Consider the following 57,671-nt stretch of genomic DNA (forward strand, 5'->3'; position numbering starts at 1 on the left):
ATAATCCACAAACCCTGTGGGCAGAAAAAGGCCATTGGTTAGTTGTAATGGCGCTACTGCTGGTGTTTAGTATCGGTTGGTCATTCCTTGCCTCTGCAGTCCGTTTACAAACCCTGCAAGGGGTGTTCCCAATGCGTTTACGTTGGAATTTCCACCGTCTAATGCTAGGACAGAGTTTAAGTTTTTACCAAGATGAATTTGCCGGTCGGGTGTCTGCTAAGGTCATGCAAACCGCCCTTGCGGTACGCGATACGGTATTAACTATCGCGGATATGTTCGTCTATGTTTCCGTTTATTTCATCACTTCGGGATTGGTATTAGCGGCCCTGGATGCTTGGTTCTTAGTGCCTTTTATCATTTGGATTATTGCCTTCATCAGTATTCTACGTTTGTTGATCCCGCGTTTAGCAAAAACCGCACAACGCCAAGCCGATGCGCGCTCACTCATGACAGGACGCATCACCGATGCCTATTCAAATATCGCGACCGTCAAACTCTTTTCCCATGGCGCACGCGAAGCCGCTTATGCCAAACATTCCATGGAAGAATTTATGGTCACGGTGAATGCGCAAATGCGTTTAGCAACCTCCCTCGACAACCTGACCTATGCCACCAATATTTTTCTTACGCTCAGTACTGCGATTCTTGGCGTGTACTTATGGCAAAACGGACAGGTTGGCGTTGGCGCCATCGCTACCGCAACAGCAATGGCATTGCGGGTGAATGGCCTATCCCGTTGGATCATGTGGGAGTCAGCCCGCCTATTTGAAAATATCGGTACCGTTAATGATGGCATGGCAACCCTCACCAAACCGCACACTATTTTAGATAAACCGAATGCCTTACCGCTTAAAATCCAGCGCGGTGAAATTCAATTCCAAGATATTTGTTTCGCCTATGATCCCGCTAAACCGTTGCTCAACCACTTTAATTTACACATAAAACCAGGTGAACGGGTTGGCTTGATTGGCCGTTCCGGTGCGGGCAAATCCACCTTAGTCAACCTATTATTGCGTTTCTATGAAGCACAACAAGGTAGCATCCTAATTGACGGACAAAATATTCAAGAAGTCACACAAGAAAGTCTACGTAGCCAAATCGGTTTGGTGACCCAAGACACTTCGTTGCTACATCGCTCGGTACGCGACAATATTATTTACGGCCGACCAAACGCTACAGATAAAGAAATGATCCATGCGGCACAGCGCGCCGAAGCGGCGGATTTCATTCCTTATTTAAGCGATAGCCAAGGCCGTCATGGCTATGATGCGCATGTTGGGGAACGCGGTGTCAAGTTGTCCGGTGGCCAACGGCAACGTATTGCGATTGCTCGGGTGATGTTAAAAGATGCACCAATTTTATTGCTTGATGAAGCAACCAGTGCCTTGGATTCGGAAGTCGAAGTAGCGATCCAGGAAAGTCTGGATAAAATGATGGAAGGCAAAACCGTTATCGCTATAGCCCACCGCTTATCCACCATTGCCGCCATGGACCGTTTGATTGTGTTGGATAAAGGACAAATCATCGAGCAGGGTTCGCACAGCGAATTATTGGCGCAAAATGGCTTGTACGCCAAACTGTGGAAACATCAAAGCGGCGGCTTCTTAAGTAGCCACGATTAAATGAAATCGATATAACAAAAATGGCCGCAACTGCGGCCGTTTTTTATACACGCAAATCGCATAAACGCCCTATCACAAAACAGAGTTTTTGCAAAAATAAGCGCTAAGTCATTGATTTTATTAGAGTTGATTTAAAAACAAAAAACGCACTACAACTGTAGTGCGTTTTTTTCAATTTGGTGGAGATAATCGGGATCGAACCGACGACCTCTTGAATGCCATTCAAGCGCTCTCCCAACTGAGCTATATCCCCAAAAGTGGCGCTATGATAAATTTCGGACAGCAGGCTGTCAATACGAAATTAGCAATTTGCGCTTGTCCGCCTAAAAGTTAAGCATTTTGCGCCTGAATGAAGGCAATCGCCCGATCAATGCGGGCTAATACGCGTTCACGCCCAATGCCAACTAAGGTCACATCCATCGATGGCGACTGTCCACTACCGGTCACAGCCACACGCAAAGGCATCCCCACTTTCCCCATACCGACTTCTAATTCAGCTGCAGTTTGCTCAATAGCTTCGTGAGTGGAATGTAGATCCCAGGTGGTCAATGCAGCTAATTTTTCTTTCACTTTTTTAAGTGGTTCAAGTGCTGCCGCTTTGAAGTGTTTTTTCACCGCAGCTTCATCAAAGCTATCGAACTCCTCGAAGAAATAACGGCTTGCCGATGCCATCTCTTTCAACGTTTTACAACGTTCGGCCAACATAGTCACGATATCGCTTAGCACTGGGCCATTTGAAGTATCGATACCTTGATTTTCATAATGCCATGCAAGATGTTTAGCCACATACTCCGGCGGTAATTCGCGCATGTAGTGGTGATTCAACCATAATAATTTTTCAGTATTGAAGGCGCTGGCAGAACGGCTAACATGATCCAATTCAAAGAATTCGATCATTTCTTCACGACTGAAAATTTCCTGATCACCATGCCCCCAGCCCAAACGCACCAAATAATTCACCAAGGCTTCCGGTAAATAACCGTCATCGCGATACTGCATTACGCTTACTGCACCATGACGTTTGGATAATTTTTGCCCATCATCACCATTAATCATTGATACATGAGCATACACCGGAATCGGTGCACCGAGGGCTTTTAGGATATTAATTTGACGAGGAGTGTTATTGATATGATCTTCACCACGCACCACATGGGTAATCCCCATATCCCAGTCATCTACAACAACACAGAAATTGTAAGTTGGCGAACCATCGGTACGGCGAATAATTAAATCATCCAATTCAGCATTGCTAATTTCAATGCGACCACGTACAGCATCTTCAAACACCACAGAACCTTCCGTTGGGTTTTTAAAACGCACCACATGCGGTTCGTCCGGCGAATGGCTATGATCACCTAAACAATGACGGTCATAACGCGGCTTTTCTTTATTTTGTTCTTGGTTTTGACGCAAATCATCTAAACGTTCCTTACTACAATAACAACGGTACGCCAATCCTTGCTCAAGCATTTCATCAATTACTTGGTTATAACGGTCGAAGCGCTTGGTTTGGTAATAAGGTCCATGCTCCCAAGGCAAATCAAGCCATTCCATGCCCTCGATAATGGCTGCCGTTGCCTCCGGAGTAGAGCGTTCTAAATCAGTATCTTCAATACGTAACACAAATTCGCCCTGGTTATGTTTAGCGAATAACCAAGAGTACAACGCAGTACGAGCACCACCAACGTGTAAATAACCGGTTGGGCTTGGTGCAAAACGGGTACGTACTTTCACATTAGGATCCAAATTAAACGGAGGAGCAATTTTCATTTCTATAACCTATTTATTGACAGAATATTGGCGCTTATTCTACTACGAGTTGCTAGATGGCTGAATAAAATTTAATTTTTTATGCCTATTTTTGCACCAACCAATGCGTTTTAATCAAAAAAACATTGACTGGAAGATCATTATTCTTATAATGCCTGCTCACAACGTTAAGGGCGATTAGCTCAGTTGGGAGAGCACCTCCCTTACAAGGAGGGGGTCACTGGTTCGAGACCGGTATCGCCCACCACTTTTCATCCAATGAAATCTTAACGTTGTCAGAGTTTGCACCTAGCGGGCGATTAGCTCAGTTGGGAGAGCACCTCCCTTACAAGGAGGGGGTCACTGGTTCGAGACCGGTATCGCCCACCACTTCTTTTGAAGTGCCCACCGCGCAAACTTTAAATTCCCTATTTAAATGCATCTTAAGTGGGCGATTAGCTCAGTTGGGAGAGCACCTCCCTTACAAGGAGGGGGTCACTGGTTCGAGACCGGTATCGCCCACCACTTAAGCATTTAAATCCACAGAGTATTCTGCGGGCGATTAGCTCAGTTGGGAGAGCACCTCCCTTACAAGGAGGGGGTCACTGGTTCGAGACCGGTATCGCCCACCACCCTTTCTTTCCAAGGCTATTTAATCCATTATCAGAAAATGATAGAGTACGCGCACTTTTGATTCATTCGGATTTCATTATGCGTGTTAAATACCAATCCCTTATTTTAATTTCCAACTCATTACTGCGTATTTTGGGCAATCTGGTAAAAATTGTCGGATACCCCATACATTGGCTATTGCCTAAAAAACGCTTTGTAATTCCGTCATTTAGTCCGGCTAAACGGCGTTCAACCAAACAATTAAAAATCAATCGGGTAATTTGGCAAACCAACTATAGTAATCGAGTGACCTTCCCAATTTATTGTAACTATCTGCTTAACCGCCTACTCTCTTTAAGTTTTGACTACCGTTATGTCAGCACCGAAGAACGCGAGGAATATATCAAACGCTATGCCGATGAGCGGACTTACAAGGCTTATATCCAATTAAATGATGGTGCAGCTCAGGCAGATTTCTGGCGTTTATTCACTCTTTATAACGAAGGGGGGATTTATCTTGATATCGATGGTCACTTGGTATGGTGTTTGGATTCAATCATCGAAGAACAAGACAGTGAAGTTCTCATTACCCGCCGTGGTCGCTACACTAATTTCTTTTTAGCAGCAGAAAAAGGCTCACCTTTCCTACGCGAGACCTTGGAGCTGATTGTTGATAATATTGAACAACGCCGCGTTGAACATGGCGTATTTACTTTGACCGGGCCACATTGTTTAAATGTCGCCTTAGAGGGAAAACAGGTGACTTCCCGTCGTGATAAATTTACCTGTGCACAAGGTACTTTTGCTAATGAATATTTTCAATATATGGATAAAAAGAACGGCAAATGGATCCATGCAAAAAATGAAGATTTACTCAAAAAATAAATTTCAAGAAATAAAAAAATGCGGCATAAAGCCGCATTTTTTATATTCGTAATAGATGCTCTAATATCAGTGACCGTGACCACCGCAACCGCAGCCACCATGGCCGTGACCATGTCCATGACCGCCACCGCAACAACCTCCGTGACCATGTTCATGATCGTGATCATGATGATGGTGACCATGACCGCCACAACCACAACCGTGGCCTTCTTCATCATCGTGATGATGGTGACTATGTGCACCATGTACATGGCCATGTGCGATTTCTTCCAATGTTGCTTCGCGAGTTGCTACCACTTCAACAGTGAAGTGTAATTCCTGACCAGCCAACATATGGTTACCATCAACCACAACTTCATCGCCGTCCACTTCGGTAATTACCACCGGTACTGGACCAATATCGGTATCTGCGAGGAAACGCATCCCCACAACAACTTCGTCAACACCTTGGAAAACATCTTTCGGTACACGTTGCACCATGTTTTCATTGTATTCGCCGTAACCTTCTTCCGGTTGTACACGCACTTCAAATTTATCGCCGACGTCTTTCCCTTCCAAGGCATTTTCCAAACCAATCACTAAATTGTTATGGCCTTGCAAATATTCTAACGGTTGGTTAGCCGGTGCTTCATCCACCAACACACCATCTTGGGTACGTACTTGGTAAGCAATGCTTACCACAACATTTTTTGCTACTTTCATTATGTGTCCTTGTGTAAAAAATTCGCGCTATTGTAGCGAAAATCAATCGTTAATCAATGCAATTCGCGCATTTATCCGCGCTTTCAAAATCTGTTTACCGGCCGGGTTGAAGGATGCTTCATCCAATTCTGCAGTATAGGCTTTCGCCCTCATCATCTCACGACGCTCCTCACTAACTGCCTTCGGTAAATCCAAATCTAAATCCACAACGCGATAGCCCTTCGCATTAAGACTTTTTTGAATCAACTGCGCCTTACTATTAAATTCCAATAATACCGCTTCAGTTAATTCATTTTCCAACTCCTTACGGGCCTCTTTCGAAACACTTGCGGACATATCTTCAATCGCAAAATGCTCGCTTAATTGATTAAGTAGCTCACTAAAGGCTTGGAAGTTTTTACTTTCCACAACCAGGCTCGCATCAACAATCCAACCATTTTTCTTACCTTGATTATTATAACGAATCTGACTATCGCGATTATTACTGCGCAATACCACCTCTGGCTGGGTTTTTAATAAATTTAATGCGCCCTCTACCTTTTCATTAATTTGCTTATTCAGCATGCCCAAATTATTTCCCTCAGTGCGTACATATAAGGTGGCTTGCAACAAATCGCGTGGAATTTCTTTCTCGGTAACTACGGTAAAATTCACATCGCTACGTGGTGGTTCTTCTGCTGCTAATGTACCTAATGGCAAAGCAGCTAATAACAAAGCACAATATCTTAATTTCATCTTATCCCCCTAAATTAATGGGATTAATGGGTGGAATGACGCAAATCATCCTCGTCATCATCAAAAAACTCACCATCGTCACCATATTCATCATCATCGGCATTAGGATCTTCAAAATATGTTCCCCAACCATCATAAATACCTTGGTATTTCTCCAACAATGGTAATAACTCCGCCTGTTGGGCATCAATAATTTCCGGTTTTAATTCCACTTCGCTAATGATGTCGAAACAGAAAATTGCCCGCCCGTCATCGTCTTCAAACTCTTCCGCTTCGGAAACTTCATAGCCCGCTTTAAAAGCCTCTACGGCAATTTTTTCTAATAAATCGAAATCATAATGCGCCACATGATGTTCAATAATATAAAGTGCCTCAGGATCGCTACCATCATTCAATAAATCACTAATGATTTCGCGGGTTTCGGCTTTTAATTCGGTTAAGTCGGTCATGAGTTCCTCCGATAAAACGCTATGCTGGCTTGCCAACTTTTTGCAAAAACAGCATGTAAGTCATTGATTTTATTAGGGTTGATTTTAAAACCCAAATACGCGTTAACGCGCGCGTATTGTAGGCTATCGGCAAGCAAAAGTCCTGTGTTATTTTGCCCAATTTTTTTGCCTTGCTGGGGGCTTCAAGGTACAATCGGCGTCCCTTTCCGATGAAATGACAACTCATGCAAACACTGCCTTTTTTTGCGCTTAACTGCGCCCCTAGCGAGCACGCCCGTTTAAAAGCGGAATGTGCTGATTTTATTGTGTTAGAAGATTTAGGTTACAACTTCAGCGGCGATGGTGAATTCGTCGTGGTGAAAGTGCGTAAAACCGATGTCAATACACTCTTTGTCGGTGAAAAACTGGCAGACTTTGCCGGCATTTCCGCACGAGATATGGGCTATGCTGGTCTCAAAGATCGACGCGCGGTGACCGAACAATGGTTTTGCCTACAAATGCCGGGTAAACCAACCCCGGACTTTAACCAATTTCATTTGGATGGTGTAGAGATCCTTGAAGTCGGCCGACACAATCGCAAAATTCGGGTTGGCAGTCTGCAGGGGAATTATTTTGAACTACTGCTGCGCGATGCCCGTCCCAGCAATGAACTCAATGCCCGCTTAGAGCATCTAAAACAGGGTTTCCCTAATTATTTTACCGAACAACGATTCGGCCGCGATGGTCATAATTTGACTCAAGCACTGCGCTGGGCGCGCGGAGAAATTCAAGTCAAAGATCGCAAAAAACGCAGTTTTTATCTGTCTGCTGCCCGTAGTGAAATCTTCAATTTAGTGGTTGCCCAACGATTACAAGCCGGCCAGATCGAACAGGTGATGCCAGGCGATATCTTGCAGCTTGCCGGCTCTCATAGTCATTTTAGTGCCGGTTCTGATGAAGATTTCGAGGCGTTACAGCAACGTTTAAACGACGGCGATCTGATGCTCACCGCCCCACTTATCGGTGAACCAAACATAGCCGCCGGTGAATTGGAAAATGCCATCGTGGCACAACATCAAGAATTTGCGCCATTGATGCAACAACAAAAAATGAAGGCGGCACGACGCCCCATGCTTTGTTGCCCAATGCATTTACAATGGGCCTTTGAAGATACCGGATTACGTTTAAAATTCTGGCTACCGGCAGGCAGTTACGCCACTGCATTGGTGCGCGAATTAGTGCAAATTGAGGAGTTATAATGCGAATTTTAATTAGCAACGACGATGGTTTTCACGCCGAGGGAATTCAAACTCTCGCTCAGGAGTTACGCAAAATTGCCGAAGTAATTGTAGTGGCTCCGGATCGCAACCGTAGTGCAGCCTCTAGCTCTCTCACGCTAGTGGAACCTTTGCGTCCACGCCATTTGGATAACGGTGATTACTGCATTAATGGCACGCCGGCCGATTGCGTCCATTTAGCCCTCAATGGTTTTTTAGCCGGGCAAGTAGATTTAGTCGTATCCGGAATTAATGCCGGTTGTAACATGGGCGATGATACGCTGTATTCAGGTACCCTAGCCGCCGCCTTGGAAGGTCGCCACTTAGGCTTACCGGCCATTGCGGTATCGCTGGATGGACGTCAACATTATGATACCGCCGCCAAAGTGGTGTGTGACTTGATTCCTAGACTACACCATCAATTATTACGCTCACGCGAAGTGTTGAATATTAATGTGCCTGATTTGCCCTACGAGCAACTCAAAGGTATCAAAGTCTGCCATTTAGGCTATCGTGCTTCCGCAGCGGAAGTCATTGCGCAAAACGATCCCCGCGGTGAAAAAATCTATTGGATTGGCCCTGCCGGATTACCGGAAAATGAACAACCTGGTACCGATTTTCATGCGGTCCAAAACGGTTATGTCTCAATCACGCCAATTTCAGCCGATATGACCGCGCATCACTCAATTGGCGCTTTACAAGACTGGCTGGAACGTGAATAATGTGGCGTTTTTTCACACAGAGATCTCATCATGAAAATTTTTGGCGCCCTTTATGACAAAACCATGCAATGGTCAAAACACCGCTTAGCGGCTTTTTGGCTATGCTTTGTCAGCTTTATTGAAGCCATTTTCTTTCCGATCCCACCTGATGTGATGCTGATTCCAATGTCTATGTCAAAACCGCGACAAGCATTTAAATTTGCCCTTTACACCACATTAGCTTCCGTAATCGGCGGTATGATTGGATATGCCATCGGTTACTATGCTGCAGACTGGGTAGAAGATGTCGTGGCCGCTTGGGGTTACCAAGGTCATTGGCAACAAGCTGTAAGTTGGTTCCAGCAATGGGGCGTACTGGTCGTATTCGTAGCCGGCTTTAGTCCGATCCCTTTCAAAGTATTTACCCTTTGCTCCGGCGTTATGCAAATGGCATTTTTTCCATTTGTGATTAGTGCCTTTATTTCCCGTTTTGCGCGTTTTATTTTAGTGGCCAAACTGGCGGCTTGGGGCGGTGAGAAATTTGCCGCGAAACTGCGTAAATCTATTGAAGTTATCGGCTGGTCGGTTGTCGTACTCGCCGTCATCGCTTATTTCATCTTAAAATAATTAAGGAAATTCCATGAATAAGTTTGCTTTTATTTTGTCTATGGTTGTTGTTTTGAGCGCCTGTTCAAGCGCACCGCCGAAAGATCCTGATGCATTACCGGATGGTATCATGCAACCGGTCGAAGGCACCGGTGCGATTGCCGGCGGAAGCTTTATGCCTGAAATTGAAAAAAATGCTATGCCAACCCAAATGAAATAATAAGGAAAAATAAATGAAGAAACGTTTTTTATTGTTACCGGTCAGTATTGCCATTCTGACTGCTTGTAGCTCTTCCACTCCGGCACCAATTCAAAGTGCTGATGGTAATCTTTCTCCAGGCATCATGCAGCCGGTAGACGGCGGCACTGCCGGTAGTTGGCAACCGGAAATTCAACAGAATTCCATGCCAAACAGCATGGGTTCCAGTGTGCCAAGTGGTACCCAAAACCCACAACCTAATTTCCAACCGACCTATCAGCCGGTACAAAATAACCAAGCCGCAGCGACTCAACCGACTTATCAACCAGTGCAAAGTGAGCCGGCTGCCCCAAAAACTAAAACCGTGACTAAAACGGTTTCCGATTGTAGTGGCTCTAAATCCGTTGATATCCCGCGTAACCCAAATACCAATGCGCCGGACTACAGCCAAATTCAAAAAGGCTCTTACAAAGGTAACACCTATAAAGTCAACAAAGGCGATACCATGTTCTTAATCGCCTACTTGTCGGGAATGGATGTAAAAGAATTGGCGGCTTTGAACAATATGTCCGAGCCATATAGCTTAAGTGTTGGACAAACCTTAAAAATTTCCAATTGCACAACCAAAACCATTACCACCACCGTACCGGTTAAAGAGAATGTGAACACAGCTGCAGCTACACCGGCTGAACCAGCTGTCACCTATACCCCAGGCGCAAATGGTACTCAAATCGGCTCTGATGGTAGTATCATCGGCCCGATTAAATCCGGTGCCGGCGTACCATCTGCCACACCAAGCGTACCGGTTGCTAGCCAAACAACAAGCCAACCGGCTAATGTCAATACCACCGCCGACAACGCGAATGTGGTTGCACCAATTGCGTCCAATGTGGCTTGGCAATGGCCAACCAGCGGTAACGTGATTCAAGGCTTCTCCAGCTCCGATGGCGGCAATAAAGGGATTGATATCAGCGGTAGCCGTGGCCAAGCTGTAAAAGCAGCAGCCTCCGGCCGTGTGGTATATGCCGGTAACGCATTGCGTGGTTACGGTAACCTAATCATCATCAAACATAATGATGATTTCTTGAGTGCCTACGCTCACAACGACAAGATCTTAGTCTCTGACCAACAGGAAGTAAAAGCCGGTCAAGAAATTGCTAAAATGGGCTCCAGCGGCACCAATAACGTGAAACTGCACTTTGAAATCCGCTATAAAGGTAAATCCGTCGATCCGACCCGTTATTTACCAAGACGTTAATCCTCAAACAAAAGACGGTCAAACCAATGTGGTTTGACCGTCTTTTGTTTGAAATATCAATGCGTTAATGCATTTTTATAACAATATTAATAAAATCAAATACTTAGCATTTGTTTTGGCAAAAACTTTTGTTTTTAAGGGGGCGTTTAGCCACCGATAATAACCCCGAGCCAAATCACTGCAGCAATGCCAATTGCTATAAAAACCGCTGCTGATCCCTGATCCTTGGCGCGACCAGATAGCTCATGACGCTCCGTACCAATACGATCCACCACCGCTTCGATGGCACTATTGAGTAATTCTACAGCCATAACCAGCAATACCGCGCCGATCATCAAGGCTATTTGCAGAGCGCTATGTCCGAGCAAAAATGCCAATGGCACTAAAATCACTGCAGCAAAGCATTCATGGCGAAACGCCGTTTCATGCTGAAAAGCACTACGTAATCCCTGCAGAGAATATTTGGTAGAGTTGATTAAATGGGTTAATCCCGTGGTTTTGTACATAAGGTTCCTTATAAACGTTTTGCTTCAATCACATCGTCAAGCTTCGCCAGACGCGCGAGAATTTTGCTGAGAATCTCAACATTTTGTAGCTCAATTTCCATATCAATGGTCGCGAGCTGTTTTTTGCTATCCATGCGACTGCTGACCCCCAACACACTGATTTTTTCATTGGCCAGTACGGTTGTGATGTCCCGTAATAGACCATTACGATCGCTGGCAACAATGCGAATATTTAGGTGGAAACCACCGGCGTAGTTATCCCCCCAAACCGACTCAACAACCCGTTCCGGATGCGAAGCCTGTAAATCAAGGAATTGTTCACAATCACTACGATGAATTGAAATACCGCGTCCCATAGTGATGTAACCGGCAATAGCATCTCCTGGGATAGGTTGACAGCAACGCGCCATATGGTGCATCAAATTACCAACCCCTTCGACAACAACATAGCCTTTTTTACCATTATCAGCTTTTTGTTGGGCAATATTGGCACTTTTATTGCTTACATGACGTAGAATTTCCTTATCGGCTTCCTCTGCGGTCACCTTGATTAATTTATTTTGTAAAAAATTAATCAGTTGATTGAGACGAATATCACCGCTACCAATGCCTGCATATAAATCCTCTAAGGTTTTCAGGTTATAACGAGCTAAAGCATGCTGCTCTACCTGTTTGAGGCTAATGTTCAATCGGTTAATTTCACTCTCCAACAGCTCTTTTCCGGCCGGAACATTTTTCTCCCGATCCTGCTTTTTAAACCAAGCAATGATTTTAGAACGGGCTTTCGCTGTATGGGTAAAACCTAGATTTGGGTTAACCCAGTCGCGACTCGGGTTTGGATTTTTTTGCGTAATGATATCAATTTGATCACCCATTTGTAGATGATAGGTGAAGGGTACGATACGTCCGCCTACCTTAGCGCCGATACAGCGGTGACCGATTTCACTATGAATGGCATAAGCAAAATCCAACGGCGTAGAACCTGTTGGTAAATCAACCACCTCGCCCTTCGGAGTAAACACATAAACCCGATCGTCAAATACTTGGCTGCGTAATTCTTCAATCACCTCGCCAGAATCAGTAATATCATCTTGCCATGCGAGGAGTTTACGTAACCAGCTGATTTTCTCTTCATAGGCAGATAAGCTACCGGTGGTACCCTCTTTATATTTCCAATGGGCTGCAACACCTAATTCAGCATCATCATGCATTTGTTGGGTACGGATTTGTACTTCAATCGGCTTGCCCCCTTTACCCAACACCACGGTATGAATCGATTGATAACCATTTGGTTTTGGATTTGCCACATAATCGTCAAACTCCTTTGGTAAATGCTTGAAATGGGTGTGCACAATCCCTAATGCGGTGTAGCAATCCTGTAAACGCTGAACAATAATACGCACAGCCCGAACATCGTAGAGGCCACTAAACTCCAGGTGTTTTTTCTGCATTTTGCGCCAAATACTGTAGATATGTTTCGGACGCCCATAAACCTCTACCTGATCGATATTCTCTTTTAAATAACCGGTTAACTCACTTACAAAATCTGCGATATAACGCTCACGATCCAAACGACGTTCATGTAATAGGGTAGCAATATTACGATACTGCTCAGGATGCAAATATCGGAAACAGTAATCTTCTAATTCCCATTTCAACTGACCGATCCCAAGACGGTTGGCTAAGGGGGCATAAATATTGGAACATTCCTTGGCTGCCAATACTTTTTCTTCTTCCGAACAACGATTTTCTGCATCGCGTAAGAAGGTAATACGCTCTGCCAATTTTATAATCACACAACGGAAATCCTCCACCATGGCAAGTAGCATACGACGTACATTATCGACCTGTAGCGCATTAGCGGAATGGCTAGCGTTTAATTGGCGGATGTTGTCCATTTCTTCAACGCCTTTTAATAATTTCACAATATTGGCGCCAAAATGATTCTGTAAATCTTCCCAATCTATTAACTGATTAGCGACGGCGGGGAGCAACATGGCGGTGACTAAACTTTCAGCATCCATATTCAATTCATGCAGAATTTCCACCATTTCTACACCTGAATGTAGGCTGAGCGTAGCATATTGCATTTTTTCCTGATGGCTTTCGATCAAGACTTTACTGTAATACCAGGCTTGAATAAGCAATTGCTCGGTCGGTTCGGCAAGCTTGAGACTCGAACACCATGATTCGATTACAAAGTCTTGCGGATTGAGTAAATGTGAGCCGCGCACTGCAACCATAATTCCCCCTTGTCATTGGATGTTTATACGACGATGTCCGTATCGTCGAGGTTGGACAGTTAAAATGTCCTAAGATTTGCTAAATAATGTGATTGATTCCAAATGTGCCGTATGCGGAAACATATCAATCATAGCAGTTCGTTGAATCCTGTAACCTGCGTTGCAGAGAATCTCCGCATCGCGTACTAATGTTGCCGGATTGCAAGAAACATAAAGTATTTTCTCGGCGTTTAAATCACATAAGGCTTGGAGAGCAAAAGCCGCACCACTACGTGGGGGATCCAACAAAATTTTATTAAAGTGCTCTCTAGCCCAAGGCTTATCAACAAAAGAGGCGCTAAGATCCGTTTGATAGAATTGAATATTCAGACAATGATTAGCGATGGCATTTTGTTCAGCCTTTATCACCATTTCCTGTACACCCTCCACTCCGACCACAACGCCGGCTAAACGGGATAACGGCAAGGTAAAATTCCCCATACCGCAAAACAAATCAAGCACTCGATCGTTTGCTTGTAACTCCAGCCAATCAAGTGCGGTAGTGATCATCTGTTGATTTAACGGCCCATTAACCTGAATAAAATCCCGAATATCAAATTGTAAGCGACTACCATCATTCAACTGATATGCGGGTTCCTCCCCATAAAACCGCTCTATTCCATTATCGCTTTGTAAGAATAAATGAATCCCCTCAACTTGAGCAAAATGGCATAACCGTTGGCGATCGCTAGCATTCAATTCCCGGCTATAGCGGAGTAACATAGCGATGCCATTATCTGCGTTCACTAGCTCAATATGTCCGAGTTGTTTAGGTTGAGAAAATTGACTTAACAGCGATGTTAATTTAGGAAGTAAATTATTCAGCGCAGGCTCTGTAACTAAACACTGCTGAATAGCCACTAACTGATTAGAGTTTTTCTGACGAAACCCCATATCAAGGCACTTATTCTTGGCATTCCATAGCAGACTTAAGCGTATTCTGCGACGATACCCCCATTGCGCCCCCGAAATCATCGGCATCAACTCAATGGGCTCGCGCTGCAATTTACTCAAACGAGAAAATAAGGCTTTTTGCTTAGCCTGACACTGCATTTCAAGAGGGATATGTTGCCCTTGGCAACCGCCACAATACTTGTAATAACCACAGGCAGGAGTTAAGCGTTGTGTATTCTTTTGCAACCATTTTTGAGCTACGGCCAAACCATATTGACGTTTTTCCTCGGTCACCCGCGCTATTACTTTTTCTCCCGGCAAAGCATTTTCAATAAACCAAGTTTTGCCGTTAACTTTTGCAACACCTAATCCTTGATAATCTAAATCAAGAATTTCAGCTGTAATTGTATGGATGGTTTGAGGTTTCTTTTGGGGAGCGTAAAGTAAGGCCATGACATGATTTCTTATTATTGTTCGAATAAAGAGAGCGGATTATTTCAAATAAAGTATATTTTGCGTAAATAACTCACGACTTTTTAGTGGTTTATCACCTAAATAAGGTTTTAATGCCTGTCGGGTAAAACGTTTGGCAGCCGGTAAAACCGATGCATCGGAAAAATCTAAAGCAGCAAAAGCCAATAACTCCTTACCGTAAAAGGCCGTGTTATCCCGTACCAATGAAGCAATAAACCCTTGTTCAGGACGATAACGATAAGTCATCGTTGGTTCAACAACAGCGCCGCTTCCCGCACAATGGGTAAAATCAACACCGTAACCCAAAATTTGTAATAGTTGAAACTCAAATCGACGCAATACTGGCTCAATATTAGTTTGTGATGCCAAGCCCGTCAAACAAGCGATATAGTATTGAAATAGCTGCGGTTGTGCCGTTTCTGCCTCAAGCACCCGAGTGATCAATTCGTTCACATAGAAACCGCTATAAAGCGCAGTTTGTTCTAAGGGAAGACTGATTGCAGCAGACTCCGCGTGAGTTAAAACTTTTAATGCTCCTTTTCCGCTCCAACGTAATAATAATGGTGTAAATGGTTGCAGCACCGACTTCCAAGCCGAACGTTTGGCTCTTGCCCCCTTGGCTAAAACACTCAGACGTCCACTTTCTTCGGTAAACACGTCAAGCAATAAACTGCTTTCACTATAAGGCCGACGATGAAGAACAAAACCTCGTTGTAATTCCATTAATTGGTATTGATCTCACTACGTTGCAATACACATTGCTCAGCAAGCACAACGCCCACAGATGTGGTTAAAGAACTATAGTCATCCCTTTGTGACCAGTTCCAACGAACATTACTGTAGTTTTGGCCACGCTCGGAAATACCTAACAATAATTTTTCAGAAATCTCATTAAAAGTCACCGTCACTTGGCTGAGCTTTTTAGTATTCTTTCCCCTTATTTTATTTTGCACCACACGAACGGTTTTTCCGCCCTTGCATAAATACACATTTGCTTTACCATTTTGTGAAAGCTTATCAATCGAAACTTTACGTTTCGGCGGGGAAGTTAATGATTGGTGCGTACAACCACAAAATAGCAATGCAGTTGAAATTAACAAAACCTTGCGCAGCATCACGTCTCCTTATGCCATATAAAAAGGGGCGATTGCTCGCCCTTTTCACTATTTTTTATACTGGTAAGTACCATTCGCCTGACGAATGAATCTTGTACCATTCGATAAACGTAGTTCACTCACTCTTCCTTGCCCATCGAGGGAAACCTGTACTTTATCACCAGGTTTGAAATTACTAAGCGCATTCCCTGCACCGCTAGCTTTAGTCATAGCATTTACATCCGCAATATTCAGTTTGTTATCACGGAATACTTGCATTAATGATACCCCTTGTGGAACCGTTAGGGTTTTACTTGTTCCATTAGTAGCAGCCTGAGTAACTGTAGGCTTAGATTCTTGAATCTTAGCCGAAGATTCTTTTTTCATTACTGGAGCTGTTGCAGCCGTTTTTTCCGTTGTCGGCTTGGCATTCTTTTTCTCCTGAGACGTCACCGCGTGTTCACGATGTGATTCAACTTTACGTTCAATCGGAGCTGTTTGTTTTTCTACCGCCGGAGTATGTTTAGGGGATTCCTTAACTGTTGTTTGCGCCACTGGAGCTTGTGTTGGCTGGCTCGGTTGTTGCATTGTTGGGCTTTGAGTTTCAACCGTTTGAGGGTTTACTGTTTCGTTTTTAGCCTCACTATTTCCCACATACTCCATTGCCGGGGGAACATCAGATTTAGTTTGTTCCGCAGAAGCAGGAGCAGTCGTTGCATTATCTAAAATACTAGTTTCTACCGGTTGGGATTGATCCAAGGATTGAAATTGCACCGGAATCTCATTGGTATTTTGCTGTTCAAAGGACTCCACCGTATCTGAGCTTGGTTTCAAGCTAAAGAATACAATGAGCAATATTACCAAGCCTAAAATAGCAATAAATAGACGGCGATGTTTTTCTGGAAGAATTTGTAATACTTTCCATTTTTCCGGCTGTTTTAAGTTATCAACCTTATTAGCATTGGACGCTGCAGCCACAAATGGGGCACTTTGTTGTGCAACCTGTTGATGTTCTTCTGCATCAATGAATTCTTCTTTTTGCTCTAAAGGTTGTTCCTCAAAAGGAGATGTTTGCAATGTTTGAGGTTGCTCGCTCTGTGTACCAAATGTAGGTTCTTTACGGACATGGAATTGAGTTTGAGCCTGTTCTTTCTTAGCAAAAAGACCTTTAGCCTTATCAAGCAATGAGCCTGCACCTTGTGCATTTTTGCTGTCCGTATTATGTAAACCTAAATCTAATTCATTTTGAGATTGGTCATTTTGTTGGTTTCCATTATGAGAATCCACGATATACCTCTTACTTGCTAAACTATTTATTAACGATAACCGACCAATTGAAATGCAACTTATTAACACAAAAATGACTAAGCGTTTTCTATTGGTTTTGACATGAAAAATTTCGCGCTATTCTAGCGGATATTGGTCACCGTATAAAGTTTTATTTGGCTCTCCTGCTATCTCTCGGGCAAGCTTGGGTACCAAATATCCGGAAGTTTTCGCCTGTAATTGCCGATAAATATAAAGAGCCTGTTCATCGGGAATATAGAAATGTGCAGCCCCTTGCACTTTATCCAATAAATGCAGGTAATAAGGAAGAATGCCACTTTGAAATAATTTATCACTCAATGACTTTAAAATTATAGGATCATCATTGATCCTTCTGAGTAAGACAGATTGGTTTAACAACGTTACATTCGCGTCCCTTAACTTTTGCATTGCCAATGTAAAATATTCATCAATCTCATTTGGATGATTAATATGGGTGACTAACACCACCTGAAAGCGACTATTTTTCAATAAACTACAAAATGTTGCCGTAATCCGTTGTGGAATAACCACAGGTAAACGACTATGAATACGGATACGTTGCACATGAGGTATCAATTCTAAAGATGCAAGAAGCCATCGCCATTCACTATCTTTAGCCATAAGAGGATCTCCACCAGAAAAAATCACCTCCTCAATCTCATCATGCTGAGCAATATAATCTAACGCTCTTTGCCAACTGCGTTTATTCCCCGGATTTTGTTCATAAGGGAAATGACGACGGAAACAATAACGACAATTTATGGCACATCCGCCTTTAAGCATAAAAAGGAGACGATTATGATACTTGTGCAAAATATTTGGAATTGCATTAGCCTGATTTTCAGATAATGGATCCTGGGTAAAACCAACAACGTCGGAAAACTCCTCTGCGCCGGTCATAACTTGTAAAAAAAGTGGATCTTGAGGATTACCAATTTCCATCTTTTCAATAAAGGGAGTAGGGACTCGCATTGCAAATAATTGGCGAGCCTTTATATCTTCAAGAAAATAGGATTCAGAAAGATTGAGTCTTTTGAGTAATAAAATAGGATCAGAAACGGCATTTTTTAAAATATCGAGCCAATTTTGTTCTTCTCTCTCCGCGATGTTTTGGGTTAGAATGTGCACCTTTAAAAAACCATTCTTAGGATAATTCAAATTATGGCTACATATACTACCAGTGATTTCAAACCGGGTCTAAAATTTATGCAAGACGGCGAGCCTTGCGTTATTGTTGAAAATGAATTCGTCAAACCGGGTAAAGGGCAAGCATTCACCCGCACCCGTATTCGTAAATTAATTTCAGGCAAAGTATTAGATGTCAACTTCAAATCCGGTACTTCAGTTGAAGCAGCTGATGTTATGGATCTTAACCTGACTTATTCATACAAGGATGATGCATTCTGGTACTTCATGCACCCTGAAACATTTGAACAATATTCTGCTGATGCGAAAGCAGTTGGTGATGCAGAAAAATGGCTATTAGACCAAGCAGATTGTATCGTAACTTTATGGAACGGTGCGCCAATCAGCATTACTCCACCAAACTTCGTAGAACTAGAAATCATCGACACCGACCCTGGTCTTAAAGGCGATACTGCAGGCACAGGCGGTAAACCAGCCACATTAAGTACTGGCGCAGTAGTGAAAGTACCTCTCTTTGTTCAAATTGGCGAAGTAATCAAAGTAGATACTCGCTCAGGCGAATACGTTTCTCGTGTGAAATAATTTTTCATAGTAATCTGTAAAAAACGGTCAATATTTGATAAATATTGACCGTTTTTTATCATCTGCCTATAACTACTTAATTAAGCATAAAAAATGCGGTTATTTCTAACCGCACTTTGATTGATTATTTCACTTGTGAGCCTTCTAACTCTAAAGAAGGCTTTCTATCTGAATTCACACAAATAATTTGAGCGGCAGCATAAAGCGTCGTATTCGGTTTTAAGCTAATGGAATATTTTTCCTGTTTTTTCGGTGCTGCACGCAAACCTTCGCCCCAAAAGTCATCATAAAAATCTGTACGAACCTGAGTTAAGTGGAAATTCTTACAGTTTAGGATTTTATATTGGCGAACGGAACGCGCATAACGTCTTGTTTCTTTTGGATACACATATAAACCCTTATCCAAATTCACCACTGCATCAAAATGCACTTGATTTAAATCTTGGTTATCCACCCAGATAGAACTAGTATCAATATAGTAGTTTTTATCTTTTACTAACCGAACATAGCCTTCTCTATCTTTAGAGGGAGGGCTTAATGTCACCTCTTCTTGTGGAAGGGGGGATTGAACAGCAGAACAACCTGCTAAAAGGGCTACACCTAAAAATGTGAATACCAATTTTTTCATTTTTCTCTCCTTAAAGCTCATTCCCAAAGCCTGCTGTTGAACTACTCCACATTATCACAATCTAGTATTTTACGGTATGACCGTATCCTTCCAAGATAGTTTTAATATGCTCAAGTGATTCTTTTGTTGGTGGTAATACATCTTGCAACTCATAATCAAATCCTAGCGTTTTCCATTTATGGGCACCTAATCGATGATAAGGTAAAAGCTCCACTTTTTCGATGTTCTGCATTCCTTCAATAAACTGACCAAGTAAATGTACATCGTGATCATTATCTGTATATCCCGGTACCACAACATAACGAATCCAGGTACGTTGATTACGTTTTTGCAAATACTTAGCGAATTCTAATGTTCTCTTATTTGGCACACCAATAAGGTTCTGATGTACTTTATCATTAAGTTCTTTTAAATCCAGTAATACCAGATCAGTTACATCAAGCAATTCGTCAATAATATGATCATAATGACGAACAAAACCATTCGTATCTAAACAAGTATTAATTCCCTCAGCCTTACAAGCACGAAACCAATCACGCACAAATTCTGCTTGAAGAACGGCCTCACCACCTGATGCCGTTACACCTCCGCCCGTTGCGTTCATAAAATGGCGATAGCTCACCACTTCCTTCATTAATTCTTCAACGCTAATTTCACGACCGCCATCAAGGTCCCAAGTATCACGGTTATGGCAATATTTGCAACGCATTAAACAACCTTGCATAAATAAAATAAAACGAATCCCTGGACCATCTACAGTACCACAGGATTCAAAAGAGTGAATTCTACCTAAAACTGACATACATAAGTTCCCAAACTAAACATGGCTAAATTGTACCTGAAATATTACCTATAAAAAATGAGCCTGACGTAAATCAGGCTCATAACTTTTACATTACCGTTAAAATACGGTTAGATTTTATTGTAACTTAGAACGATTCAGTGAATGTACGAGTTACTACGTCTTGTTGTTGCTCTTTAGTTAAAGAGTTAAAACGTACGGCATACCCAGAGACACGAATTGTCAATTGCGGATATTTGTCCGGATTTTCCATCGCATCTAATAACATTTCACGGTTTAATACATTCACATTTAAGTGTTGACCACCTTCTACTGTCGCTTCATGATGGAAATAGCCATCCATCAAGCCAGCAAGATTACGGCGTTGAGCCTCCGCATCTTTACCTAACGCATTTGGCACGATAGAGAAGGTATAAGAGATACCATCTTTCGCGTAAGCAAATGGCAGTTTAGCCACAGAAGTTAATGATGCTACAGCACCTTTTTGGTCACGACCATGCATTGGGTTTGCACCTGGTCCAAATGGAGCACCTGCGCGACGACCATCTGGGGTATTACCTGTTTTCTTACCATAAACCACGTTAGAAGTAATGGTTAACACAGATTGTGTTGGTACAGCATTACGGTAGGTTTTGAGTTTCTGAATTTTCTTCATGAAACGTTCAACTAAATCGCAAGCGATCTCATCCACACGGTTATCATTGTTACCATATTGTGGATATTCACCTTCGATTTCAAAGTCGATTGCTACATTGCTTGCAACAACATTGCCATCTTTGTCTTTGATATCCCCACGAACAGGTTTAACTTTCGCATATTTAATTGCAGAAAGTGAGTCAGCTGCAACTGAAAGCCCTGCGATACCACAAGCCATAGTACGGAACACATCACGGTCATGTAACGCCATTAGTGCTGCTTCGTATGAATATTTATCGTGCATATAATGGATGATGTTCAAGGCAGTCACATATTGTTTTGCCAACCAATCCATAAAGCTGTCCATACGAGTCATTACGGTGTCGAAATCTAACACTTCATCAGTGATTGGTGTAGTTTTCGGACCTACTTGCATACCTAATTTTTCATCGATACCGCCGTTGATTGCGTATAACAATGTTTTCGCTAAGTTTGCACGAGCACCGAAGAATTGCATTTGTTTACCTACAACCATTGGTGATACACAACATGCGATTGCATAGTCATCATTGTTGAAGTCTGGACGCATTAAGTCATCGTTTTCATACTGAACAGATGAGGTATCAATAGATACTTTCGCACAGAAACGTTTGAAGTTTTCAGGTAATTGTTCAGACCAAAGGATAGTTAAGTTTGGTTCTGGAGAAGTACCCATGTTGTAAAGGGTATGCAAAATACGGAATGTATTTTTAGTTACCAAGGTACGACCATCCAATCCCATACCCGCGATGGTTTCAGTTGCCCACATTGGGTCACCAGAGAATAATTGATCATATTCAGGTGTACGTAGGAAACGAACCATACGAAGTTTCATCACTAAGTGATCCACTAATTCTTGTGCTTCAGTTTCTGTGATTTTGCCTTCTTTCAAATCACGTTCAATATAAATATCAATAAAGGTTGCAGTACGGCCAAATGACATCGCTGCACCATTTTGTGATTTGATAGCGGCTAAATAAGCGAAGTACATCCATTGAATGGCTTCTTGTGCATTACTCGCCGGATTAGAAATATCGAAACCATAGCTTGCAGCCATTTGTTTCAGTTGACCTAATGCACGATGTTGCTCAGCGATTTCTTCACGTAAACGAATTGTCGCTTCAAGGTTCACCCCATTTTCGAGATCTGCTTGCAAAGAAGTAAACTGAGCATATTTATCTTTCATTAAGAAATCTACACCATAAAGCGCTACTCGACGATAGTCACCGATAATACGACCACGTCCATAGGCATCCGGTAAACCGGTTAACACACCGGATTTACGGCAACGGAGAATATCTGGTGTATAGACATCAAATACACCTTGGTTATGAGTTTTACGGTATTCGGTAAAGATTTTTTTAACTTCAGGATCTAGTTCACGACCATAAACTTTACATGACCCTTCAACCATTTTAATACCACCAAATGGCATAATGGCACGTTTCAACGGAGCATCAGTCTGTAAACCAACAATTTTTTCCAAATCTTTGTTGATATAACCCGGCGCATGAGAAGTGATTGTTGATGGAGTATGCTCATCAAAATCTAATGGCGCATGAGTTTTATTCTCAACCTTAATACCTTCCATCACGGCTTCCCAAAGTTTAGTTGTTGCCTCGGTTGGTCCAGCTAAGAATGAATCATCGCCTTCATACGGGGTGTAATTCTTTTGGATAAAGTCACGTACATTTACATGCTCTTGCCAATCACCACCGGTGAACCCTGCCCAAGCTGATTTCTGAGCTTCATTAAGTTCTGACATAGTCATTTCCTTTGTTAATTAATAAAAAATAAATCGTTTCAATTCGTTAGAGAACTAATGGGCCTTCGTTAAATAACGTTGGAATAAACCGATGCAGACTGCACCCCCCACTATATTTCCCAAGGTAACTGGAATTAAATTTTTGATAATAAAATTCGCTAAATTAAGATCGGCATACTTAGCGGCATCTACACCGATTTGTTGCCAGAATTCAGGTGTACTGTAATGCGCCGTAATAATTCCCATTGGAATCATGAACATATTAGCCACACAGTGCTCAAAACCTGATGCAACGAATAAGCCTATCGGCATAATCATGATAAATGCTTTATCTACAACGGTTTTACCCGAATAAGAAAGCCATACGGCCAAACATACCATGATGTTACATAAAATACCTAAGTTAAAGGCCTCAAACCAAGTATGATGAATTTTATGTTGGGCTGTTGATAAAATGGTCAAGCCCCATTGCCCAGCGGCAGCCATCGTCTGACCACCAAACCAGATGAATAACACAATAATCAAACCACCGGCAAAATTACCAAAATACACGGCAATCCAGTTCCGGATCATTTGTCCTGTAGTAATTTTGCCCCCCACTCGGGCAACTGCTGTTAAAGTAGATGAAGTAAACAACTCGGAGCCTAAAAGCACAACCATAATAACACCAAGGGAGAATACTAAACCGCCGACCAACTTCGTCAGCCCCCAAGGTGCACCGGCCGAGCCGGTCTGAGTTGTAGTGTAAAATACAAATGCCAAAGCGATACAGGCACCTGCATTTATACCAGATATAAAAGAAAGAACCAGACGCTTATGCGCTTTATAAGTAGCAACACTTTCAGCATAATCCGTAGCTTCAACGGGAGTTAATGCAACCGTCGAAATTTTGTCATCAGACGCCATACAACACCTCCATATGATTAATTAATTATAAGTATATCCGCTACGCATTTTACTCCTTTAGAGGTCGTTTGCAAGGTAACCCCATATTTATCTTAAAACTTATTTCAAAAAAATTTGATATTTTACAATATTTGGTGAAATAAAATTAATTTCTCAAAATCGGGAGCTTTTCTTTAAAAATCAGCACTCTGGGTAAAGGTCATTATTTCCCCATTAATCGGATGTGAGATCGTTAACTGCGCTGCATGTAAACATAATCTGGCAGCCATTGCTTTTGCCTGAGGCGGTGCATAAAATTTATCCCCTAAAATGGGATGCCCAAGAGCTAACATATGTAATCTCAGTTGATGAGAGCGTCCGGTGATCGGCGTCAATTTAACCAATGTGGAAAAATCATTACGTCGTTCTAAGATCTCAAAATGAGTACAGGCTTTTTTACCAACAACAAAATCAATGCGCTGACGTGGACGATTTTCCCAATCACAAATTAGAGGAAAATTAACCTCACCGGACTCCTGCTGCAAATGCCCAAACACTAATGCTAAATAATGTTTTTGGGGTTCGCGTTCACGAAATTGGCGTTTAAGTTCGCGATCCGCTGCTTTACTTAATGCAAACAATAAAATACCGCTAGTTGCCATATCCAAACGATGGGCTGGCTCACAAAATCCAAATTTTTCCTTTACCCGACTCATTGCACTGTCAAAATATTCTGGCTTATTGCCGGGAACAGACAATAAGCCGCTAGGTTTATTGACCACACAAATGTGATTATCCTGATAGACAATATCCAAATAAGGTTCCATCGGTGGCCGATAATCAATTAATGCCATTTGCTACTCCTGATTGGTCACAATAATACGTACACTATCCAAACGCCAATTAGCCCCGGCCAAATGATGCAAAATATCCTCTCGTTGTTTAGCCAACAATCCTAGTTCATCCGAGCGAATATTTTTATTTACCCGTTGTAATGCCGATAAACGTTCAAATTCTGCACCAAGATCATGCTTGGCCTGTAATAATGCTTCATCAATAATTTGCTGAGCCGGCTGCGCAAGTAATTTTTCTGCCTGTTGAAATAGGCCTTGCAACAAACTCTGTACTGTTTTCAACATTTTTACCGCAAGAGCTTTATTAAGTGGTTTCAATTTTTGTTGTAGAGTTTCAAAACTGACCTGTGCACTTAAATCATGCCCCTTGCTATCTAATAATAAGCGAATCGCTGTCGGAGGAAGGAAACGCCCTAATTGCAACCCCTGCGGAGCCTGCGCTTCAACCACAAAGACCGTTTCCATCAATAAGGTACCGGCTGGCAATTGTTTATTGACTAATAGCGCCATGGAGGCCTTACCAATATCATTAGCCGTAATTAAATCAATACCATGGCGGATCATAGGATGATCCCAAGTTAAAAACAGCCATTCTTCACGAGCTAATGCTAAAGCACGATCAAAGGTCACCGTCATTGGCTCTTCCTGCAGTCCCGGAAAATCAGCAAACATCATGGTTCCGGTTGGTTGAATCACCAAACTATGTTCGCCTAATTCATCCTGTTCTAAACCGATTAAGTCAAACAACTGTTGGGCTAATTGTCGCAACTGCGGTTCACCATCCTGCGCTGCTATTTGTTGCGCTAAAGCTTGTGCCTGAGCCCCTCCGGCTGAATTCATTTCCAATAAACGATCGCGTCCTTGTTCCAACTCATATTGTAATTGTTCTCGACGCTCACGGGTTTGTATCAGCAAGGAAGAGAAATCCGCAAAACCTGTGACTCTTCTCTGTGCAATATCAAATTCCGTAAATAAACTCATGCCGGCCGGTGATAGTCGTTCAAATGCATCCAAACCTTCGTGATACCAACGCGCCAATAACTCATCACTACTATCTTTGATATAAGGTTGATAAATATCAATATCTTGCTGTTGACCAATACGATCCAAGCGGCCTATTGCTTGTTCCAACGCATCGGGATTTGGCGGTAAATCAAATAGCACCAAACAGTGAGAAAATTGAAAATTACGTCCTTCCGAACCGATCGCAGAGCTTACCAATACCTGCGCACCTTCTTCTTCAGCAAAATACGCAGCGGCACGATCCCGCTCCACAATCGACATACCTTCATGGAATAGGGCAGCCCGAATGCCTTCTTTTTCCCGTAGTACCTGCACCAAATGCTGTGCGGTATGCGCTAAATGACAAATCACCAAAATCTTATCCTGTCGATGATTTTTCAAAAAATCTAAGAGCCAATCGATTTTAGCCGCCTCATTGGATAAGGCGATCGGATGGTAATGACGTTGCGGAAACCCCTTGATATTTTGCCGAGTATTACGAAATAACACTCTTCCGGTACCATGGCGATCAATTAAGGCTTGAATTAGTGCGGTGCGAGCCGATACTGCAGACGAACCATCTGCTAGCCCGCATGCCAAGGTTTCCCGCATTTCCGGCAAGAGCTCGGCTAATTGTTGAGATTCCTGCGTAGTCAGCGGTCGTTTGGTCAATAATGCCTGAATTGTATCGGCTAATGGACGATATTGCCGTTGCTCATCAATAAATGCCTGAAAATCATAAAATCGGGCCGGATCAAGCAAACGTAAACGTGCAAAATGGCTTTCTTCTCCCAATTGTTCCGGCGTTGCAGTAAGCAATAATACGCTTGGAATAGCCTGAGCCAAACGTTCCACCAATGCATATTGTGGCGAAACCTGCTGTTGTGACCAAGCCAGATGATGGGCTTCATCTACCACTAAGCAATCAAATCCCGCAGCTAAAGCTTGAGCAGCCCTTTTTGGATAAGCGGTCAACCAATCTAATGAACAAATAATTAATGCTTCACTCTCGAAAGGATTCGTCTCCGGAGAATCCTCCGTTGCGGCAAAGTCTGCTGCCCGTTCCTCATCAAATAAGGCAAAAGGTAAATTAAAGCGGCGTAACATTTCCACCAGCCATTGATGCTGCAAATTTTCCGGTACAATAATTAGCACGCGGCGAATTTTCTCGGCGAATAACTGATTCTGTAAAATCATGCCGGCTTCAATGGTTTTTCCCAGCCCAACTTCATCGGCCAGTAACACTCTCGGCCGTAAACGATTACCCACTTCTTGAGCAATATGTAGCTGATGAGGAATCAATCCCGCTCGATTACCGCGCAAACCACGCAATGGAGATTGAAATTGCGCCTGTTGTGCCAATAAAGTGCGATAGCGCAAAGCGAATAATTCTGAACTATCCAATTGACCAGCTAGTAAACGTTCTTTCGCATTATGCAGAGAAAATTGTGAAGATAATTCGCTCTCTGGCACAATCACCTCACCACCGTCCGTTTTAGCAGTTAAATAAAAGTACAGGCCATTCATTTCCTGTCGTGCAATCACCTTGCCGAACCAATTATCACGATGTTGCAAAGTATCCCCCATCTGCAACACAACTCGTGTTAAAGGCGCTTCCGCCACTGCATAAATCCGATTCTCTTGGGCTGCAGGAAAATCCAATTGGACACGCCGGCCTTCTATCGAAGTGACGATGCCAAGCCCCAAATTATTTTCCGTTTCACTAAGATAACGTTGACCGGGCATAAAAGACATGATTGATTCTCTCGAGACAATGAAAGGGCGGCTATTGTAACCGCTTCACCTTTGAAAGCAATCCGCACAAAACGAGAACTATCTCACAACTTTAAATAGCATCCTTTAGCAATACTTTACTTTAAGGGAAGGCAATGACAGAATGCCCGCGTTTTTACTCAAACAAAATCGGAGCTCTCATGAACCTAAGTGAATCCCTTAAACGTGAATTTTTTAGCGGCTGGCGCCCTTTTGAGGTTGTTTGGCTGGTGTTATTTATCACTGCACAAATGATTGCCTATTATTATGATCCGCAATCGCTCCTATCGATGATTTCGGGTATTGCCGGTATTATTTGCGTGGTGTTGGTATCCAAGGGAAAAATCAGCAACTACCTGTTCGGACTGATTTTTGCTTACACTTATTTTTATGTAGCTTGGGGCAGCAATTTCCTTGGCGAAATGAATACTGTCTTATACGTCTATATTCCTTCACAATTCATCGGCTATTTTATGTGGCGTGACAATATGCGCAATGGTGAACAGGGTGAAAGCGTCATTGCCAAGGCGCTTACGCTAAAAGGTTGGATTATCATGCTTGCCGTTATCACATTCGGTACGCTAGGTTTCGTGGAAGCTCTTAAAGCGGCCGGCGGTAGTTCCACAGGCTTAGATGGTCTCACCACCGTCATCACCGTTACCGCACAATTACTAATGATTTTACGCTACCGCGAGCAATGGTTGTTATGGATTGTCCTAAATATTCTGTCAATTGTGCTTTGGGCTGAAAATCAAGCCATGTATTTAATGTTCAGTGCCTACTTACTCAACTCCCTGTATGGCTATTACAACTGGAGCAAACTCAGCAAATCGGCTTAATCCTTTTCTATTCGACTAACGGGGGCATCAAACGCCCCCTTGTTTTTTAGAGTTTTTGCCAAAAACACACCTAAGCCATTGATTTTATTAGATCTAAAAATAAAATCCTTTTCTATGCTATGATACCCCGTGTTAACCGTTATCCGGAGAAGAAAAATGACAGCAATCCTTAAAATCGGCTTAGTCTCGGTATCCGATCGCGCCTCTAGCGGTGTTTATCAAGATCAAGGCATTCCCGAATTGGAACAATGGCTAAAACAAGCATTAAGCGCCCCCTTTGAACTAGAAAGCCGCTTGATTCCCGACGAACAACCGTTAATTGAAGCGACCCTCAAAGAATTAGTCGACGATTGCCATTGCCACCTAGTATTAACCACCGGCGGTACCGGACCGGCCAAACGGGATGTCACGCCCGATGCCACCTTAGCCGTTGCTGATCGGGAAATGCCGGGATTCGGCGAACAAATGCGCCAAGTCAGTTTACATTTCGTGCCGACCGCTATTCTATCGCGCCAAGTCGGTGTCATCCGCGGTAATAGCCTAATTTTAAATTTACCCGGCCAACCAAAGGCAATTAAAGAAACTCTAGAAGGTGTCAAAGATGCCGACGGTCGAGTACTGGTGCAGGGCATTTTTAGTGCCGTGCCTTATTGTTTGCAATTGATCGATGGGATTTATATCGACACCAATCCGCAGGTGATCAATGCATTTCGCCCTAAATCCGCCCGTCGGGAGGTGCAATCATGAAAAAAATCGAAGCGATTATTAAACCATTCAAATTAGACGACGTACGTGAAAATCTTTCCGATATCGGCATTAGCGGCATGACCGTCACCGAAGTACGTGGTTTTGGTCGTCAAAAAGGGCATACCGAACTCTATCGCGGCGCCGAATACATGGTAGATTTTTTGCCGAAAGTAAAAATAGAAATTGTGGTGCCTGACGAATTGTTAGAGCAATGCTTGGAAACCATCGTTGAAACCGCTCAAACCGGTAAAATCGGCGATGGTAAAATCTTCGTTTACGATGTAGAACGGGTGATTCGTATCCGCACCGGCGAACAAAATGAGGATGCTATTTAGTGGGAAACAGCCTTAATTTTAATCGCGGGCTGATTGCGATGGCCGCCTTGGTGGTCATTTTCGCTGGCATAAAAAGCGCGGCGGAAATCGTCGTGCCTTTTTTATTGTCGCTTTTTATTGCCATTATCTGCTCGCCCCTCCTCCGCGCCCTAACCAAGCGCAAAGTGCCACTTGGGGTCGCTATTGGCTTATTACTGGCATTGATTGTGGTGATTTTCTTTTCACTATTCGGCTTAATTAACAATGCGGCGACTGAATTCAGCCAATCAATTCCGCAATATAAAGTGTTGCTTGGCGAACGCCTCAACGATCTCAATAGCTTGGCCGCACGCTTTAAACTTCCCTTTACGCTATCGCGCGATAGCATTTTGGAAAACTTTAATCCGGCCGTCATTATGGGTTACGTCAGTCGCTTTCTACTGAACTTCTCGAGTGTTATTTCCAATATCTTTGTGTTGATCTTGGCGGTTATTTTTATGTTATTGGAAGCGCCTACCATGAAACATCGTCTGGCGTTAGTGCTCAGTTCAGAGCATGCCGATGAAACAGAAGTGGCTCGCGAAGAACATCATATTGAACGGATTTTGCAAAGTGTGATTAGCTATCTTGGTATCAAAACCATGGTCAGTCTGCTCACCGGTATTGCCATCTATTTGTTGCTCGAGTTAGCCGATGTGCAATATGCCATTTTATGGGCAACCTTAAGTTTTCTGTTCAATTACATTCCCAATATTGGTTCAATCATTGCCTGTGTACCAATTGTGCTACAAACCTTATTGCTCAATGGCTTCGGTGTTGGCCTAGGGGTTGCGGCTGCCTTGGTCGCAATCAATATGCTCATTGGTAATGTGTTGGAACCAAAATGGATGGGGCGTACTCTTGGGCTTTCCACACTGGTCGTCTTCCTCTCCTTATTATTTTGGGGATGGTTGCTCGGCACGGTCGGCATGCTGCTTTCGGTCCCTTTAACCATGGCTCTGAAAATTATGTTGGAAGCCTCGCCTAGTAGCAAAAAATACGCCGCTTTACTCGGTGATGTGGAGGAATAAGGAACCACGAGGATAACGGGCTGTCTCAGCTTGCAAGCCGAATTGAAAGGAGTTTGCATGAAAGCTGTTATCCCCGTTGTCCTATTTGCCATAGCAACATCTTTGTCGCAATCTGCGGATGCTAAAAAAATTCAACCGTTCTCTATTAATCAATACGAAAAACGCCTCAATACCGCCAATTGTCAAGATAAGGATGATTGGTATCTAGATGGTTTCAAAATCGCTCAAGATTATCCCGAATACGCAGATAAATTACTTTCCCAACGCGAGGACTATTGTCGGTATGTCACCGAATCCTTGCGACAAGCTTGGTATAATGGATTTAGTGCGGCAAATGGTGAAATTGCTGCCGAAGATCGCGGCAACATCGTGGATGAAGACAAGGCCGATGATACCAATGAGATATTGGATAATGTCACCGATAGCACGGAACAAATGATAGATAACCTCGGCACCCTTAGCCAGGATCTGGGCGAATTTATCCGTCAATTAGACATTGATTCACTTTAACCAAACGCCCCTATTAAAAAATAAGTTTTCTCAAAAACACAATGTAACCCATTGATTTTATTATTATTGATTTCAAAACCTGGTTTTCTGACAATCAGCAATTCAGCGTACATAAAAAAGGCCGGTAACTCACCGGCCTTTGTCTTTCAGATCTTAATAAAGCACACGGGCGCGAATTGTGCCGTCGATAGCTTTCAATTGAGCCAATAATGGCGCGGCATCTTCGGTTTCCACATCCACCACTACATAGCCGATTTTTGGATCGGTTTGCAAATATTGCGCCGCGATATTGAGGTTCGCATCAACAAAAATCTTATTGAGCTGATTCAATATACCTGGGCGATTTTCATGAATGTGTAACAAACGTTTAGTACCTTCATGTTCAGGTAAGGATACTTCTGGGAAGTTTACCGAAGATAAGGTCGAACCATTATCGGAATATTTCACAAATTTACCGGCAACTTCAAGACCGATGTTTTCCTGAGCTTCCGCGGTGGATCCCCCGATGTGTGGAGTCAAAATGACATTATCAAAGGCACGCAATGGTGAAATGAATTCTTCATTTTTGGAAGCCGGTTCAGTCGGGAATACATCAATTGCCGCACCACGAATTTTACCGGATTGCAAGGCAGCCGCTAGTGCATCGATATCGACCACGGTACCGCGTGCTGCATTAATTAAAAGAGCATGTTCTTTTAATTTGGCAATACGTTCCGCACTCATCAAATTGCGGGTTGAAGGTAGATCCGGCACATGTAATGAAACTACATCACAGCTTTCAAGCAATGCATCTAGAGTTGGTAATTGAGTGGCATTACCTAATGGTAATTTATTTTCAATATCATAGAAAAATACGTTCATCCCTAAGGACTCGGCAATAATACTCAATTGAGAACCGATATGACCATAACCGATAATTCCCAGTTTTTTTCCACGGACTTCGTGACAACCGACAGCGGATTTATTCCATACGCCACGATGCACTTCTGCATTGGCTTGTGGGATATTACGCATTAATAGCAGAATTTCACCTAATACCATTTCCGCAACGGAACGCGTATTAGAGAATGGCGCATTAAACACCGGAATACCGCGTGCTTTGGCCGCTTGCAGATCGACTTGGTTGGTGCCGATACAGAAACAACCTACTGCAATCAATTTCGGTGCAGCATCAAGCATCTCCTTCGTGAGATTGGTGCGTGAACGCAAACCGATAAAATGAGCGTCCTTAATTGCCTCTTTCAGTTCGTCACCATCTAAGGCTTTTTTGTAATAGTCAATATTGGTATAACCCGCTGCATGTAGCGTATCCAATGCACTCTGATGGACACCTTCCAATAGCACAAACTTGATTTTGCTTTTGTCTAATGACACCTTGTTGTTCATATTTGCTCTCCTGTATTTATTATTTAATTTAATCGATAATCTGCGCACCTTCCGGTGTACCAACAATCACAATATCGGCACCACGGAGGGCAAAAATACCATTGGTTACAACACCAGCGATATTATTTAAGTTTTTTTCCATTTCGATCGGTTCAAGGATTGGAAAACGGTACACATCAAGAATAATATTGCCGTTATCGGTAACCACCCCTTCGCGATACTCCGGAGCGCCGCCTAAGGATGCCAACTTACGTGCAACTTGTGAACGAGCCATCGGAATCACTTCCACCGGTAATGGAAATTCGGCGCTTAATACCTCAACCTGCTTGCTTTTATCTACAATACAGATAAAGGTTTTTGCTAACGCAGCAACAATTTTTTCCCGGGTAAGCGCTGCTCCACCACCTTTGATCATCATTTTTTGTGGGTTGATCTCATCGGCTCCATCCACATAAATATCTAAGGAATCCACATCATTGGCACTAAAAACCTCGATGCCTTGCTTACGTAATAAGGCTTCAGAATTCTTTGATGCAGCGACAGCACCTTTAATTTGATTACGCATCGTACCCAAGGCTTCAATAAATAAATTCACGGTAGAACCACTCCCCACGCCTACAATGGTATCGGGTTTAACATATTGTAATGCGGCTTGAGCTGCCTGCTTTTTCATCGCATTTTGATCCATGATTGTCTCCTTAAGTAATCGTTTGCGTAAGCCTTACTTTAATACGGGAAAGGCATTGCGACAAGTGTAATTTTTTACCACACGGAATGAATAGAAGTAATACAAGGCAAAAATTAATCCAAAAAAATCTCTAATAATGAATTCAGAAATAACTTGCCATGCTCGGTAATTTGCCAATGCTGTGCCGATTCGCTGACATAGTTTTCCGCTAATGCACGTGCCATTGGCTCAGCCACCACACTCAGTGGAAGCCCTGTATATGCCATAAAATCCGCTTTAGGAACAGCTTCCAACAACCGGAAACGATTCATAAAGAATTCAAAAATCCGCTCGTCTTCCGTTACCCAGCGTGTCTCATAGGTATATTCACCGCGCATATAACCGCGCGGATGACGAGTTTTACTGTAACGCAAAATTCGTCCATCGGTAAAACTAAGTTTACCGTGTGCACCACAACCAATCGCCAGATAATCACCAAATCGCCAATAATTCAGGTTATGCCGACACTGGTAGCCAGGTTTGGCATAAGCGGATGTTTCATATTGTTGGTAACCTGCAGCGCGTAACAATTGATCCCCTTGTTCAAAAATATCCCATAGCGCATCCTCATCGGGTAATTTCGGTGGCCGCGAGGCAAACTGTGTATTGGGCTCAATCGTCAGCTGATACCACGACAGGTGTGGTGGAGAGAGTGCTATCGCCCGATGTAAATCATGCAAGGCTTCGTCTAGGGTTTGATTAGGCAAACCATGCATCAAATCTAAGTTAAACGTAGCCACACCGGAGGATTTTAACAAGCCTACCGCATGCTCGGCTTCCGCTGCATTATGGATTCGCCCTAAGCGTTGCAATTTATCATCATTAAAACTCTGTATGCCCATCGAAATCCGCGTGACACCAACCGCTGCATATCCCTCAAAACGGGCTGCCTCGACAGTCCCTGGATTGGCTTCTAAGGTTATCTCTATATCCGCTGAAAAAGGAATCTGTTGCTTGATAGCCTCAAGCAATTGGCCAATAGAATCTGGAGAAAATAAACTAGGTGTACCTCCACCAATAAAAATAGAATGTAATGGTCTTGCTGCAATGCTTTCCGAATACTGCGCTAAATCATGCCGTAAATCTGTAAGCAAATGCTCAATATATTCGGTCTCAGGTATATCATCCTTTTGTGCATGGGAATTGAAATCACAATAAGGACATTTTTGAACGCACCAAGGAATATGAACGTAAAGAGAAAGCGGGGGCAGTGTCAACATGAAATAAAAAAGGGCCTGATGAAACAAGCCCTTATTTTATCTTAATTTACCGCTCTTGTCGTTTTCCCCGAGCTTTTACGGCGCGGAGATTTAACCAAGGGTTGGTGCTTCACAAACTCAATACCCTGTGGCGGATTTTCTAACGCTAAACCTAGTACTTCATCAATCGTTTCTACCGCGTGAATCGTCAAGTTATTTTTCACGTTTTCCGGAATTTCTTCCAAGTCCTTCACGTTATCCTTTGGAATCAATACAGTTTTAATTCCGCCACGATGCGCTGCCAATAGTTTTTCTTTTAAACCACCAATTGGCAAGACTTTACCGCGTAAGCTAATTTCTCCGGTCATCGCCACTTCGGCACGCACTGGATTTCCGGTGAGACACGATACCAACGCTGTACACATTGCAATACCAGCACTTGGACCATCTTTTGGTGTAGCGCCATCCGGTACATGAATATGAATATCGCGTTTTTCATGGAAATCAGGATTAATCCCAAGACTTTCCGCACGTGCGCGCACCACTGTCATGGCTGCCTGAATAGATTCTTTCATGACATCGCCTAAGGAGCCTGTAAAGGTTAATTTACCCTTACCGATAACCGATGCTGTCTCGATAGTTAATAAATCACCACCAACCTCGGTCCATGCTAAGCCGGTTACTTCACCGATACGGTTTTGGGTATCGGCTTTACCAAATTCAAAACGACGCACTCCCAAATAGTCGTGTAAATTCTCACTGTTCACTACAAGTGATTTTACTTTCGGATTAACCAATAAATTTTTCACTGCTTTACGACAAATTTTGGAGATTTCCCGTTCTAAATTCCGCACTCCGGCTTCACGGGTGTAATAGCGAATAATATCCAGAATAGCGCTTTCTTGTACTTCCAACTCACCTTTACGTAAGCCATTACGCTCAATTTGTTTGGCCAATAAATGCTTCATTGCAATATTCAGTTTTTCGTCTTCGGTGTAACCTGATAAACGAATCACCTCCATCCGATCCAAAAGTGGTCCAGGAATATTCATTGAATTGGAGGTTGCCACAAACATCACATCGGAAAGATCATAATCAACCTCTAGGTAATGATCATTAAAGGCATTATTCTGTTCCGGATCTAATACTTCTAATAATGCAGAAGCCGGATCTCCACGCATATCCGAGGACATTTTATCAATTTCATCCAACAGGAATAATGGGTTCTTTACTCCCACTTTTGCCATTTTTTGAATCAATTTACCCGGCAAAGCACCGATGTAGGTTTTGCGATGGCCACGAATTTCAGCTTCATCACGCACGCCACCCAAGGCCATACGTACATATTTGCGCCCGGTTGCATTGGCAATAGATTGCCCCAATGAGGTTTTCCCCACCCCTGGCGGCCCAACCAAACACAAAATAGGCCCTTTCACTTTATTTAAACGCGCCTGTACTGCAAGATATTCCAAAATGCGTTCTTTCACCCGTTCCAAACCGAAGTGATCGGCATCTAATACCTGTTGCGCTTTATTGATATCTTTTTTCACTTTGGTGCGTTTATGCCAAGGCACCTGCAACATCCAATCGATATAACTACGGAGTACGGTGGCTTCGGAAGACATCGCCGACATCATCTTCATTTTTTGCAGTTCGCTTTCGACTTTATCGCGAACATCGGCCGGCATGCCTGCTGCTTCAATTTTTTGCCGCAACTGTTCAACTTCATCAAGGGTATCATCCGTTTCACCACTATCATCCATTTCTTTACGGATCGCCTTGATCTGTTCGCTCAAATAATAATTGCGCTGGCTTTTTTCCATTTGTTTTTTAACCCGACCGCGGATACGTTTTTCTACCTGTAAAATATCCGCTTCTGATTCCATCATGCCGAGCAAGTATTCCAAACGTTCCTGCACATCAAACAATTCCAACAGGCTTTGTTTATGACGGACCGCCACCGGAATATGTGCGGCCATGGTATCGGCCAAACGATCAGGATCAACAATGCGTTGCAAAGCACCAAGCACATCACTTGGCACCTTCTTATTTAAATTAATATAGTTTTCGAATTCTTCTAGTACTGCTGCCTGTACCACTTCGACTTCTTTCTGATTACCGTAGCTTATACCAATCGGAGTGACTTCGGCTTCAAACTCGATGCCGTTATCGCGGAATTGATTTACCTTGGCACGCTGCTGCCCTTCCACCAATACTTTGACCGTACCATCCGGGAGTTTCAATAATTGGATAATATTCGCGATGGTGCCCACATCAAATACATCGTCAATACTTGGATCTTCTAATTCGGGTTGTTTTTGGGTCACCAATAGCAATTTTTTATCGCCATTCATTGCGCCGTCTAGAGCAGCGATGGATTTAGCTCTGCCGACAAAAAGTGGCATCACCATGTATGGGAACACCACCACATCGCGCAAAGGCAACACGGGCAGTGTACGTTGTTCGGTATTCTTGCTTGTCATATTATCTCTCTTCATTACAAATTGGTGGCTTGAATATGGGGATAGATTGGTAAAATTCAAGGAAGGTTCGCGAGCCATATTAAGGACAAATATGGGATGACGCAAGGCATTTCACCAATATTTCAGTTATTGCGATATTTTATGCCAAAGAAAGGGACAGGAAAAAGCTCGCCAAATTAAGATCAGGAAACACAAAAAATATTTTTCAATCAACACTAATAAAATCAATAACTTAGCTGTAAATTTAGCAAAAACTTTTATTTTCGAGGGGGCGTTTGGAAGGCAAATAAAAAGGCGTATCTTACGATACGCCTTCTGCTAATTGCTTAACATCAATTATTTGATGATTTTCGCAACAACGCCAGCACCTACTGTACGGCCACCTTCACGGATTGCGAAACGTAAACCTTGGTCCATCGCGATTGGGTGGATTAGGGATACTGTCATTTTGATGTTATCGCCTGGCATTACCATTTCTACGCCTTCTGGTAACTCGATAGTACCGGTTACGTCAGTTGTACGGAAATAGAATTGTGGACGGTAACCTTTGAAGAATGGAGTATGACGACCACCTTCATCTTTGGATAATACGTACACTTCAGATTCGAAATCAGTGTGCGGAGTGATTGAACCCGGTTTAGCCAATACTTGACCACGTTCGATTTCTTCACGTTTTGTACCACGCAACAATGCACCGATGTTTTCACCTGCACGACCTTCGTCAAGTAATTTACGGAACATTTCAACACCGGTAACGGTTGTTTTCGCTGTTGGTTTGATACCAACGATTTCAACTTCATCACCAGTACGGATGATACCACGCTCAACACGACCGGTTACTACTGTACCACGACCGGAGATTGAGAATACGTCTTCGATTGGAAGAAGGAACGGTTGGTCAATCGCACGTTCTGGTTCTGGGATGTAAGTGTCTAAGTGGTTTGCTAATTCAAGGATTTTTTCTTCCCATTCTGCTACGCCATTTAACGCTTGTAATGCAGAACCACGTACGATTGGAGTATCGTCACCTGGGAAGTCATATTGAGAAAGAAGTTCACGAACTTCCATTTCAACTAATTCTAATAATTCTTCGTCATCCACCATATCGCATTTGTTTAAGAATACGATGATGTAAGGTACGCCTACTTGGCGGCCTAAAAGGATGTGCTCACGAGTTTGTGGCATAGGACCATCGGTTGCTGCTACTACTAAGATAGCGCCGTCCATTTGTGCCGCACCGGTAATCATGTTTTTTACATAGTCGGCGTGTCCCGGACAGTCAACGTGTGCGTAGTGACGGGTTGGAGTATCGTATTCAACGTGAGAAGTGTTGATGGTGATACCACGCGCTTTTTCTTCTGGCGCGTTATCGATTTGGTCGAATGCACGAGCTGCACCGCCGTAGTGTTTTGCTAAAACGGTGGTAATTGCTGCTGTTAAGGTTGTTTTACCGTGGTCAACGTGGCCGATTGTACCCACGTTAACGTGCGGTTTTGTACGTTCAAATTTTTCTTTAGACATTGCTAATGTTTCCTAAAAAATGCCCTATAAGCCTAAGGCTTATAGAGCGATTGTTACACAAAATTATTTTTTACGCGCTTCAATTACTGCAGCAGCAACACTTGTTGGAGCTTCAGCATATTTTAACGGTTCCATAGAGTATGATGCACGACCTTGAGTTTGGGAACGTAAGTCTGTTGCATAACCGAACATCTCAGAAAGTGGAACTTCTGCATCGATTTTAACAACGAATTCGTTCGCTTCTTGACCGTTAACCATAGCACGACGACGGCTTAAGTCACCGATTACGTCACCCACATACTCAGGTGGAGTTTCTACTTCAACTTTCATGATTGGCTCAAGTAGAACAGGGTTTGCTTTAGCGAACGCTGCTTTAAATGCTAAAGAAGCAGCTAATTTAAACGCTAATTCAGATGAGTCCACATCATGGTATGAACCGAAGTGTAAACGTACACCAATATCTACTACCGGATAACCCGCTAATGGACCAGATTTAAGCTGTTCTTGGATACCTTTATCAACCGCAGGAATGTATTCACCTGGAATTACACCACCTTTGATTTCATTCACGAATTCGTAACCAGGACCTTCTGGATCTAATGGATACAAGTCGATAACAACATGACCATATTGACCGCGACCACCAGATTGTTTTGCGTGTTTACCTTCCACATCGTTAACACGAGTACGGATAGTTTCACGGTAAGATACTTGTGGTTTACCAATATTAGCTTCCACTTTGAACTCACGTTTCATACGGTCAACAATGATGTCTAAGTGTAACTCACCCATACCAGAGATAATAGTTTCGCCAGATTCTTCATCTGTGTGAACACGGAATGAAGGGTCTTCTTGAGCTAGACGACCTAATGCAAGACCCATTTTTTCTTGGTCTGCTTTAGTTTTAGGTTCAACTGCAACAGAAATTACCGGCTCTGGGAATTCCATACGCTCAAGGATAATTGGCGCATCTAATGCACATAATGTGTCACCCGTAGTTACATCTTTTAAGCCGATTGCTGCAGCGATATCGCCCGCACGAACTTCTTTGATTTCTTCACGTTTGTTAGCGTGCATCTGTACGATACGGCCAAAACGTTCACGTTTTTGACGTACAGAGTTTAATACAGTATCACCGGAGTTGATCACACCAGAGTACACACGGAAGAAGGTCAAGTTACCTACGAATGGGTCAGTTGCAATTTTGAATGCTAATGAAGAGAATGGCTCATCATCACTTGCATGACGTTCACCTTCAGTCTCATCTGGGTTGATACCTTTGATTGCTGGAATATCAGTTGGTGCAGGTAAGTATTCAACAACTGCGTCAAGCATTGCTTGTACACCTTTGTTTTTGAATGCAGAACCACAGGTTACCAAGATGATTTCGTTTGCTAATACACGTTGACGAAGACCTGCTTTGATTTCTTCTTCAGTTAACTCTTCACCACCAAGGTATTTTTCCATCAACTCTTCATTTGCTTCAGCTGCCGCATCAACAAGATTTTGACGCCATTCTTCACAAGCTGCTTGCATATCTGCAGGAATATCTTCATAAGTGAAGGTCATACCTTGGTCAGCTTCGTTCCAGTTGATCGCTTTCATTTTGATCAAATCAACTACACCGGTAAAGTTTTCTTCTGCACCGACTGGAAGTTGAAGAGGAACAGCATTTGCACCTAAACGAGTTTTAAGTTGTTCAACAACACGTAAGAAGTTAGCACCAGTACGGTCCATTTTGTTTACGAACGCGATACGTGGAACTTGATATTTGTTAGCTTGACGCCATACGGTTTCAGATTGAGGTTGAACACCACCAACCGCACAGTAAACCATTACCGCACCATCAAGAACACGCATAGAACGTTCTACTTCAACAGTAAAGTCTACGTGTCCCGGGGTATCGATAACGTTGATACGGTGTTGTGGGAACTGTTGTGACATACCGGACCAGAATGCGGTAGTTGCCGCAGAGGTAATGGTAATACCACGCTCTTGTTCCTGTTCCATCCAGTCCATTGTTGCTGCACCATCGTGTACTTCACCAATTTTGTGACTTACACCGGTGTAGAATAAGATACGTTCAGTGGTAGTAGTTTTACCAGCATCAATGTGCGCACTAATACCGATATTACGATATCTTTCAATAGGGGTTGTACGAGCCATTATTATAACCTTGTTAAGTTTAATATCTGTTTATATAAGGGTAAGGCTTCATCTAAGATGAAGCCCTTAAATTTTAAAAGCGTATTACCAACGGTAGTGAGCAAATGCTTTATTGGCTTCAGCCATACGATGCACGTCTTCACGTTTTTTCACTGCTGCACCTTTGTTGTCGGATGCATCAGATAATTCATTTGCAAGACGTAAAGCCATTGATTTGTCACCACGTTTACGGGCGGCTTCAACGATCCAACGCATACCTAAAGCATTACGACGAACCGGACGTACTTCAACTGGCACTTGGTAAGTAGAACCACCAACACGACGAGATTTAACCTCAACAGTTGGACGAACGTTTTCAAGTGCAATTTCAAATGCTTCTAAGGGTTCTTTACCTGTGCGCTCAGCAAGTTTCTCTAACGCACCGTAAACGATGGATTCAGCAACGGATTTTTTACCGTCTACCATTAATACATTAATAAATTTTGCAAGTAATTCTGAACCGAACTTCGGATCTGGAAGAATCTTGCGTGGTTCAACACTACGACGACGTGGCATTGCGAATTTCTCCGTATTTTAATCTTCAGGATATCCAAAACTCTATAAAACCAACCTAAGGGTTGAGTTAATTACTGGAGTTTCTGATTTAAATTTTTACTAATTTAGACGTTTGGCCTTACTTAACGGAGATCCATTAAGCTTTAGGACGTTTAACGCCGTATTTAGAACGACCTTGTTTACGATCTTTAACGCCTGCACAGTCTAATGCGCCGCGTACAGTGTGGTAACGCACACCTGGTAAGTCTTTAACACGACCACCACGGATAAGCACAACACTGTGCTCTTGAAGGTTGTGACCTTCGCCGCCGATGTAAGAAGTTACTTCAAAGCCATTAGTTAAACGAATACGACATACTTTACGTAATGCTGAGTTCGGTTTTTTAGGTGTAGTTGTGTATACACGAGTGCACACACCACGTTTCTGCGGGCAAGCCTCTAATGCAGGAACGTTACTTTTTACAACCTTTTTCACACGCGGTTTGCGTACTAGCTGGTTGATAGTTGCCATTAAAAAAGCTCCAGTTTAAATGTGATTCATATTGAATTATTTCATTTGTCTACTTTTCCGCCACTGGCGGGAAAAATAGACGCTGAATTCTAAAGACTTCAATCACCTTTGTCAATCATCAAGCCCAAATGCCTAACGAATAGTCGATTTATTTATAGGCGATTTCCTTGATTCTTAGCTCATCACCGCTTTGTCGCTGCAAATGAATACCGTGACACAACGGGCATTGTTGCTGCTCAGCAGCAATTTCTACGGTTTTTTGGCAATTCCAGCACCATGCCTGGGCCGGTACATGAATAAAATGCAGACTGCAATTTTCCAATGCTGTGCCCTTTGCGGAAATCTCAAAGCAAAAACTCAATGCCTCCGGCTCCACACAGGAAAGTGCACCAATTTCCAACCATAAATCGGTAACCTGATTAATGTTATGTTGGCGACATTGGTTTTCCACTATTTCCAACATGTTCTGACAAAGTGAAAGTTCGTGCATGGGCGTCCTTTGGGTAAAATGAGGGATGTTTATATTTTTCAAACACCACTAATAAAATCAATAACTTAGACAATGTTTTAAGCAAAACTCCGAAAATTGTTAGGGCGTTTTACAGACCGTGACGATGGCGGTATTCCACCAAATCCTCAATGGTCACCACCGTATAACCGAAATGTTGGGCAAACTCTACTAATTGCGGTGCTCGTGCCATAGTACCGTCATCATTGGTAATTTCACAAATGACCCCGGCCGGCTTAAAACCGCTCAAGCGAGCTAAATCCACAGCAGCTTCAGTATGGCCACGACGACGTAGAACACCATCTTCAGCTGCCCGCAACGGAAATACATGGCCAGGACGATGTAAATCACTTGGTTTTGCGCCATCAGCAATTGCCGCTTTAATTGTGGTCACGCGATCTGCAGCAGAAACCCCGGTCGTTACTCCTTCAGCTGCTTCAATGGTCACGGTAAAGGCAGTTTTATTTACACTATTGTTATGTTCCACCATTGGCGGCAAATCTAATTGACGGCACTGAGCATCGGTAATACACAAACAAACAATACCGCTCCCATAGCGAATTAGCTTGGCCATTTGTGCCGGAGTGATGGTTTCTGCAGGAAAAATCAAATCACCTTCATTTTCGCGATCTTCATCATCCAATACCAATACGCCATTGCCTTGTTTAAATGCATCAAGCGCGTTGCGTACGCGGGCTTCGGCATCAACACCGAAAGGGGATAAAATTGACTGATTCATCGTCATTTCCTTTTTTAAAATGGTGAAATACGGAATCAGGGGGGAGAAAAGCAAATAAGAAAACCGATTTGGTTAATCCAAATCGTAAGTTATTCTCTTTCATCCAGACTGTTACTGTCGGCTTTGGAATTTCACCAAATCTGCTGACTTCAAAATTGCTTTTGAACGCTCGCGGGCTATACCGCCGGTAGGGAATTACGCCCTGCCCTGAGAATGCCCGCACAGTATAACGAAAAATCCGAAGCGGAAAAATATTTTTATTTGCGCTAGAATAGCAGCGTTTCAATCCCGTTATAGCGCAAGGAGAATCCAATGGCCGATTTTAGCTATCTTGAAGAAAAACGCTGCCAATTAGAATTAAGCGTCAGCCAGCTTTGCCAACAGGCCGGTATCAGCGAAGAATATTACGGCCACTTGCTGGAAGGCAAAATTGCCAATCCACAAGCACAAAAATTACAAGCCTTATATAAAGCGTTACAAATTGTTGTCGGTGACGAAAAAAAGATTGGTGTCATTTTCGGTAAGTTTTATCCTGTACACACCGGCCACATTAATATGATCTATGAGGCATTCAGTCGGGTGGATGAGCTCCATGTAATTGTATGTAGCGATACCGAGCGTGATTTGCGACTCTTTTACAACAGTAAAATGAAACGTATGCCAACTGTGCAAGATCGCCTACGTTGGATGCAACAAATCTTTAAATATCAAAAAGATCAGATTTTTATCCATCATTTAGTCGAAGACGGTATTCCAAGCTATCCGAACGGTTGGCTGGCATGGAGTGATGCGGTTCAAGCGCTGTTTGAAGAAAAACACTTTCATCCCACTATTGTCTTTAGCAGCGAAGTGCAGGATAAAGCGCCCTATGAAAAATATCTTGGATTGGAAGTCTCCTTAGTCGATCCGGATCGCTCATTCTTTAATGTTTCGGCCACCAAAATTCGTACCACTCCATTCCAATATTGGAAATTTATTCCAAAGGAAGTTCGTCCATTCTTTGCTAAGACTATCGCTATTTTGGGTGGTGAAAGCAGCGGTAAAACAGTCTTGGTAAATAAATTGGCTGCGGTATTTAATACCACTTCTGCTTGGGAATACGGACGCGAATTCGTATTCGAAAAATTGGGCGGCGATGAACAGGCAATGCAATATTCCGATTATCCACAAATGGCCTTAGGGCATCAGCGCTATATCGATTACGCGGTTCGCCATGCCCATAAAATCGCGATTATCGATACGGATTTCATCACCACTCAGGCTTTTTGCATTCAATATGAAGGCAAAGCCCACCCATTTTTGGATTCGATGATTAAGGAATATCCTTTTGATGTCACTATCTTGTTGAAAAATAATACCAAATGGGTAGACGATGGATTACGCAGCCTAGGTAATCAAAAACAACGTCAACAATTCCAACAGTTATTGAAAAAATTATTGGATAAATACAAGGTTCCCTATATTGAGATCGAGTCACCAAGCTATCTAGATCGCTACAATCAGGTGAAAAGCGTAATAGAGAAAGTCCTCAACGACGAAGAATTGACTGATTTACAAAATGGGCCGCGAATCTTGACGGGAAAATAATATGATTCTGTTTGCCGGTGATCCGCACGGAAGCTATACACATCTTTACCCTTTCGTGCGCCAACAACGCGATGTCGCCCTCATTATTCTGGGAGATCTGCAGCTCAGTTCGCCTGAACCTTTGGATGAATTGGCAAAATATTGCGATATCTGGTTTATTCACGGCAATCATGATAGTAAAACCGTTGCCGCCTTTGATGCCATCTGGGGTTCCCACTGGAAAGAGCGAAATTTGCATAATCGCGTAGTTGAAATCCAAGGCAAGCATATTGCCGGCTTAGGCGGTGTATTTCGCGGACAAATTTGGATGCCGCCGAATAAACCGATGTTTTTTGATCCTATCCACTATTGCCAATATAGCAGTCAGGAAAAAATCTGGCGCGGGGGTGTTTGCTTGCGCCACCGTAGCTCAATTTTCCCTTCCGATATTGAAATCTTAGAGCCTCAACAGGCTGATATTCTAATTTGCCACGAAGCACCTAAACCCCACCGTATGGGATTCCAAGTGATTAATCAGCTCGCCGAGAAAATGGGCGTTAGCCATATTTTTCACGGACATCATCATGAAAATGCCGAATACCAAACGCAACTACCATACAAAATCACCAATGTTGGCTTTCGTAGTCTGGCCGATATCAATGGCAATTATTTACTGAAAAATATTGACGATCGCGAACGCTAATACATCAAAGACGCATAAGTTAAGCTAAAAAGACTAGAATAAATTGAAATAAGAAAGGAAGAGATGGCGCACCCGAAAGGATTCGAACCTTTGACCGCTCGGTTCGTAGCCGAGTACTCTATCCAGCTGAGCTACGGGTGCGCAGAGATGTTTTATTATTCGTGACCATTTCAACTGATAGAGTCGATTTGAAATGGCGCACCCGAGAGGATTCGAACCTCTGACCGCTCGGTTCGTAGCCGAGTACTCTATCCAGCTGAGCTACGGGTGCAGAATAAATAAAACCAACAAATGGCGGTGAGAGAGGGATTCGAACCCTCGATGGAGTTTTTGACCCCATACTCCCTTAGCAGGGGAGCGCCTTCAGCCTGCTCGGCCATCTCACCACAATCGGTTTGTGGGCGGTATGATACGTTTTTTTTGTCGTAAGTCAAACGCTTTTTGGTAAAAGCCGCTTGGTTGCTTGATTTATCAACAATCAACTGCCATTTAATAGCCACCCTAAAATGCTTTTCTTAATAAATTCAAAGACTTATGTAAAAATTTCAATTTTTAAAGCAACTCTAATAAAATCAATGACTTACGCTCATTTTTACGGAAAACTTTTATTTTAAAGGGGGCGTTTTACCCCTTCAAAATGGCTCGTAAACGATCTAATTGGCTGGCGGTCTGTTGCTGTTTCTGTTCTGCCGTCAATTTTGGTTTATCTTTTTCCCATTGCACATCGTCCTGTGGCAATTCCGCTAAAAAACGACTCGGTTCCGGACGCATCAGCTCACCAAATTGGCGTCGTTCGCGACAGAGGGAAAAGGTTAACGTCTGCTGTGCACGGGTAATCCCAACATAGGCCAAGCGCCGCTCCTCTTCTACATTGTCCTCATCAATGCTGGTTTGATGAGGGAGAATGCCCTCTTCCATACCAATTAAATACACATGTGGAAACTCTAAGCCTTTGGAGGCATGCAATGTCATTAATTGCACTTGATCACTTTCATCATCCTCTTCACCACGCTCCATCATGTCACGCAGGGTTAAACGGGTTACTACTTGATTTAAGCTTAACGGCTCATTCACTTCATCACCTTTAAGCATATCCGCCACCCAACTAAACAGCGTCGCCACGTTTTTACTTTGCATTTCTGCGGCTTTTGGGCTGGTCGCATATTCATACAAATATTCTTCGTAATGTAATGAAGAAAGTAACGAACGCACAGCGGTTTCAGGATCCGAACGTAAACTTTGCTCGTTCAATTCCACAATCCAACGACCAAATTTTTGCAAGGCATCATAGGCCTTCGGGGTAACTCGTTGCATGAGTTCAAACTCAAAAATCGCCTCAAATAAGCTGATATGTTTTTCGTGCGCCAATTCGCCCAGCTTTTGCAGTGTCGCCGTACCAATTTCCCGTTTTGGTGTATTCACTATACGTAAGAAGGCTGCATCATCATCTTGATTCACCAGCAAACGCAAGTAGGCCATCATGTCCTTAATTTCAGCACGAGAGAAAAAAGACGTTCCGCCGGAAATTTTGTACGGAATGCGGTTTTGCATCAGCACTTTTTCCAATAGGCGGGATTGATGGTTACCGCGATATAAAATCGCATAATCCTTAAATTTGGTCTTACGGCTAAAACGATGGGCGATCAATTCCGCGATAATCCGTTCGGCTTCATGCTCTTCATTTTTTGCCTCAATCACCTGCAGCTTTTCGCCTTCACCCAAATTGGAAAAAAGCTTTTTGTCGAATACATGCTCGTTGTTATCAATCAAAATATTGGCACAATGCAAAATACGATGGGTGGAACGATAATTTTGTTCCAATTTGATAACTTGCAAACGCGGAAAATCATCACGCAAACGCACCATATTTTGCGGTCGAGCACCTCGCCAAGAATAAATGGATTGGTCGTCATCGCCTACTACGGTAAAACAAGCTCTCTCGCCGACAAGTAATTTGATGAGTTCATATTGGCTGGTATTGGTATCTTGATATTCATCCACCAATAAATAGCGAATTTTTTCCTGCCATTTTGTCCGTATATCTTCATTCTGTTTGAAGAGCAACATTGGCAACATAATTAAATCATCGAAATCCAGGGCATTATAAGCGCGAATTTGTACTGCATAGCGCTCATAACATTTTGCAAAGGTTTGATATTTGGCATCTTTCGCTAAGGAATAAGCCTGTTTTGGTGAAACCAAATCATTCTTCCAATTGGAAATAACGGAAGTTAATTCACGCAATAAATCCTTATCTTCCTGTAATAAATCGGCGGTCAATTCTTTTAACAGGGCAAGCTGATCGTGCTCATCAAACAACGTCATATTAGATTTAAAACCGAGAGCTTGATATTCCCGTTTGATAATATCAAAACCTAGGGTATGGAAAGTCGAAACAATCAATCCTTTGGATTTATCTTTACCAATCGAATGAGCTACCCGTTCTTTCATTTCACGGGCAGCTTTGTTGGTAAAAGTCACGGCTGCTATCTGTTTTGGTAAATAGCCACAGTGTTCAATCAAATGAGCAATTTTATTAATAATGACACGGGTTTTACCGGAACCGGCACCGGCTAGCACGAGACAAGGACCGCTGACATATTCAACGGCTTGCTGTTGTTGAGAATTGAGTTTCATATCTTAAGGTCGATTAATTTGACCACGCATAGGGCAATAATGCGGTATCTAATAAAAATGAAAGGGGTAAATCTAAAATGGGCAGGCCCCATTGCTGAGCCATTTGCCAATCGTAAGCCGTGCCGGCATAAGCCGTATAGCGCTCCGTCGGATCGATGAGCCTCACTAGCGTACCGCAACCACTTAAGGTCGCCAGCACCACTAATACAAGACTATGTCTTAACATGATTTTGCCTGTAGTGCCATATATATGGCTTCCGGCACTAACTCACGCACATCGCCTTGATGTAGATAAATTTCCCGTACAATAGTAGAAGAAACAAATGCCCATTTCTCCGTAGGCGGCAAAAAGAGACTATCCACACCATCGGTTAATAAACGATTTAAAGCAGCTAGTTGCAATTCGTATTCAAAATCTGTCGTCGTACGTACGCCACGAATAATTGCAGTGACCTGACGCGTCTTAATAACATTTGCCAATAAATCACTAAAACCGATGACTTCAACATTAGTAAGGTGACGACAAGCTTGTTGCGCCAAACAAACGCGCTCCTCAAGAGAAAATAAGGTTTTTTTACTCGGACTATTAGCCACCGCCACCAAAACCTGTGGAAAAATCGCTGCACTACGTTCAATGATATCCAAATGGCCATTTGTTAATGGATCAAAGGTACCGGGGTAAATCACCGTTGTCATTATTTGCGCTCCAAGTAAGGATAAAGTAAATCAAGCAGACGCTGTAAAGCCCCTCGGTTTTCCATTAAAACCTCATAACCGGCACGTCCAAAACATTGCCTGGCTTGTGGTGAATTCAATAAGCCATCCACTGCATGTACTAAGGCCTTCACGTTAGAATTGACCGAAAGAACGCCTTGCACTTCCAGTAAGGTTCGAAATATCTCTGGAAAATTAAAGGTATATTTGCCGCTAATAACCGGTAATCTGAATGCTAATGGTTCTAATGGATTATGCCCACCATGTTTCACCAAACTGCCACCGACAAAGGCAATATCACTAATGCCATACATTAACATTAATTCTCCCATGCTATCCCCGAGAATGACTTGAGTATGCGCATCGGGCAATGAGCCTTCAGAGCGACGAATAAAATTCAGTTGGGCTTTTTCAATTAATTCGGCAACGGCATTAAATCGTTCTGGGTGGCGTGGCACCAATAACAACAACAGATCTGGGTGCATCTTGAGTAATTGACGATGCGCATCCAGGATTAAAGTTTCTTCTCCCTCGTGGGTGCTAGCTGCAATCCAAATCGGACGATTTCGTACCCATAAAGCCCGTAAAGCCTCAATTTTTTCTAGCAGTTCATCGGTAATTTGCAAATCATATTTGATATTCCCCGTCAGTTTCAGCTTCCGTTCATCATAGCCTAAGCCTAAATAGCGTTTTCCACTAATACTATCCTGTGGTGCGATCAAACTAATTTCCGATAGCATCCCTTGCAAACGCTCTTTCACTAAGCCATAACGACGCGCTGAACGTTCAGATAAACGGGCATTAGCAACAACAAAGGGAATATCTCGACGCCATAATTGACGAATTAAATTCGGCCAAAGCTCTGTTTCAATCACAATACACAGCTTCGGTTGAATGAAATCTAGAAAACGATTGAGTACACAGGGCAAATCATAAGGCAGATAACAATGGGTAACAGTTTCACCAAAGGCTGCTCTCACCCTATCAGAGCCGGTTGGCGTTACCGTGGTAAAGGTTATCGGTAGCTGCGGATATTCCTGTTGAATACGACGAACTAACGGAGTTGCAGCAATAACCTCACCAACAGAGGCGGCGTGAATAATAATCCCATTCGGCAAAGGCGCCGTCAGGTTACCGTAAAAACCATAACGCTCGCCAAGGCGTTTACGATAATTCGGAGCTTTCAGGCTGCGAATCCACATAAACGACAGCACAAAAGGCTGGGTAAGATACATCAGACTGGTATAGAAAAAACGCCACATATATTCGCTTAAATTCAGGTATACTTTGCAAAATTTTGGCTAGTATAGCAAAAAAGCAAATAAAAAAAGGATCAAAATATGCCAACGATTAGTGTTGCAATGATTGTAAAAAACGAAGCGGCAGATCTTGCCGATTGTTTAGAAACCGTCAAGGATTGGGTTGATGAAATTGTTATTCTGGATTCCGGCAGTACCGATAACACTCAACAAATAGCCGAGCAATACGGTGCTAAATTTTATCAAAATGTCGATTGGCCCGGATTTGGTAAACAACGTCAACTAGCCCAACAATATGTTACTTCTGACTATGTACTATGGCTGGATGCGGATGAACGAGTCAGTTCCTTGTTACGCCAGTCTATTGAGCAAGCAGTGCAACAAAACTTACCCTCAACAGCCTACCAACTCCCCCGTTTAAGTAGCGTATTCGGACGAGAAATCCGCCATTCCGGTTGGTATCCTGATTATGTCGTACGTCTATATCGTTGCCAAGATGGTCAATATGGCGATGAATTGGTCCATGAAAAAGTCCATCTTGCTAAAGGCACGCAAATCAAGAAACTACAGGGTGATTTATTACATTTTACCTATAAAAGCATTCACCATTATTTGCTGAAATCCGCCGGCTATGCCCGCGCCTGGGCTGAACAACGCGCTGCCAAAGGAAAAAAAGCAACCCTATGGCAAGGCATTAGTCACGCCTTGGGCTGTTTTATTAAAATGTATTTTATCCGTGCAGGTTTTCTTGATGGTAAACAAGGGCTGTTATTAGCCATTCTCTCTGCGCATTCCACCTTTGTAAAATATGCAGATTTATGGGAACGTGGGCAAAAGAAATAATAAATTGCCTTCAAAATAAAAGAGCGGCCGCAAGGACCGCTCTTTTTTATCGTTGTTAAAACTAAAACTTAGTTTTTCGCTGCTGCCGCTGCTTTCACGATTACCGCAAACGCAGGCGCTTTAAGTGACGCACCACCAACTAATGCACCATCAATATCCGGTTGGGTGAATAATTCTGCTGCGTTAGCATCATTTACTGAACCGCCGTATTGAATGATTACTTGATCAGCCACTGCCTGCGATTTTGCTGCGATATGACCACGGATGAATGCATGAACTGCTTGAGCCTGTGCCGGAGTCGCTGATTTACCGGTACCGATAGCCCAAATTGGTTCATACGCGATAACTGCGCCATTGAATGCTTCTACGCCTAATGCATTGATAACGGCATCAATTTGACGGGCACACACCTCTTCGGTTTTACCTGCTTCATTTTCTGCTTCGGTTTCACCGATACATAATACCGGTACTAAACCAGCTTCTTTTAATGCACCGAATTTTTTCGCCACGAATTCATCGCTTTCTTTGTGGTAAGTACGACGCTCGGAGTGACCGATAATGATATATTTTGCACCAAAATCTTTTAACATTTCGCTGGAGATATCACCGGTAAATGCGCCTTTCACATTGATATCCACGTTTTGTGCACCCAATTGAATCACATTTTTACCACCACAGCTGCAACCACAACCTGAAAGCGCTGCTTCAGCCGTACCTAAATACATTACCGGTGGGGCAATTGCCACATCACAACCGGTAACGCCGTGTAATTCTGCTTTTAATCCTTCGATTAATTCTTTGGTGAAGGCTTTAGAACCGTTTAATTTCCAGTTACCCATAACTAAAGGACGACGTGCCATAATGTTTTCTCCATATTTTTGAAAGTTAAAATAAAGCGCGCCTACTATACCAAATTTTTATTAGATTTTTTTGACCCAGCTCGGAATTTTAAAATTTTTTTGGCAAACCCGATGCAAAAAGCTACAATTTGCCCGAACCAATTGACAACAATGAATAAAACCCCGGGGAAGCAATGAAAATTTTCAAGGCCGAACAATGGAATATCGATCTTCTTTCTCCGCTATTTGAGGCCTATCGCCTCGCTAATGGCATGACAGAAAATCCACAACGGGTATATACCTTTCTCAGCAATCGGATACGTTTTAACGAAAGCATGTTTTTTATTGCTTTAGACGATCGCCAACAGGCCGTTGGTTTTGTGCAACTGTATCCGCGCCTTTCTTCTCTTCAACTACAACGTTACTGGCAACTCACTGATATTTTCGTTAGCGCTAATTCCAACCAAGCAGAAATTACCGCAGCATTAATTGCCAAAGCTAAAGAATTCGTTCGTTATACCCAAGCTACTCGCTTGGTTGCCGAAGTATCACAACCACAGCGGGAAATCTTAGAAAGCGAAGGATTCAAGCTAAATCCACGTAAAAGCCTGTTTGAGATGGCCCTCTAATGCAACAACAACTCGACCGCTACTGGGATTACCTACGCATCGAACGCCAAGTCAGTCCCCATACCCTGAATAATTATCAACGCCAATTGCGGGCGGTGGTCGAAATCTTACAAGAAAAGCAACTGAATACCTGGCAGCAGGTCACTCCGAGTGTAGTTCGTTTGATCTTGGCGGAAAGTAAACGCCATGGACTACAGGAAAAAAGTCTGGCATTGCGACTGTCTGCGATGCGACAATTTTTTAGTTTTCTCATTCGACACGGTGAATTGAAAGTCAATCCGGCCACCGGAATCTCTGCACCGAAACAGGGCAAGCGGTTACCCAAAAACATCAGCACCGAACAAGTCCAGTTACTGCTCGATAACGACAGCAAAGATCCCATCGATCTGCGAGATCGGGCAATGCTCGAATTAATGTACAGTTCGGGGCTACGCTTAGCGGAATTGCAAGGACTAAATCTACAAAGCATTAACACCCGCAGCCGTGAGGTACGGGTACTCGGGAAAGGGAATAAAGAACGGGTTGTGCCCTTCGGTCGTTTCGCATCACACGCACTACAACAATGGCTCAAGGTGCGTCCACAGTTTAATCCAAAGGATGAAGCCTTGTTCGTCAGCCAGCAAGGCAATCGCATCAGTACGCGAAATATTCAAAAGCGCTTTGAAACCTGGGGAATTCGCCAAGGCTTAAACAGCCATTTGAATCCCCATAAACTGCGCCACTCCTTTGCCACTCATATGTTAGAAGCTAGCGCTGATTTGCGCGCGGTGCAGGAATTACTTGGCCACAGTAATTTGTCCACGACACAAATCTACACCCATCTCAATTTTCAACATTTAGCCAGTGTGTATGATCAAGCCCACCCACGCGCTAAACGTAAAAAATAGCTTGTATCATCAATCACTTATCCATTTTTAATGCAATCCTAATAAAATCAATGAGTTACATGCTATTTTAGAGAAAACTTTGGTTTTCATAGGGGCGTTTTTAACGCAAAAAAAAACCGCACTACAGTGCGGTTTTTTAATCTTGAAAAATTACGCTAATTTTTTGATTTGCGCAGCTAATTTAGATTTGTGGTTTGCTGCTTTGTTAGCGTGAATTAAGCCTTTAGAAGCCATACGGTCAACAACTTTTTGCATTTCAACGAATGCTGCTTCAGCTGCTGCTTTTTCACCTGCTGCTACTTGAGCATATACTTTTTTGATGTAAGTACGCATCATAGAGCGTTGGCTTGCGTTGTGTTGGCGGCGTTTTTCAGATTGAACCGCGCGTTTTTTTGCTGACTTGATATTAGCCAAGGTCAAACTCCTAAAATTTCTGTTAATTAACGGTGACAAAATAAGGCGTGCGAATATGCCGATTTCTTATCCTTTTGTCAATAAATTATTTGTGTTGATTTCGGTGAGACACAACCGAAAGTTGGCATCGTTATTTAAAAAAAGCACTTTCAATAGGCCCACACAAACGATGTGGGCGCGATTCTAGCAGTTTTTTTGGCGGGAATATAGCGTAAAAGCAAAATTTCTATACAATTAGGACGTTTTTTTCCACTGGGATCCTTATTTTGAGTAAACGACTTTTGAAATCCGGCATCATCGTCAGCGGTATGACCTTGATCTCCCGCGTACTTGGTTTGGTGCGTGATGTAGTGATCGCCCATTTGATCGGTGCCGGTGCGGCGGCCGACGTTTTTTTATTTGCCAACCGTATCCCCAATTTTCTTCGTCGATTATTTGCCGAAGGGGCATTTTCCCAAGCGTTCGTGCCTGTTTTAGCGGAATATCAAAAATCCGGCGATCTATCTAAAACCCGCGAATTTATCGGCAAAGTTTCCGGTACGCTAGGCGGTTTAGTGAGTGTTGTAACCCTTTTAGCGATGGTTGGCTCCCCTGTCGTGGCGGCTATTTTCGGGATGGGCTGGTTTACCGATTGGCTCAATGATGGCCCGAATGCCGGCAAGTTCGAACAGGCCTCTCTCTTACTCAAAATCACGTTCCCTTATCTTTGGTTTGTCACCTTCGTGGCCCTATCGGGTGCCATTCTAAATACCATCGGTAAATTTGGCGTGATGTCTTTTTCGCCGGTACTACTGAATATTGCGATGATTGCTACCGCACTATTTTTAGCCCCACAAATGGATAACCCCGATTTAGCCTTAGCCATCGGGATCTTCCTCGGTGGATTGTTGCAATTTTTATTCCAATTGCCTTTCCTTAAAAAGGCCGGTTTATTGGTGAGGCCGCGCTGGGCTTGGCATGATGAAGGTGTCACTAAAATTCGTAAGCTCATGATTCCCGCGCTATTCGGGGTTTCCGTCAGCCAAATCAATTTATTACTTGATACGGTAATCGCCAGTTTCTTAATGACCGGTTCCATTAGTTGGCTTTATTATTCTGACCGCTTATTGGAATTTCCGCTCGGACTCTTTGGAATCGCGATCTCTACGGTCATTTTACCAACCCTCGCCCGCCATCATGTCAACCGAACCGATGATGCGGAGCAAAGCGGGCAGGATTTTCATCAGACGATGGACTGGGGCGTGCGCATGATTTTGTTGCTTGGGGTTCCTGCAGCCTTAGGAATTGCCGTATTAGCACAACCGATGATCTTAGTCCTATTTATGCGCGGCAGTTTCACTTTGCAGGACGTTACGGCTACTGCCTATTCCCTATGGGCATTGAGTGCAGGACTACTAAGCTTTATGTTAATCAAAATCCTGGCCAATGGTTATTACGCCCGCCAAGATACCAAAACTCCGGTGAAAATCGGTATTATCGCAATGGTCAGCAACATGCTATTCAACTTACTGGCGATTCCTTTCAGCTATGTAGGCCTAGCAATGGCTTCAACCATGTCGGCCAGCTTAAATGCCTATTTACTTTATCGCGGTTTAGCCAAAGCCGAGGTCTACCATTTCAGCCGTACCAGCGCACTATTTTTCGTCAAAGTATTTGTTGCAGCACTCGCTATGGCGGGATTGCTTTGGTACAACAGCCCGGAATTACATGAATGGGCGGCGATGCCTCTATTAAACCGCATTCATTGGTTGCTCTGGTTAATCGGATTGGCCGCTGCAGTTTATGGCGGTGTATTGGTTTTATTCGGGATTCGTAAACGCCATTTACTGACAAGACAATAAGTTACCGCTATAATGCAGCGTTCTTTTTTGACTAGTTTGTGGTTTATTTAATGCAATTAATTCGTGGGTTTAATAATGCATCGTTTCAGTTGTCCGGTTGTGCTTTGACCATCGGCAACTTCGATGGCGTGCATTTGGGCCACCAAGCGATTTTGCGTCATCTTCGCCAAAAAGCGGATGAATTAGGACTACCAATGGTAGTCATGCTATTTGAACCACAACCGCGTGAATATTTTATGGGGAAAAGTGCACCCGCCCGTTTAATGCGATTACGCGATAAGCTGTATTATCTTAAGCAAGCCGGTGTTGATGCGGTGCTTGTTGTTCGTTTCAATCAGCAATTTGCTGCTCTAACAGCCGAACAATTTATTGAAGATTGGTTGGTCAATAAACTTAATGTCAAATTCTTAAGTATCGGTGATGATTTTAAATTCGGGGCAAACCGCCAAGGTAATTTTGCAATGTTGCAAGCGGCAGGAAAACAATTTGGTTTTGCCGTAGAAGACAATTACAGTCTTTGTCTCGAGCAATGTCGCATTAGCAGTACTGCCATCCGTCAAGCATTAGCTGAAAATCAGCTCTCCTTGGCAGAAAATTTGTTAGGCAAGCCTTATCGAATTTTTGGTCGTGTTATTCATGGAAATAAATTGGGCAGAACTATTGGTTTTCCTACCGCGAATGTTCGTTTACATCGCCAAGTGAACCCAGTAAAAGGGGTTTACGCCGTGAAAGTGCGGTTGAAATCAGGCGAGATTTTTGACGGTGTAGCTAACATGGGGAAACGCCCAACTATTAACGGTACGATACAATTATTAGAAGTCCATTTATTTGATTTTTCTCAGAATATTTATGGGCAAATGGTCGAAGTGGAATTCTGCCATAAGATTCGAGATGAGATAAAATTTCCTTCTTTTGAGGCGTTGAAAGCTCAAATTGAACAAGACGTAAAAACGGCGAAAGCATTTTTTGCAAAATAGAATTATATTGAAATATAAAATTGGAAAATAACATGACAGTTGATTACAAAAACACGTTAAATTTACCTGAAACAGGTTTCCCTATGCGTGGCGATTTAGCCAAACGCGAACCTGTAATGTTAAAAAATTGGTATGACAAACAGTTGTATCAAAAAATCCGCCAAGCAACGAAAGGTAAAAAATCCTTTATTTTGCACGATGGCCCTCCGTATGCGAACGGTAATATTCATATCGGTCACGCCGTTAATAAAATTCTGAAAGATATTATTGTTAAATCCAAAACCGCATTAGGTTTTGACTCGCCTTATATCCCAGGTTGGGACTGTCATGGCTTGCCAATTGAATTAAAAGTAGAAGGTTTAGTGGGCAAACCAAACGAGAAGATTACAGCAGCTGAATTCCGTCAAAAATGTCGTGAATATGCCGCGGAACAAGTAGAAGGACAGAAAAAAGATTTTATCCGTTTAGGTGTATTGGGCGATTGGGATAATCCTTATTTAACGATGAACTTCGACACCGAAGCAAACATCATCCGTACACTCGGTAAAGTGATTGCTAATGGCCATTTATACAAAGGTTCAAAACCGGTGCACTGGTGTTTGGATTGTGGCTCTTCTTTAGCGGAAGCAGAAGTGGAATATGAAGACAAAGTTTCTCCATCTATCTACGTGCGTTTCCCTGCTGTAAGTGCGGTTGAAATTGAAGAGAAATTTAACGCAGTAGGCAAAGGCCATGGCAAATTATCTGCGGTGATTTGGACCACCACACCTTGGACAATGCCATCTAACCGTGCGATTGCAGTAAATGCAGACTTAGAATACAACTTAGTACAACTTGGCGATGAGCGTGTGATTTTAGCTGCTGAATTAGTTGAGTCTGTTGCGAAAGCGGTGGGTGTAGAACAAGTTGAAGTATTAGGTTCAGTAAAAGGTCAAGCGCTTGAGTTAGTACGCTTTAACCATCCGTTCTATGATTTCACTGTACCAGTAATTTTAGGTGATCACGTTACTACTGATGGTGGTACTGGTTTAGTACATACTGCGCCAGATCATGGTTTGGACGACTTTATTGTCGGACAAAAATATAATTTACCAATGGCGGGTCTTGTATCGAATGACGGTAAATTTATTTCAACGACTGAATTCTTTGCAGGCAAAGGCGTATTTGAAGCCAATCCATTGGTTGTTGAAAAATTACAAGAAGTGGGCAACTTATTAAAAGTTGAGAAAATCAAACACAGCTACCCACACTGCTGGCGTCACAAAACCCCGATTATTTTCCGTGCGACTCCGCAATGGTTTATTGGCATGGAAACACAGGGTTTACGCCAACAAGCATTAGGCGAAATCAAACGAGTTCGCTGGATTCCAGATTGGGGTCAAGCGCGTATCGAGAAAATGGTTGAAAACCGCCCTGACTGGTGTATTTCCCGTCAACGTACTTGGGGAGTGCCGATGACCTTATTCGTGCACAAAGAAACCGAAGAACTTCATCCGCGCACCTTAGAGTTACTTGAAGAAGTGGCGAAACGCGTAGAAAAAGCTGGTATTCAAGCATGGTGGGATTTAGACGAAAAAGAATTATTAGGGGCTGATGCCGAAACCTATCGCAAAGTACCTGATACCCTTGACGTATGGTTT

Annotated in this window: 54 protein-coding genes, 8 tRNA genes and 1 riboswitch (2 of these 63 only partly in view); of the genes, 25 read left to right on the forward strand and 37 right to left on the reverse strand. The window is 43.0% G+C overall.

The features are described from left to right. Nucleotides 1-1,622, forward strand: partial view of an ABC transporter ATP-binding protein gene (locus CKV74_RS01395; RefSeq protein WP_095176642.1) — the 3' portion only. It extends 220 nt beyond the left edge of the window; 1,622 of the gene's 1,842 nt are visible here — the last part of the coding sequence; the start codon falls outside the window, past its left edge; its stop codon occupies nucleotides 1,620-1,622. 177 nt (nucleotides 1,623-1,799) lie between these two features. Here CKV74_RS01395 and CKV74_RS01400 read toward each other — a convergent pair. Next, a tRNA-Ala gene (locus tag CKV74_RS01400) sits at nucleotides 1,800-1,875 on the reverse strand. A gap of 77 nt (nucleotides 1,876-1,952) precedes the next feature. Continuing rightward, the gene (gltX, locus tag CKV74_RS01405) at nucleotides 1,953-3,395 is read right to left on the reverse strand and encodes a glutamate--tRNA ligase (RefSeq protein WP_007241554.1); all 1,443 of its coding nucleotides are present in this window, start codon (nucleotides 3,393-3,395) and stop codon (nucleotides 1,953-1,955) included. Between the two features lie 171 nt (nucleotides 3,396-3,566). On the opposite strand from gltX, the gene CKV74_RS01410 reads away from it, so the two are divergent. The 5 genes from CKV74_RS01410 (at nucleotide 3,567) to CKV74_RS01430 (ending at nucleotide 4,871) form a co-directional block, all read left to right on the forward strand. Continuing rightward, nucleotides 3,567-3,642, forward strand: a tRNA-Val gene (locus tag CKV74_RS01410). 46 nt (nucleotides 3,643-3,688) lie between these two features. Further along, nucleotides 3,689-3,764, forward strand: a tRNA-Val gene (locus CKV74_RS01415). 59 nt (nucleotides 3,765-3,823) lie between these two features. Then, nucleotides 3,824-3,899, forward strand: a tRNA-Val gene (locus CKV74_RS01420). A gap of 31 nt (nucleotides 3,900-3,930) precedes the next feature. Beyond that, nucleotides 3,931-4,006 (forward strand) — tRNA-Val (locus CKV74_RS01425). A 79-nt stretch (nucleotides 4,007-4,085) separates the two neighbouring features. Then, complete coding sequence (locus tag CKV74_RS01430) at nucleotides 4,086-4,871, forward strand: glycosyltransferase family 32 protein (RefSeq protein ID WP_007241836.1); 786 nt, start codon at nucleotides 4,086-4,088, stop codon at nucleotides 4,869-4,871. Nucleotides 4,872-4,937: 66 nt separating this feature from the next. On the opposite strand, the gene slyD is transcribed toward CKV74_RS01430, so the two are convergent. From slyD to rraB, 3 genes are read right to left on the reverse strand one after another with little or no spacing between them, the layout of a single operon-like run. After that, nucleotides 4,938-5,573 carry a peptidylprolyl isomerase gene (gene slyD, locus CKV74_RS01435; RefSeq protein ID WP_007241770.1) on the reverse strand — a complete coding sequence of 212 codons (636 nt, stop codon included), beginning with the start codon at nucleotides 5,571-5,573 and terminating at the stop codon, nucleotides 4,938-4,940. Nucleotides 5,574-5,615: 42 nt separating this feature from the next. Further along, entirely contained in the window at nucleotides 5,616-6,308 is a 693-nt protein-coding gene (locus CKV74_RS01440) for an SIMPL domain-containing protein (RefSeq protein WP_007241850.1), read from the reverse strand. Nucleotides 6,309-6,331: 23 nt separating this feature from the next. Next, a complete protein-coding gene (gene rraB / locus CKV74_RS01445; protein WP_007241530.1) occupies nucleotides 6,332-6,757 on the reverse strand; it encodes a ribonuclease E inhibitor RraB in 426 nt (141 codons plus the stop codon). Nucleotides 6,758-6,981: 224 nt separating this feature from the next. On the opposite strand from rraB, the gene truD reads away from it, so the two are divergent. The 5 genes from truD to nlpD are packed head-to-tail and all read left to right on the forward strand — an operon-like array spanning nucleotide 6,982 to nucleotide 10,777. Further along, nucleotides 6,982-7,995, forward strand: coding sequence for a tRNA pseudouridine(13) synthase TruD (gene truD / locus CKV74_RS01455; RefSeq protein WP_007241548.1), 1,014 nt, complete (start codon nucleotides 6,982-6,984; stop codon nucleotides 7,993-7,995). After that, nucleotides 7,995-8,735 (forward strand): 5'/3'-nucleotidase SurE, encoded by a 741-nt coding sequence (surE, locus tag CKV74_RS01460; protein ID WP_095176643.1) that lies wholly within the window; start codon nucleotides 7,995-7,997, stop codon nucleotides 8,733-8,735. Before truD ends, surE begins: the two co-directional genes overlap by 1 nt. Before the next feature lie 30 nt (nucleotides 8,736-8,765). Next, nucleotides 8,766-9,341 (forward strand): YqaA family protein, encoded by a 576-nt coding sequence (locus tag CKV74_RS01465; protein WP_007241742.1) that lies wholly within the window; start codon nucleotides 8,766-8,768, stop codon nucleotides 9,339-9,341. 13 nt (nucleotides 9,342-9,354) lie between these two features. Continuing rightward, nucleotides 9,355-9,540 carry a hypothetical protein gene (locus CKV74_RS01470; RefSeq protein WP_007241713.1) on the forward strand — a complete coding sequence of 62 codons (186 nt, stop codon included), beginning with the start codon at nucleotides 9,355-9,357 and terminating at the stop codon, nucleotides 9,538-9,540. A 13-nt stretch (nucleotides 9,541-9,553) separates the two neighbouring features. Continuing rightward, on the forward strand, nucleotides 9,554-10,777 hold the full coding sequence (nlpD, locus tag CKV74_RS01475) for a murein hydrolase activator NlpD (protein ID WP_007241586.1): 1,224 nt from the start codon (nucleotides 9,554-9,556) through the stop codon (nucleotides 10,775-10,777). A 146-nt stretch (nucleotides 10,778-10,923) separates the two neighbouring features. Here the strand turns inward: nlpD and CKV74_RS01480 are convergent, their stop codons facing one another. The 7 genes from CKV74_RS01480 to epmB form a co-directional block, all read right to left on the reverse strand. Next, nucleotides 10,924-11,283 carry a diacylglycerol kinase gene (locus tag CKV74_RS01480; protein ID WP_007241670.1) on the reverse strand — a complete coding sequence of 120 codons (360 nt, stop codon included), beginning with the start codon at nucleotides 11,281-11,283 and terminating at the stop codon, nucleotides 10,924-10,926. A gap of 8 nt (nucleotides 11,284-11,291) precedes the next feature. After that, a complete protein-coding gene (gene relA / locus CKV74_RS01485; protein ID WP_095176644.1) occupies nucleotides 11,292-13,526 on the reverse strand; it encodes a GTP diphosphokinase in 2,235 nt (744 codons plus the stop codon). Nucleotides 13,527-13,595: 69 nt separating this feature from the next. Beyond that, a complete protein-coding gene (gene rlmD, locus CKV74_RS01490) occupies nucleotides 13,596-14,912 on the reverse strand; it encodes a 23S rRNA (uracil(1939)-C(5))-methyltransferase RlmD (RefSeq protein WP_007241815.1) in 1,317 nt (438 codons plus the stop codon). Nucleotides 14,913-14,951: 39 nt separating this feature from the next. Then, nucleotides 14,952-15,656, reverse strand: a complete 705-nt coding sequence (recO, locus tag CKV74_RS01495; protein ID WP_007241723.1) for a DNA repair protein RecO — start codon at nucleotides 15,654-15,656, stop codon at nucleotides 14,952-14,954. After that, nucleotides 15,656-16,048: an MliC family protein gene (locus tag CKV74_RS01500; protein ID WP_007241756.1), complete on the reverse strand. Its 393-nt coding sequence runs from the start codon at nucleotides 16,046-16,048 to the stop codon at nucleotides 15,656-15,658. The genes recO and CKV74_RS01500 overlap by 1 nt, the downstream gene beginning before the upstream one ends. 48 nt (nucleotides 16,049-16,096) lie before the next feature. After that, nucleotides 16,097-17,314 carry an opacity-associated protein OapA gene (gene oapA, locus CKV74_RS01505; protein WP_095176645.1) on the reverse strand — a complete coding sequence of 406 codons (1,218 nt, stop codon included), beginning with the start codon at nucleotides 17,312-17,314 and terminating at the stop codon, nucleotides 16,097-16,099. A 117-nt stretch (nucleotides 17,315-17,431) separates the two neighbouring features. Beyond that, complete coding sequence (epmB, locus tag CKV74_RS01510) at nucleotides 17,432-18,463, reverse strand: EF-P beta-lysylation protein EpmB (RefSeq protein ID WP_039847741.1); 1,032 nt, start codon at nucleotides 18,461-18,463, stop codon at nucleotides 17,432-17,434. Nucleotides 18,464-18,496: 33 nt separating this feature from the next. Here epmB and efp point away from each other — a divergent pair, with 33 nt between their 5' ends. Beyond that, on the forward strand, nucleotides 18,497-19,063 hold the full coding sequence (gene efp, locus CKV74_RS01515) for an elongation factor P (protein ID WP_007241760.1): 567 nt from the start codon (nucleotides 18,497-18,499) through the stop codon (nucleotides 19,061-19,063). A gap of 124 nt (nucleotides 19,064-19,187) precedes the next feature. On the opposite strand, the gene CKV74_RS01520 is transcribed toward efp, so the two are convergent. From CKV74_RS01520 to rapA, 6 genes are all read right to left on the reverse strand, one after another. Continuing rightward, the gene (locus tag CKV74_RS01520) at nucleotides 19,188-19,691 is read right to left on the reverse strand and encodes a surface-adhesin E family protein (RefSeq protein WP_095176646.1); all 504 of its coding nucleotides are present in this window, start codon (nucleotides 19,689-19,691) and stop codon (nucleotides 19,188-19,190) included. A 61-nt stretch (nucleotides 19,692-19,752) separates the two neighbouring features. Beyond that, complete coding sequence (gene pflA, locus CKV74_RS01525) at nucleotides 19,753-20,493, reverse strand: pyruvate formate lyase 1-activating protein (RefSeq protein ID WP_007242602.1); 741 nt, start codon at nucleotides 20,491-20,493, stop codon at nucleotides 19,753-19,755. Between the two features lie 127 nt (nucleotides 20,494-20,620). Then, nucleotides 20,621-22,933: a formate C-acetyltransferase gene (gene pflB, locus CKV74_RS01530; protein WP_007242590.1), complete on the reverse strand. Its 2,313-nt coding sequence runs from the start codon at nucleotides 22,931-22,933 to the stop codon at nucleotides 20,621-20,623. 54 nt (nucleotides 22,934-22,987) lie between these two features. Then, entirely contained in the window at nucleotides 22,988-23,839 is an 852-nt protein-coding gene (gene focA, locus CKV74_RS01535) for a formate transporter FocA (RefSeq protein WP_007242591.1), read from the reverse strand. A gap of 173 nt (nucleotides 23,840-24,012) precedes the next feature. Next, on the reverse strand, nucleotides 24,013-24,672 hold the full coding sequence (gene rluA, locus CKV74_RS01540; RefSeq protein WP_007242601.1) for a bifunctional tRNA pseudouridine(32) synthase/23S rRNA pseudouridine(746) synthase RluA: 660 nt from the start codon (nucleotides 24,670-24,672) through the stop codon (nucleotides 24,013-24,015). Between the two features lie 3 nt (nucleotides 24,673-24,675). Continuing rightward, on the reverse strand, nucleotides 24,676-27,429 hold the full coding sequence (gene rapA / locus CKV74_RS01545) for an RNA polymerase-associated protein RapA (RefSeq protein WP_095176648.1): 2,754 nt from the start codon (nucleotides 27,427-27,429) through the stop codon (nucleotides 24,676-24,678). A 179-nt stretch (nucleotides 27,430-27,608) separates the two neighbouring features. On the opposite strand from rapA, the gene pnuC reads away from it, so the two are divergent. The 5 genes from pnuC (at nucleotide 27,609) to CKV74_RS01570 (ending at nucleotide 30,927) form a co-directional block, all read left to right on the forward strand. Continuing rightward, nucleotides 27,609-28,286, forward strand: a complete 678-nt coding sequence (gene pnuC / locus CKV74_RS01550) for a nicotinamide riboside transporter PnuC (protein ID WP_007242600.1) — start codon at nucleotides 27,609-27,611, stop codon at nucleotides 28,284-28,286. A 156-nt stretch (nucleotides 28,287-28,442) separates the two neighbouring features. Then, nucleotides 28,443-29,033, forward strand: coding sequence for a molybdopterin adenylyltransferase (gene mog, locus CKV74_RS01555; RefSeq protein WP_007242603.1), 591 nt, complete (start codon nucleotides 28,443-28,445; stop codon nucleotides 29,031-29,033). Beyond that, the gene (gene glnB, locus CKV74_RS01560; RefSeq protein WP_095176649.1) at nucleotides 29,030-29,368 is read left to right on the forward strand and encodes a nitrogen regulatory protein P-II; all 339 of its coding nucleotides are present in this window, start codon (nucleotides 29,030-29,032) and stop codon (nucleotides 29,366-29,368) included. Before mog ends, glnB begins: the two co-directional genes overlap by 4 nt. Continuing rightward, a complete protein-coding gene (locus CKV74_RS01565; protein ID WP_007242598.1) occupies nucleotides 29,368-30,417 on the forward strand; it encodes an AI-2E family transporter in 1,050 nt (349 codons plus the stop codon). Before glnB ends, CKV74_RS01565 begins: the two co-directional genes overlap by 1 nt. Nucleotides 30,418-30,474: 57 nt before the next feature. Next, on the forward strand, nucleotides 30,475-30,927 hold the full coding sequence (locus CKV74_RS01570; RefSeq protein WP_007242599.1) for a hypothetical protein: 453 nt from the start codon (nucleotides 30,475-30,477) through the stop codon (nucleotides 30,925-30,927). Nucleotides 30,928-31,080: 153 nt separating this feature from the next. On the opposite strand, the gene serA is transcribed toward CKV74_RS01570, so the two are convergent. The 10 genes from serA to ribB all read right to left on the reverse strand — a co-directional run bounded on the left by serA (nucleotide 31,081) and on the right by ribB (nucleotide 42,722). After that, a complete protein-coding gene (gene serA, locus CKV74_RS01575) occupies nucleotides 31,081-32,313 on the reverse strand; it encodes a phosphoglycerate dehydrogenase (protein ID WP_007242597.1) in 1,233 nt (410 codons plus the stop codon). Between the two features lie 28 nt (nucleotides 32,314-32,341). Further along, the gene (gene rpiA, locus CKV74_RS01580) at nucleotides 32,342-33,001 is read right to left on the reverse strand and encodes a ribose-5-phosphate isomerase RpiA (RefSeq protein ID WP_095176650.1); all 660 of its coding nucleotides are present in this window, start codon (nucleotides 32,999-33,001) and stop codon (nucleotides 32,342-32,344) included. A gap of 113 nt (nucleotides 33,002-33,114) precedes the next feature. After that, nucleotides 33,115-34,260, reverse strand: a complete 1,146-nt coding sequence (hemW, locus tag CKV74_RS01585; protein WP_095176651.1) for a radical SAM family heme chaperone HemW — start codon at nucleotides 34,258-34,260, stop codon at nucleotides 33,115-33,117. A 41-nt stretch (nucleotides 34,261-34,301) separates the two neighbouring features. Then, a complete protein-coding gene (gene lon, locus CKV74_RS01590; protein ID WP_007242589.1) occupies nucleotides 34,302-36,722 on the reverse strand; it encodes an endopeptidase La in 2,421 nt (806 codons plus the stop codon). A 336-nt stretch (nucleotides 36,723-37,058) separates the two neighbouring features. Then, on the reverse strand, nucleotides 37,059-38,243 hold the full coding sequence (tuf, locus tag CKV74_RS01595) for an elongation factor Tu (protein WP_005635637.1): 1,185 nt from the start codon (nucleotides 38,241-38,243) through the stop codon (nucleotides 37,059-37,061). A 63-nt stretch (nucleotides 38,244-38,306) separates the two neighbouring features. Further along, complete coding sequence (gene fusA / locus CKV74_RS01600) at nucleotides 38,307-40,409, reverse strand: elongation factor G (RefSeq protein WP_095176652.1); 2,103 nt, start codon at nucleotides 40,407-40,409, stop codon at nucleotides 38,307-38,309. Nucleotides 40,410-40,493: 84 nt separating this feature from the next. After that, nucleotides 40,494-40,964, reverse strand: a complete 471-nt coding sequence (gene rpsG / locus CKV74_RS01605) for a 30S ribosomal protein S7 (RefSeq protein ID WP_007243501.1) — start codon at nucleotides 40,962-40,964, stop codon at nucleotides 40,494-40,496. Between the two features lie 136 nt (nucleotides 40,965-41,100). After that, nucleotides 41,101-41,475 (reverse strand): 30S ribosomal protein S12, encoded by a 375-nt coding sequence (gene rpsL / locus CKV74_RS01610; protein WP_005543325.1) that lies wholly within the window; start codon nucleotides 41,473-41,475, stop codon nucleotides 41,101-41,103. 148 nt (nucleotides 41,476-41,623) lie between these two features. Next, on the reverse strand, nucleotides 41,624-41,965 hold the full coding sequence (hypA, locus tag CKV74_RS01615) for a hydrogenase maturation nickel metallochaperone HypA (RefSeq protein WP_007243519.1): 342 nt from the start codon (nucleotides 41,963-41,965) through the stop codon (nucleotides 41,624-41,626). 109 nt (nucleotides 41,966-42,074) lie between these two features. Beyond that, nucleotides 42,075-42,722: a 3,4-dihydroxy-2-butanone-4-phosphate synthase gene (gene ribB, locus CKV74_RS01620; RefSeq protein WP_007243510.1), complete on the reverse strand. Its 648-nt coding sequence runs from the start codon at nucleotides 42,720-42,722 to the stop codon at nucleotides 42,075-42,077. A gap of 87 nt (nucleotides 42,723-42,809) precedes the next feature. Beyond that, a riboswitch (FMN riboswitch) is annotated at nucleotides 42,810-42,941 on the reverse strand. A 93-nt stretch (nucleotides 42,942-43,034) separates the two neighbouring features. On the opposite strand from ribB, the gene nadR reads away from it, so the two are divergent. Next, the gene (gene nadR, locus CKV74_RS01625) at nucleotides 43,035-44,309 is read left to right on the forward strand and encodes a multifunctional transcriptional regulator/nicotinamide-nucleotide adenylyltransferase/ribosylnicotinamide kinase NadR (protein WP_095176653.1); all 1,275 of its coding nucleotides are present in this window, start codon (nucleotides 43,035-43,037) and stop codon (nucleotides 44,307-44,309) included. Between the two features lies 1 nt (nucleotide 44,310). Next, nucleotides 44,311-44,991, forward strand: a complete 681-nt coding sequence (locus CKV74_RS01630; protein WP_007243520.1) for a metallophosphoesterase family protein — start codon at nucleotides 44,311-44,313, stop codon at nucleotides 44,989-44,991. 64 nt (nucleotides 44,992-45,055) lie between these two features. Here CKV74_RS01630 and CKV74_RS01635 read toward each other — a convergent pair. From CKV74_RS01635 to waaA, 7 genes are all read right to left on the reverse strand, one after another. Then, nucleotides 45,056-45,132, reverse strand: a tRNA-Arg gene (locus CKV74_RS01635). Between the two features lie 53 nt (nucleotides 45,133-45,185). Beyond that, nucleotides 45,186-45,262: transfer RNA gene (locus CKV74_RS01640), tRNA-Arg, on the reverse strand. A 21-nt stretch (nucleotides 45,263-45,283) separates the two neighbouring features. After that, nucleotides 45,284-45,377, reverse strand: a tRNA-Ser gene (locus CKV74_RS01645). A 238-nt stretch (nucleotides 45,378-45,615) separates the two neighbouring features. Then, nucleotides 45,616-47,628 (reverse strand): DNA helicase Rep, encoded by a 2,013-nt coding sequence (rep, locus tag CKV74_RS01650; protein WP_007243493.1) that lies wholly within the window; start codon nucleotides 47,626-47,628, stop codon nucleotides 45,616-45,618. 13 nt (nucleotides 47,629-47,641) lie between these two features. Beyond that, entirely contained in the window at nucleotides 47,642-47,854 is a 213-nt protein-coding gene (locus CKV74_RS01655) for a YceK/YidQ family lipoprotein (RefSeq protein WP_007243518.1), read from the reverse strand. Beyond that, a complete protein-coding gene (coaD, locus tag CKV74_RS01660; RefSeq protein ID WP_095176654.1) occupies nucleotides 47,848-48,324 on the reverse strand; it encodes a pantetheine-phosphate adenylyltransferase in 477 nt (158 codons plus the stop codon). Before coaD ends, CKV74_RS01655 begins: the two co-directional genes overlap by 7 nt. After that, nucleotides 48,324-49,604 carry a lipid IV(A) 3-deoxy-D-manno-octulosonic acid transferase gene (gene waaA, locus CKV74_RS01665; RefSeq protein ID WP_007243514.1) on the reverse strand — a complete coding sequence of 427 codons (1,281 nt, stop codon included), beginning with the start codon at nucleotides 49,602-49,604 and terminating at the stop codon, nucleotides 48,324-48,326. Before waaA ends, coaD begins: the two co-directional genes overlap by 1 nt. Nucleotides 49,605-49,682: 78 nt before the next feature. Here waaA and CKV74_RS01670 point away from each other — a divergent pair, with 78 nt between their 5' ends. Then, the gene (locus CKV74_RS01670) at nucleotides 49,683-50,444 is read left to right on the forward strand and encodes a glycosyltransferase family 2 protein (RefSeq protein ID WP_007243504.1); all 762 of its coding nucleotides are present in this window, start codon (nucleotides 49,683-49,685) and stop codon (nucleotides 50,442-50,444) included. 68 nt (nucleotides 50,445-50,512) lie between these two features. Here CKV74_RS01670 and tpiA read toward each other — a convergent pair whose 3' ends face one another. Continuing rightward, nucleotides 50,513-51,304, reverse strand: coding sequence for a triose-phosphate isomerase (gene tpiA, locus CKV74_RS01675; RefSeq protein WP_007243512.1), 792 nt, complete (start codon nucleotides 51,302-51,304; stop codon nucleotides 50,513-50,515). Between the two features lie 173 nt (nucleotides 51,305-51,477). Between tpiA and CKV74_RS01680 the strand changes: the two genes are divergently transcribed. Then, the gene (locus tag CKV74_RS01680; RefSeq protein ID WP_007243509.1) at nucleotides 51,478-51,912 is read left to right on the forward strand and encodes a GNAT family N-acetyltransferase; all 435 of its coding nucleotides are present in this window, start codon (nucleotides 51,478-51,480) and stop codon (nucleotides 51,910-51,912) included. Next, complete coding sequence (xerC, locus tag CKV74_RS01685; protein ID WP_095176655.1) at nucleotides 51,912-52,799, forward strand: tyrosine recombinase XerC; 888 nt, start codon at nucleotides 51,912-51,914, stop codon at nucleotides 52,797-52,799. The genes CKV74_RS01680 and xerC overlap by 1 nt, the downstream gene beginning before the upstream one ends. A gap of 150 nt (nucleotides 52,800-52,949) precedes the next feature. Here the strand turns inward: xerC and rpsT are convergent, their stop codons facing one another. Next, nucleotides 52,950-53,213 (reverse strand): 30S ribosomal protein S20, encoded by a 264-nt coding sequence (rpsT, locus tag CKV74_RS01690; protein ID WP_005548279.1) that lies wholly within the window; start codon nucleotides 53,211-53,213, stop codon nucleotides 52,950-52,952. 266 nt (nucleotides 53,214-53,479) lie between these two features. On the opposite strand from rpsT, the gene murJ reads away from it, so the two are divergent. The 3 genes in view from murJ to ileS are tightly spaced (at most 50 nt apart) and all read left to right on the forward strand, a layout consistent with a single transcriptional unit that may run on beyond the window. Beyond that, nucleotides 53,480-55,054, forward strand: coding sequence for a murein biosynthesis integral membrane protein MurJ (murJ, locus tag CKV74_RS01695; protein ID WP_007243489.1), 1,575 nt, complete (start codon nucleotides 53,480-53,482; stop codon nucleotides 55,052-55,054). 50 nt (nucleotides 55,055-55,104) lie between these two features. Then, nucleotides 55,105-56,031 (forward strand): bifunctional riboflavin kinase/FAD synthetase, encoded by a 927-nt coding sequence (gene ribF / locus CKV74_RS01700; protein ID WP_007243505.1) that lies wholly within the window; start codon nucleotides 55,105-55,107, stop codon nucleotides 56,029-56,031. A gap of 32 nt (nucleotides 56,032-56,063) precedes the next feature. Then, nucleotides 56,064-57,671, forward strand: the 5' portion of a protein-coding gene (ileS, locus tag CKV74_RS01705; protein WP_007243486.1) for an isoleucine--tRNA ligase. The gene runs 1,218 nt beyond the window's last position; 1,608 of the gene's 2,826 nt are visible here — the first part of the coding sequence; the start codon lies at nucleotides 56,064-56,066; its stop codon lies off the right edge, out of view.

Origin of the sequence: Haemophilus pittmaniae (assembly GCF_900186995.1) — a bacterium.
GTDB classification, from domain to species: domain Bacteria; phylum Pseudomonadota; class Gammaproteobacteria; order Enterobacterales; family Pasteurellaceae; genus Haemophilus_D; species Haemophilus_D pittmaniae.

Excerpts from the sequence above, each read along its gene's own strand:
- fusA (WP_095176652.1), bottom strand. The coding sequence starts at position 40,409 with ATGGCTCGTACAACCCCTATTGAAAGATATCGTAATATCGGTATTAGT.
- rlmD (WP_007241815.1), bottom strand. The coding sequence starts at position 14,912 with ATGGCCTTACTTTACGCTCCCCAAAAGAAACCTCAAACCATCCATACA.
- nlpD (WP_007241586.1), top strand. The coding sequence starts at position 9,554 with ATGAAGAAACGTTTTTTATTGTTACCGGTCAGTATTGCCATTCTGACT.
- nadR (WP_095176653.1), top strand. The coding sequence starts at position 43,035 with ATGGCCGATTTTAGCTATCTTGAAGAAAAACGCTGCCAATTAGAATTA.
- rep (WP_007243493.1), bottom strand. The coding sequence starts at position 47,628 with ATGAAACTCAATTCTCAACAACAGCAAGCCGTTGAATATGTCAGCGGT.
- CKV74_RS01480 (WP_007241670.1), bottom strand. The coding sequence starts at position 11,283 with ATGTACAAAACCACGGGATTAACCCATTTAATCAACTCTACCAAATAT.
- waaA (WP_007243514.1), bottom strand. The coding sequence starts at position 49,604 with ATGTGGCGTTTTTTCTATACCAGTCTGATGTATCTTACCCAGCCTTTT.
- rapA (WP_095176648.1), bottom strand. The coding sequence starts at position 27,429 with ATGTCTTTTATGCCCGGTCAACGTTATCTTAGTGAAACGGAAAATAAT.
- ribF (WP_007243505.1), top strand. The coding sequence starts at position 55,105 with ATGCAATTAATTCGTGGGTTTAATAATGCATCGTTTCAGTTGTCCGGT.
- pnuC (WP_007242600.1), top strand. The coding sequence starts at position 27,609 with ATGAACCTAAGTGAATCCCTTAAACGTGAATTTTTTAGCGGCTGGCGC.
- CKV74_RS01465 (WP_007241742.1), top strand. The coding sequence starts at position 8,766 with ATGAAAATTTTTGGCGCCCTTTATGACAAAACCATGCAATGGTCAAAA.
- truD (WP_007241548.1), top strand. The coding sequence starts at position 6,982 with ATGCAAACACTGCCTTTTTTTGCGCTTAACTGCGCCCCTAGCGAGCAC.
- serA (WP_007242597.1), bottom strand. The coding sequence starts at position 32,313 with ATGAACAACAAGGTGTCATTAGACAAAAGCAAAATCAAGTTTGTGCTA.
- recO (WP_007241723.1), bottom strand. The coding sequence starts at position 15,656 with ATGGAATTACAACGAGGTTTTGTTCTTCATCGTCGGCCTTATAGTGAA.
- CKV74_RS01440 (WP_007241850.1), bottom strand. The coding sequence starts at position 6,308 with ATGAAATTAAGATATTGTGCTTTGTTATTAGCTGCTTTGCCATTAGGT.
- rluA (WP_007242601.1), bottom strand. The coding sequence starts at position 24,672 with ATGGCATTAATTGATTATCGGCCACCGATGGAACCTTATTTGGATATT.
- CKV74_RS01470 (WP_007241713.1), top strand. The coding sequence starts at position 9,355 with ATGAATAAGTTTGCTTTTATTTTGTCTATGGTTGTTGTTTTGAGCGCC.
- CKV74_RS01500 (WP_007241756.1), bottom strand. The coding sequence starts at position 16,048 with ATGCTGCGCAAGGTTTTGTTAATTTCAACTGCATTGCTATTTTGTGGT.
- rpiA (WP_095176650.1), bottom strand. The coding sequence starts at position 33,001 with ATGGATCAAAATGCGATGAAAAAGCAGGCAGCTCAAGCCGCATTACAA.
- hemW (WP_095176651.1), bottom strand. The coding sequence starts at position 34,260 with ATGTTGACACTGCCCCCGCTTTCTCTTTACGTTCATATTCCTTGGTGC.
- relA (WP_095176644.1), bottom strand. The coding sequence starts at position 13,526 with ATGGTTGCAGTGCGCGGCTCACATTTACTCAATCCGCAAGACTTTGTA.
- efp (WP_007241760.1), top strand. The coding sequence starts at position 18,497 with ATGGCTACATATACTACCAGTGATTTCAAACCGGGTCTAAAATTTATG.
- CKV74_RS01520 (WP_095176646.1), bottom strand. The coding sequence starts at position 19,691 with ATGAAAAAATTGGTATTCACATTTTTAGGTGTAGCCCTTTTAGCAGGT.
- mog (WP_007242603.1), top strand. The coding sequence starts at position 28,443 with ATGACAGCAATCCTTAAAATCGGCTTAGTCTCGGTATCCGATCGCGCC.
- rpsL (WP_005543325.1), bottom strand. The coding sequence starts at position 41,475 with ATGGCAACTATCAACCAGCTAGTACGCAAACCGCGTGTGAAAAAGGTT.
- CKV74_RS01630 (WP_007243520.1), top strand. The coding sequence starts at position 44,311 with ATGATTCTGTTTGCCGGTGATCCGCACGGAAGCTATACACATCTTTAC.
- hypA (WP_007243519.1), bottom strand. The coding sequence starts at position 41,965 with ATGCACGAACTTTCACTTTGTCAGAACATGTTGGAAATAGTGGAAAAC.
- pflB (WP_007242590.1), bottom strand. The coding sequence starts at position 22,933 with ATGTCAGAACTTAATGAAGCTCAGAAATCAGCTTGGGCAGGGTTCACC.
- ribB (WP_007243510.1), bottom strand. The coding sequence starts at position 42,722 with ATGAATCAGTCAATTTTATCCCCTTTCGGTGTTGATGCCGAAGCCCGC.
- surE (WP_095176643.1), top strand. The coding sequence starts at position 7,995 with ATGCGAATTTTAATTAGCAACGACGATGGTTTTCACGCCGAGGGAATT.
- CKV74_RS01570 (WP_007242599.1), top strand. The coding sequence starts at position 30,475 with ATGAAAGCTGTTATCCCCGTTGTCCTATTTGCCATAGCAACATCTTTG.
- rpsG (WP_007243501.1), bottom strand. The coding sequence starts at position 40,964 with ATGCCACGTCGTCGTAGTGTTGAACCACGCAAGATTCTTCCAGATCCG.
- tpiA (WP_007243512.1), bottom strand. The coding sequence starts at position 51,304 with ATGGCACGTCGTCCTTTAGTTATGGGTAACTGGAAATTAAACGGTTCT.
- CKV74_RS01680 (WP_007243509.1), top strand. The coding sequence starts at position 51,478 with ATGAAAATTTTCAAGGCCGAACAATGGAATATCGATCTTCTTTCTCCG.
- rraB (WP_007241530.1), bottom strand. The coding sequence starts at position 6,757 with ATGACCGACTTAACCGAATTAAAAGCCGAAACCCGCGAAATCATTAGT.
- CKV74_RS01655 (WP_007243518.1), bottom strand. The coding sequence starts at position 47,854 with ATGTTAAGACATAGTCTTGTATTAGTGGTGCTGGCGACCTTAAGTGGT.
- tuf (WP_005635637.1), bottom strand. The coding sequence starts at position 38,243 with ATGTCTAAAGAAAAATTTGAACGTACAAAACCGCACGTTAACGTGGGT.
- coaD (WP_095176654.1), bottom strand. The coding sequence starts at position 48,324 with ATGACAACGGTGATTTACCCCGGTACCTTTGATCCATTAACAAATGGC.
- slyD (WP_007241770.1), bottom strand. The coding sequence starts at position 5,573 with ATGAAAGTAGCAAAAAATGTTGTGGTAAGCATTGCTTACCAAGTACGT.
- CKV74_RS01670 (WP_007243504.1), top strand. The coding sequence starts at position 49,683 with ATGCCAACGATTAGTGTTGCAATGATTGTAAAAAACGAAGCGGCAGAT.
- xerC (WP_095176655.1), top strand. The coding sequence starts at position 51,912 with ATGCAACAACAACTCGACCGCTACTGGGATTACCTACGCATCGAACGC.
- glnB (WP_095176649.1), top strand. The coding sequence starts at position 29,030 with ATGAAAAAAATCGAAGCGATTATTAAACCATTCAAATTAGACGACGTA.
- lon (WP_007242589.1), bottom strand. The coding sequence starts at position 36,722 with ATGACAAGCAAGAATACCGAACAACGTACACTGCCCGTGTTGCCTTTG.
- gltX (WP_007241554.1), bottom strand. The coding sequence starts at position 3,395 with ATGAAAATTGCTCCTCCGTTTAATTTGGATCCTAATGTGAAAGTACGT.
- pflA (WP_007242602.1), bottom strand. The coding sequence starts at position 20,493 with ATGTCAGTTTTAGGTAGAATTCACTCTTTTGAATCCTGTGGTACTGTA.
- CKV74_RS01430 (WP_007241836.1), top strand. The coding sequence starts at position 4,086 with ATGCGTGTTAAATACCAATCCCTTATTTTAATTTCCAACTCATTACTG.
- focA (WP_007242591.1), bottom strand. The coding sequence starts at position 23,839 with ATGGCGTCTGATGACAAAATTTCGACGGTTGCATTAACTCCCGTTGAA.